51 protein-coding genes, 1 tRNA gene and 4 pseudogenes (1 of these 56 cut by a window edge) are annotated in these 57157 nt (G+C 64.4%); 19 read left to right on the plus strand and 37 right to left on the minus strand.

From position 1 onward, the window contains the following. Positions 1–135 precede the first annotated feature (135 nt). Together EPN31_RS08480 and EPN31_RS08485 are read right to left on the minus strand one after the other, a co-directional pair. A pseudogene (locus tag EPN31_RS08480) lies at positions 136–1336 on the minus strand (IS256 family transposase). An 80-nt stretch (positions 1337–1416) separates the two neighbouring features. Further along, positions 1417–1746 carry a hypothetical protein gene (locus EPN31_RS08485; protein ID WP_291771923.1) on the minus strand — a complete coding sequence of 110 codons (330 nt, stop codon included), beginning with the start codon at positions 1744–1746 and terminating at the stop codon, positions 1417–1419. A gap of 155 nt (positions 1747–1901) precedes the next feature. Between EPN31_RS08485 and EPN31_RS08490 the strand changes: the two genes are divergently transcribed. After that, positions 1902–3092 (plus strand): ISL3 family transposase, encoded by a 1191-nt coding sequence (locus EPN31_RS08490; RefSeq protein WP_291771926.1) that lies wholly within the window; start codon positions 1902–1904, stop codon positions 3090–3092. A gap of 71 nt (positions 3093–3163) precedes the next feature. Here the strand turns inward: EPN31_RS08490 and EPN31_RS08495 are convergent. Together EPN31_RS08495 and EPN31_RS08500 are read right to left on the minus strand one after the other, a co-directional pair. Further along, positions 3164–3240, minus strand: a tRNA-Pro gene (locus EPN31_RS08495). Positions 3241–3283: 43 nt separating this feature from the next. Continuing rightward, positions 3284–4249, minus strand: a complete 966-nt coding sequence (locus tag EPN31_RS08500) for a polyprenyl synthetase family protein (RefSeq protein ID WP_291771928.1) — start codon at positions 4247–4249, stop codon at positions 3284–3286. Between the two features lie 115 nt (positions 4250–4364). On the opposite strand from EPN31_RS08500, the gene EPN31_RS08505 reads away from it, so the two are divergent. Both EPN31_RS08505 and EPN31_RS08510 read left to right on the plus strand, forming a co-directional pair. Beyond that, the gene (locus EPN31_RS08505) at positions 4365–5204 is read left to right on the plus strand and encodes an ATP-binding protein (protein ID WP_291772239.1); all 840 of its coding nucleotides are present in this window, start codon (positions 4365–4367) and stop codon (positions 5202–5204) included. Then, the gene (locus tag EPN31_RS08510) at positions 5197–6192 is read left to right on the plus strand and encodes a Nudix family hydrolase (RefSeq protein ID WP_291771931.1); all 996 of its coding nucleotides are present in this window, start codon (positions 5197–5199) and stop codon (positions 6190–6192) included. The genes EPN31_RS08505 and EPN31_RS08510 overlap by 8 nt, the downstream gene beginning before the upstream one ends. Here the strand turns inward: EPN31_RS08510 and EPN31_RS08515 are convergent, their stop codons facing one another. The 7 genes from EPN31_RS08515 to EPN31_RS08545 all read right to left on the minus strand — a co-directional run bounded on the left by EPN31_RS08515 (position 6193) and on the right by EPN31_RS08545 (position 17294). After that, positions 6193–7659, minus strand: a complete 1467-nt coding sequence (locus tag EPN31_RS08515) for an efflux transporter outer membrane subunit (RefSeq protein ID WP_291771934.1) — start codon at positions 7657–7659, stop codon at positions 6193–6195. Positions 7660–7672: 13 nt separating this feature from the next. After that, on the minus strand, positions 7673–10777 hold the full coding sequence (locus EPN31_RS08520; RefSeq protein ID WP_291771937.1) for an efflux RND transporter permease subunit: 3105 nt from the start codon (positions 10775–10777) through the stop codon (positions 7673–7675). Continuing rightward, a complete protein-coding gene (locus tag EPN31_RS08525; protein WP_291771941.1) occupies positions 10774–13851 on the minus strand; it encodes a multidrug efflux RND transporter permease subunit in 3078 nt (1025 codons plus the stop codon). Before EPN31_RS08525 ends, EPN31_RS08520 begins: the two co-directional genes overlap by 4 nt. Next, positions 13848–15080: an MdtA/MuxA family multidrug efflux RND transporter periplasmic adaptor subunit gene (locus EPN31_RS08530; protein WP_291771943.1), complete on the minus strand. Its 1233-nt coding sequence runs from the start codon at positions 15078–15080 to the stop codon at positions 13848–13850. The genes EPN31_RS08525 and EPN31_RS08530 overlap by 4 nt, the downstream gene beginning before the upstream one ends. Before the next feature lie 9 nt (positions 15081–15089). Next, positions 15090–15842, minus strand: a complete 753-nt coding sequence (gene zapD, locus EPN31_RS08535; protein ID WP_291771946.1) for a cell division protein ZapD — start codon at positions 15840–15842, stop codon at positions 15090–15092. A gap of 11 nt (positions 15843–15853) precedes the next feature. Next, complete coding sequence (coaE, locus tag EPN31_RS08540; RefSeq protein ID WP_291771949.1) at positions 15854–16486, minus strand: dephospho-CoA kinase; 633 nt, start codon at positions 16484–16486, stop codon at positions 15854–15856. 64 nt (positions 16487–16550) lie between these two features. Further along, positions 16551–17294 (minus strand): A24 family peptidase, encoded by a 744-nt coding sequence (locus EPN31_RS08545; protein WP_291771951.1) that lies wholly within the window; start codon positions 17292–17294, stop codon positions 16551–16553. Between the two features lie 108 nt (positions 17295–17402). Here EPN31_RS08545 and EPN31_RS08550 point away from each other — a divergent pair, with 108 nt between their 5' ends. Beyond that, positions 17403–18104: a copper resistance protein NlpE N-terminal domain-containing protein gene (locus EPN31_RS08550; protein WP_291771953.1), complete on the plus strand. Its 702-nt coding sequence runs from the start codon at positions 17403–17405 to the stop codon at positions 18102–18104. A gap of 91 nt (positions 18105–18195) precedes the next feature. Here the strand turns inward: EPN31_RS08550 and EPN31_RS08555 are convergent. From EPN31_RS08555 to metH, 6 genes and pseudogenes are all read right to left on the minus strand, one after another. Next, positions 18196–18444 (minus strand): annotated as a pseudogene (locus EPN31_RS08555) (response regulator transcription factor); the annotation flags it as partial. Between the two features lie 70 nt (positions 18445–18514). After that, positions 18515–19375 carry a pantoate--beta-alanine ligase gene (panC, locus tag EPN31_RS08560; RefSeq protein ID WP_291771956.1) on the minus strand — a complete coding sequence of 287 codons (861 nt, stop codon included), beginning with the start codon at positions 19373–19375 and terminating at the stop codon, positions 18515–18517. Between the two features lie 22 nt (positions 19376–19397). Further along, positions 19398–20270, minus strand: a complete 873-nt coding sequence (locus EPN31_RS08565) for a ScpA family protein (protein WP_291771958.1) — start codon at positions 20268–20270, stop codon at positions 19398–19400. Between the two features lie 9 nt (positions 20271–20279). After that, positions 20280–20471: a DUF3460 family protein gene (locus EPN31_RS08570; protein ID WP_291771961.1), complete on the minus strand. Its 192-nt coding sequence runs from the start codon at positions 20469–20471 to the stop codon at positions 20280–20282. A 126-nt stretch (positions 20472–20597) separates the two neighbouring features. Further along, positions 20598–21395, minus strand: coding sequence for a helix-turn-helix transcriptional regulator (locus EPN31_RS08575; protein ID WP_291771964.1), 798 nt, complete (start codon positions 21393–21395; stop codon positions 20598–20600). Between the two features lie 12 nt (positions 21396–21407). Continuing rightward, positions 21408–25185: pseudogene (metH, locus tag EPN31_RS08580) on the minus strand (methionine synthase). A gap of 435 nt (positions 25186–25620) precedes the next feature. Here metH and EPN31_RS08585 point away from each other — a divergent pair. The 4 genes from EPN31_RS08585 to EPN31_RS08600 all read left to right on the plus strand — a co-directional run bounded on the left by EPN31_RS08585 (position 25621) and on the right by EPN31_RS08600 (position 30094). Next, the gene (locus EPN31_RS08585; RefSeq protein WP_291771967.1) at positions 25621–27516 is read left to right on the plus strand and encodes a TonB-dependent receptor; all 1896 of its coding nucleotides are present in this window, start codon (positions 25621–25623) and stop codon (positions 27514–27516) included. A 3-nt stretch (positions 27517–27519) separates the two neighbouring features. After that, entirely contained in the window at positions 27520–28365 is an 846-nt protein-coding gene (locus EPN31_RS08590) for a cobalamin-binding protein (protein ID WP_291771970.1), read from the plus strand. A gap of 127 nt (positions 28366–28492) precedes the next feature. After that, the gene (gene thiD / locus EPN31_RS08595) at positions 28493–29311 is read left to right on the plus strand and encodes a bifunctional hydroxymethylpyrimidine kinase/phosphomethylpyrimidine kinase (protein ID WP_291771972.1); all 819 of its coding nucleotides are present in this window, start codon (positions 28493–28495) and stop codon (positions 29309–29311) included. 57 nt (positions 29312–29368) lie between these two features. After that, a complete protein-coding gene (locus tag EPN31_RS08600) occupies positions 29369–30094 on the plus strand; it encodes a protein-L-isoaspartate O-methyltransferase (protein WP_291771974.1) in 726 nt (241 codons plus the stop codon). A 65-nt stretch (positions 30095–30159) separates the two neighbouring features. On the opposite strand, the gene EPN31_RS08605 is transcribed toward EPN31_RS08600, so the two are convergent. The 5 genes from EPN31_RS08605 to ubiE form a co-directional block, all read right to left on the minus strand. Beyond that, positions 30160–30651, minus strand: a complete 492-nt coding sequence (locus tag EPN31_RS08605; RefSeq protein ID WP_291771976.1) for an adenylyltransferase/cytidyltransferase family protein — start codon at positions 30649–30651, stop codon at positions 30160–30162. Further along, positions 30651–32216 carry a ubiquinone biosynthesis regulatory protein kinase UbiB gene (ubiB, locus tag EPN31_RS08610; protein ID WP_291771978.1) on the minus strand — a complete coding sequence of 522 codons (1566 nt, stop codon included), beginning with the start codon at positions 32214–32216 and terminating at the stop codon, positions 30651–30653. The genes EPN31_RS08605 and ubiB overlap by 1 nt, the downstream gene beginning before the upstream one ends. Further along, positions 32210–32827: a hypothetical protein gene (locus EPN31_RS08615; RefSeq protein WP_291771980.1), complete on the minus strand. Its 618-nt coding sequence runs from the start codon at positions 32825–32827 to the stop codon at positions 32210–32212. Before EPN31_RS08615 ends, ubiB begins: the two co-directional genes overlap by 7 nt. A gap of 86 nt (positions 32828–32913) precedes the next feature. Further along, entirely contained in the window at positions 32914–33873 is a 960-nt protein-coding gene (locus tag EPN31_RS08620) for a TIM44-like domain-containing protein (RefSeq protein ID WP_291771983.1), read from the minus strand. Positions 33874–34102: 229 nt separating this feature from the next. Next, entirely contained in the window at positions 34103–34867 is a 765-nt protein-coding gene (ubiE, locus tag EPN31_RS08625; protein ID WP_291771986.1) for a bifunctional demethylmenaquinone methyltransferase/2-methoxy-6-polyprenyl-1,4-benzoquinol methylase UbiE, read from the minus strand. Positions 34868–35006: 139 nt separating this feature from the next. Between ubiE and phoB the strand changes: the two genes are divergently transcribed. Both phoB and phoR read left to right on the plus strand, forming a co-directional pair. Continuing rightward, on the plus strand, positions 35007–35702 hold the full coding sequence (gene phoB, locus EPN31_RS08630) for a phosphate regulon transcriptional regulator PhoB (RefSeq protein ID WP_291771990.1): 696 nt from the start codon (positions 35007–35009) through the stop codon (positions 35700–35702). Beyond that, positions 35699–37027 carry a phosphate regulon sensor histidine kinase PhoR gene (gene phoR, locus EPN31_RS08635; RefSeq protein WP_291771993.1) on the plus strand — a complete coding sequence of 443 codons (1329 nt, stop codon included), beginning with the start codon at positions 35699–35701 and terminating at the stop codon, positions 37025–37027. Before phoB ends, phoR begins: the two co-directional genes overlap by 4 nt. A 38-nt stretch (positions 37028–37065) precedes the next feature. Here the strand turns inward: phoR and ilvA are convergent. Next, positions 37066–38595 (minus strand): annotated as a pseudogene (ilvA, locus tag EPN31_RS08640) (threonine ammonia-lyase, biosynthetic); the annotation flags it as partial. 173 nt (positions 38596–38768) lie between these two features. Here ilvA and EPN31_RS08645 point away from each other — a divergent pair. Both EPN31_RS08645 and EPN31_RS08650 read left to right on the plus strand, forming a co-directional pair. Then, positions 38769–40307 carry a diguanylate cyclase gene (locus tag EPN31_RS08645; RefSeq protein WP_291771996.1) on the plus strand — a complete coding sequence of 513 codons (1539 nt, stop codon included), beginning with the start codon at positions 38769–38771 and terminating at the stop codon, positions 40305–40307. 58 nt (positions 40308–40365) lie between these two features. Next, positions 40366–40950 (plus strand): YqaA family protein, encoded by a 585-nt coding sequence (locus EPN31_RS08650; protein ID WP_291771999.1) that lies wholly within the window; start codon positions 40366–40368, stop codon positions 40948–40950. Positions 40951–41007: 57 nt separating this feature from the next. Here the strand turns inward: EPN31_RS08650 and EPN31_RS08655 are convergent, their stop codons facing one another. The 10 genes from EPN31_RS08655 to EPN31_RS08700 all read right to left on the minus strand — a co-directional run bounded on the left by EPN31_RS08655 (position 41008) and on the right by EPN31_RS08700 (position 48638). Then, a complete protein-coding gene (locus EPN31_RS08655) occupies positions 41008–41991 on the minus strand; it encodes a septal ring lytic transglycosylase RlpA family protein (RefSeq protein ID WP_291772002.1) in 984 nt (327 codons plus the stop codon). Next, the gene (rapZ, locus tag EPN31_RS08660; RefSeq protein ID WP_291772005.1) at positions 41988–42866 is read right to left on the minus strand and encodes an RNase adapter RapZ; all 879 of its coding nucleotides are present in this window, start codon (positions 42864–42866) and stop codon (positions 41988–41990) included. Before rapZ ends, EPN31_RS08655 begins: the two co-directional genes overlap by 4 nt. Positions 42867–42900: 34 nt before the next feature. Then, positions 42901–43839 (minus strand): HPr(Ser) kinase/phosphatase, encoded by a 939-nt coding sequence (gene hprK, locus EPN31_RS08665; protein WP_291772008.1) that lies wholly within the window; start codon positions 43837–43839, stop codon positions 42901–42903. Then, on the minus strand, positions 43811–44308 hold the full coding sequence (locus tag EPN31_RS08670; RefSeq protein ID WP_291772011.1) for a PTS sugar transporter subunit IIA: 498 nt from the start codon (positions 44306–44308) through the stop codon (positions 43811–43813). Before EPN31_RS08670 ends, hprK begins: the two co-directional genes overlap by 29 nt. A 188-nt stretch (positions 44309–44496) precedes the next feature. Then, positions 44497–44826 carry a ribosome-associated translation inhibitor RaiA gene (gene raiA, locus EPN31_RS08675; protein ID WP_291772014.1) on the minus strand — a complete coding sequence of 110 codons (330 nt, stop codon included), beginning with the start codon at positions 44824–44826 and terminating at the stop codon, positions 44497–44499. A 198-nt stretch (positions 44827–45024) separates the two neighbouring features. Further along, the gene (gene lptB, locus EPN31_RS08680) at positions 45025–45843 is read right to left on the minus strand and encodes an LPS export ABC transporter ATP-binding protein (RefSeq protein ID WP_291772018.1); all 819 of its coding nucleotides are present in this window, start codon (positions 45841–45843) and stop codon (positions 45025–45027) included. A gap of 5 nt (positions 45844–45848) precedes the next feature. Further along, positions 45849–46439, minus strand: coding sequence for a lipopolysaccharide transport periplasmic protein LptA (lptA, locus tag EPN31_RS08685; RefSeq protein ID WP_291772021.1), 591 nt, complete (start codon positions 46437–46439; stop codon positions 45849–45851). Next, on the minus strand, positions 46436–47053 hold the full coding sequence (gene lptC / locus EPN31_RS08690; protein WP_291772024.1) for an LPS export ABC transporter periplasmic protein LptC: 618 nt from the start codon (positions 47051–47053) through the stop codon (positions 46436–46438). The genes lptA and lptC overlap by 4 nt, the downstream gene beginning before the upstream one ends. Beyond that, positions 47050–47652, minus strand: coding sequence for an HAD family hydrolase (locus EPN31_RS08695; RefSeq protein ID WP_291772027.1), 603 nt, complete (start codon positions 47650–47652; stop codon positions 47050–47052). Before EPN31_RS08695 ends, lptC begins: the two co-directional genes overlap by 4 nt. Beyond that, positions 47652–48638, minus strand: coding sequence for an SIS domain-containing protein (locus EPN31_RS08700; protein ID WP_291772029.1), 987 nt, complete (start codon positions 48636–48638; stop codon positions 47652–47654). The genes EPN31_RS08695 and EPN31_RS08700 overlap by 1 nt, the downstream gene beginning before the upstream one ends. Before the next feature lie 172 nt (positions 48639–48810). Here EPN31_RS08700 and EPN31_RS08705 point away from each other — a divergent pair, with 172 nt between their 5' ends. After that, a complete protein-coding gene (locus tag EPN31_RS08705) occupies positions 48811–49365 on the plus strand; it encodes an adenine phosphoribosyltransferase (protein ID WP_291772031.1) in 555 nt (184 codons plus the stop codon). 56 nt (positions 49366–49421) lie between these two features. Here EPN31_RS08705 and rsmI read toward each other — a convergent pair whose 3' ends face one another. Then, entirely contained in the window at positions 49422–50384 is a 963-nt protein-coding gene (gene rsmI / locus EPN31_RS08710) for a 16S rRNA (cytidine(1402)-2'-O)-methyltransferase (protein WP_291772034.1), read from the minus strand. Positions 50385–50414: 30 nt separating this feature from the next. Between rsmI and EPN31_RS08715 the strand changes: the two genes are divergently transcribed. The 6 genes from EPN31_RS08715 to EPN31_RS08740 are packed head-to-tail and all read left to right on the plus strand — an operon-like array spanning position 50415 to position 54428. After that, the gene (locus EPN31_RS08715; protein WP_291772036.1) at positions 50415–50915 is read left to right on the plus strand and encodes a YraN family protein; all 501 of its coding nucleotides are present in this window, start codon (positions 50415–50417) and stop codon (positions 50913–50915) included. Positions 50916–50967: 52 nt separating this feature from the next. Then, positions 50968–51561 (plus strand): phosphoheptose isomerase, encoded by a 594-nt coding sequence (locus tag EPN31_RS08720; protein WP_291772038.1) that lies wholly within the window; start codon positions 50968–50970, stop codon positions 51559–51561. A gap of 5 nt (positions 51562–51566) precedes the next feature. Next, positions 51567–52286: a BON domain-containing protein gene (locus tag EPN31_RS08725; protein ID WP_291772040.1), complete on the plus strand. Its 720-nt coding sequence runs from the start codon at positions 51567–51569 to the stop codon at positions 52284–52286. Beyond that, the gene (locus EPN31_RS08730; RefSeq protein WP_291772043.1) at positions 52286–52780 is read left to right on the plus strand and encodes a peroxiredoxin; all 495 of its coding nucleotides are present in this window, start codon (positions 52286–52288) and stop codon (positions 52778–52780) included. The genes EPN31_RS08725 and EPN31_RS08730 overlap by 1 nt, the downstream gene beginning before the upstream one ends. Next, positions 52777–53679, plus strand: a complete 903-nt coding sequence (gene argB, locus EPN31_RS08735) for an acetylglutamate kinase (RefSeq protein WP_291772046.1) — start codon at positions 52777–52779, stop codon at positions 53677–53679. The genes EPN31_RS08730 and argB overlap by 4 nt, the downstream gene beginning before the upstream one ends. Then, the gene (locus tag EPN31_RS08740) at positions 53679–54428 is read left to right on the plus strand and encodes a pyrimidine 5'-nucleotidase (RefSeq protein ID WP_291772048.1); all 750 of its coding nucleotides are present in this window, start codon (positions 53679–53681) and stop codon (positions 54426–54428) included. Before argB ends, EPN31_RS08740 begins: the two co-directional genes overlap by 1 nt. Here the strand turns inward: EPN31_RS08740 and EPN31_RS08745 are convergent. The 3 genes from EPN31_RS08745 to EPN31_RS08755 form a co-directional block, all read right to left on the minus strand. Continuing rightward, positions 54358–55137, minus strand: coding sequence for a HesA/MoeB/ThiF family protein (locus tag EPN31_RS08745; RefSeq protein WP_291772242.1), 780 nt, complete (start codon positions 55135–55137; stop codon positions 54358–54360). The genes EPN31_RS08740 and EPN31_RS08745 overlap by 71 nt on opposite strands. An 18-nt stretch (positions 55138–55155) precedes the next feature. Continuing rightward, positions 55156–56658, minus strand: coding sequence for a S41 family peptidase (locus tag EPN31_RS08750; protein WP_291772051.1), 1503 nt, complete (start codon positions 56656–56658; stop codon positions 55156–55158). Positions 56659–56798: 140 nt separating this feature from the next. Continuing rightward, positions 56799–57157, minus strand: the 3' end of a protein-coding gene (locus EPN31_RS08755; protein WP_291772054.1) for a peptidoglycan DD-metalloendopeptidase family protein. It continues 1051 nt past the right edge of the window; only the last 359 of its 1410 coding nucleotides appear in the window; its start codon lies off the right edge, out of view; its stop codon occupies positions 56799–56801.

Consider the following 57157-nt stretch of genomic DNA (forward strand, 5'->3'; position numbering starts at 1 on the left):
CTCTGATGTGGACTAGCCCCCTGAAACACCGGACACGGTCACCCCCTAAAATTGCAGGTAGGCATACGAGATTGTGTCCCCGTGCGTGGTGTAGCTTTCGGCGTGACGGAGGCCGGGCGGGTTTGGTTGCGATTGCTAGTGTGCCACGACCGGCAGGTCGGTGACAGGCTGATCCACGATTTCGCTCAGCGTGTCGCGTGGCATGTAGCGGGCCCGCTGAACCACCCACTCGTCGGTCTACTCAAGGAGGATGGCCCCCGACCAGACGCCGGACTGCGGCCTCGTTGGGGAAGTTGCCGACGACCTCGGTGCGGCGTTTGATCTCGTGGTTCAGCCGCTCGATCGGGTTGGTGCTGTGCAGCTTGGTGCGATGCGCAGGCGGGAAGCTCATGTAGGCCTGGACGTCTTCCTCGGCGGCGTCCATCAGCGCGGCGGGCTTGGGCACGGTGGGGCGCAGCTGATCGGCGACACGGCGCCACTGCTCGCAAGCGGCCGCGGCAGTGTCCTGAGCGAAGGCGGTCGCGATGAAGGCCGCGACCACCCGCTTGCCACGCCGGCCCGCGTAGGACAGGGCGTTGCGCATGAAGTGCACGCGGCAGCGCTGCCAGCAGGCGGTGAGCACCTTGGGGACCGCCGCCTTGATGCCGCTGTGGTTGTCGGAGATCACCAGCTTCACGCCGCGCAGGCCCCGGTGAGTGAGCCCACGCAGGAATCCCTTCCAGAACGCTTCGGCCTCCGAGGCACCGACATCCATACCCAGCACCTCGCGCCGGCCGTCGGCGTTCACGCCGACAGCGACGATCACCGCCACGCTCACGATGCGGCCCTCCTGGCGTGTCTTTACGTAGGTGGCATCGATCCACAGATACGGCCATTCACCCTCGATGAGGCGGTTTAGAAGCGCCTGCACGCGTGTGTCGATCTCCTCACACAGGCGCGAGACCTCGCTCTTGGAGACGCCCGTGCCGCCCATGGCCTGCACCAGGGAATCCACCGAGCGGGTCGATACGCCTTGGATGTAGGCTTCCTGGATCACGGCGGCGAGCGCCTTCTCGGTCATGCGTCGCGGCTCCGGAAAGCTCGGGAAGTAGCTGCCCTGGCGCAGCTTCGGGATACGCAGCTCCACGGCGCCAGCGCGGGTCTGCCAGTCGCGATCCCGGTAACCGTTGCGCTGCGCGAGCCGCGTGCTGCACTTCTCGCCGTAGCCCGCTTCCGTGCGCGCTTGCACCTCCAGCTCCATCAGCCGCTGGCTGGCAAAGCCGATCATCTCGCGCAGCACATCGGCATCGGCGCTCTTCTCAAGCAGCCCCTGTAGTTGCATCATGTCATTGGTCATCGGTGGCTCCTCAGGTCGGGTCAGGTATGCAACCCAAACCCTAAACCCGAGCACTGCCGGTGACCCCAGTTACACCACCACTAGGGACACAATCCGTCTCTCCGGGAAGCCGAGTCGTCGCGATACCCTCCCCTCCTCTCCTGAGCTTCGTACTCTGCAACCAGTTCTTCCGCTTCCTCGCGGGATACACAAGTTTGTGAGCCGCTTCTCTTGGCGCCATTGGCCACCTTCCGCAGCAGCACCTGGAAGCAATTTTCCAGTTGCCGAACCGCCGGAGAGTAGCCCTCCGCCTTCAGCTCTTCGATGTAGCGGGCAACGGCGTCCTCGTTGCCGTACGAGAACAGCTTGGTCAGGTGCGGCCTTCTGGAGACGCTGACTTTGATCTTGCTGCGATTGACGATGGTGGGCATGCTGGCCTCTCACTACAAAAGTGATTGCACTTTCGTATAGGCAAAAGGGCCAGCTTTCATGGAGACCACTTTAAAAGGCTCTACATCACGAACGGGGGACACCAGCATTCATTAGACTTGTTTTTGCGACGAACACTTCTAATGGAGCAATGCCGATGTCCCCGCTTGATTCTATCTTAGGACTGGACGGTCTGGCCGTCGAACGCGTCGAACGCCACCGCGATATTCACGTCTGGGCCCGGCCTGAGCAGCGCCCCGCCTGCCTGCACTGCGGCAGCGAGGGCCTGCGCATCAAGGCCACACACCGCAGGACGCTTAAACACACCCGCCAGGGCAACCAGCTCATGATGCTGCACCTCTCGGTGCCCAAGTACCACTGCCCGAGCTGCAATCACTACTTCCGTCACCGCTTCGCCGGTATCCGGCCCCGGCGCCGGGCGACAGAGTCCTATCGTCTGGAGGTCTTCGAGGCCCACGATGGGGGCGTGAGCCAGCGCCGGCTCACCGCCACCCACCGCATTGGCAGCGCCACTGTCGAACGCTGGTATCAATCCTTTGTGCGCCAGCGCGTCAGTGAACTATCGGGCAGAACCTGCCCCCAGGTGCTGGGCATCGACGAGCACTTCTTCACCCGCAAAAAGGGCTACGCCACCACGCTCGTGGATCTGAGAAACCACAAGGTGTTCGATGTCGTGCTGGGGCGCTCCGAGGCAAGCCTGCGCAGTTACCTCAAGCGCCTGCCCGGGCGCGAGCAAGTGCGCATCATTGTCATGGATCTGTCCGAGACCTACCGCGCCATCGCCCGTCGGTACTTCCCCAACGCCCTAATCGTGGCCGACCGCTTCCACGTCGTGTGCCTCGTGAACCAGCACTTCTTAAAGCTCTGGCAGCAGCACGACCCCGAGGGCCGCAAGAATCGGGGACTGTTGAGCCTCATGCGCCGCCACGCCTGGAATCTGACCGGACCGCAGCAGGCGCGCCTGGCCCAGTATCTGCAAGCCTACCCGGTACTCCGGGCGCTCTACGGGGCCAAACAGCGCCTGGTGCAATTCCTGTCGATCAAGAAGATTCGGGCCAAACACGCCCGACGGCTGCTGCCCCAGTTCCTCGCCCTCATCGAGCAGTTCACTGACAGCCCGGCCAGGGCGTTGGCCGCTACGTTAACATCGTGGCTGGAGCCCATCGTGCGCATGTGGCGCTTCTCGCGGTCTAACGGGATTACGGAGGGCTTCCACACCAAAATGGAGATGCTCTCGCGCAGGGCGTATGGCTTCAGGAATTTTGAGAATTACCGCTTGAGAGTCTTGGCTCAATGCGGTTGGAGCGGTGTGATTAACCGCGTCTGATGAATGCTCACATCCCCCGATAATGGGGTAGAGCCGGTTTTGATTTACAAGGAGAAGAAAGACAAGAAAAATGGTCGGGGTGACATGATTCGAACATGCGACTCCTACGTCCCGAACGTAGTACTCTACCAGGCTGAGCTACACCCCGACGGTGTGACTGACGGGCTATAACGATGCCCACCACGGGAACTTCAACGGTCGCGCTCGACCGCGAAAGCACAGAATTTTAGCAGAGTTTCGCGATATCCGGAATTCGGGAAGGCGGACAGCGCCTCACGTGCACGATCCGCTTCCGCATGGGCTGCGGCACGCGTGTAGTCGAGCGCGTCCGTGGCATGGATGGCCCGGGCCACGGCGTCGAAGTCGGCGTGGCCTGTTTCGATGGCGCCCCGGATCAGGGCGCGCTGATCCGCCGTGCCGACCTCCATGACCCGGATCAGGGGCAACGTCGGTTTGCCTTCGCGCAGGTCGTCGCCCACGTTCTTGCCCAATGCCTGCACATCGCCGCTGTAATCCAGCACGTCGTCGATCAACTGGAAGGCCGTGCCGACATGGCGGCCATAGGATGCGGCCGCCGTCTGCAGCTCGGGGCTTGTGCAGGAAATGATGGCGCCGACTTCAGCGGCCGCCTCGAAGAGCTTGGCTGTCTTGTAGCGCACCACCCGCAGGTAGCGATCCAGCGAGACGTCAGGATCATGCACGTTGAGCAACTGCAGGACTTCGCCTTCGGCAATCACGGTGGTGGCAGCGGACAACACCGCCATGGCCGCCATGGAATCGGTCTCGACCATCATCTCGAAGGAGCGCGAATACAGGTAGTCGCCCACCAGTACGCTGGCCGCATTGCCGAACACCGCATTTGCTGTCTCGCGCCCGCGGCGCATGTCGGACTCGTCGACCACGTCGTCGTGCAGCAGCGTGGCCGTGTGGATGAACTCCACGACCGCCGCCAGCCGATGGTGATTGACACCCTGGTAGCCCAGCGCGTTGGCCACCAGGAGGACCATGGCCGGCCGCATGCGCTTGCCGCCCGCGCCCACGATATAGTCGCCGATCGTGCGGATCAGCACGACCTCGGAGTCCAGGCGCGCGCGAATGACCGCGTCGACCGCCTGCATGTCGGACACGATGGGGGCAAACAGTTCAGAGAAATTCAAGACGGACCCGAATACTGTTGGGCGTCCGCCCAACGCGGCCGCAAAGCCCAGATTATACTTTCCGTGTCATATTCAGGAGAACTCAGTGGCCGCCACCGCCGAAATACAGGAACTCATGGACCGGGCGTTGTCCGTACTGACACAGATCGAGGCCTGGCTACCGCCGGCGCCCCCTCCCATCGACTGGACCGCCCATGCCTTCCGCTGGCAGCGACGCGGGGCGCGCGGCTGGCTGGACGCGGTGCACGTCGTCGCCCCCATTCATCTCCAGGATCTGCAGCACATCGACCGCCAGAAGGCGATCATCGAGCGCAACACCTTGGCCTTCCTGCTCGGCAAGCCGGCCAATAATGTGCTCATGACTGGCGCGCGCGGCACCGGGAAGAGTTCCCTGGTGCGGGCCATGCTGGATGCCCACGCGAATCGGGGTCTGCGGCTCATCGAGATCGACAAGTCCGATCTGGGGGACCTGGGCCAGATCACCGAGCTGATCCAGGGGCGGCCCGAGCGCTTCATCGTGTTCTGCGATGACCTGTCCTTCGAAGAAGGCGAGGCCAGCTACAAGGCGCTCAAGTCCGCACTGGACGGCTCGGTTTCCTCGCCCGGCGACAATCTGCTGATCTACGCCACGTCCAACCGCCGGCATCTGATGCCGGAATACATGCACGAAAACCTGCAGGCCGAACACCAATCGGACGGCGAAATCCACCCGGGCGAGACCGTCGAGGAAAAGATTTCACTTTCGGAACGATTCGGTCTGTGGCTATCGTTCTACCCGTTTGCCCAGGACGATTACCTGGACATCGTGAACCACTGGCTGCAAATCCAGGGGTGCCCGGCACCGCAGATCGAGGCCGCCCGCACCGAGGCGCTGCAATGGGCGCTAGAACGAGGCTCGCGCTCTGGGCGGGTGGCCCGGCAGTTCGCACGCGACTGGGCGGCCCGCCATGTCTGAGAAACCATACATTCGGGTCGCAGCCGGCCTGATCCTGGATCAACGCGGCCGCCTGCTGCTGGGGCAACGCCCAGACGGTAAGGCCTGGCCGGGCTGGTGGGAATTCCCCGGCGGCAAGATCGAGGCCGGAGAAACGGTGCAACAGGCGCTGGTGCGGGAACTGGACGAAGAACTCGGCATTCGCGCCACCCATGTGTACCCCTGGGTCGTCCATGTGCACGAATACCCAAAGACCATCGTGGAGCTGGCATTCTGCCAAGTCACGGCCTGGGAGGGCGAGCCGCACGGCCGCGAAAACCAGGCGCTGGACTGGGTGGATCCCTGGGCGGTTCGCCTCGACGAATCCGAACACCCCATCGCGCCGGGCGGCGGGTCGCTGCTGCCGGCTGCCGCCCCACCGTTGCGCTGGTTGCGCCTGCCCATACACTACCGGATCAGCCACATCGGCGCGCCCGACCGGCTGGACGACTGGCTGAGCGAACTGCGCCAGGAACTAATGCATGGGCTGAAACTGGTGCAGTTCCGGGAAGCGTCATGGCCCGGCGACGAACCTTCGCTGCGCCAGGCCTTCGAAGCCACGCTGGCGTTGTGCCGCCAGCACGACGCACGCTGCCTCATCAACAGCCGCCACCCGCACGCCTGGTGGTCCCTGGCGGACGGAGTGCAGCTGCGGGCCGCCGACGCCCGTGAAATCCTGCGCCAGGACACACGCCCCCCCGGCTGGCTGGGCATTTCGGCGCACGACGAAGAGGAAATTGCCTGCGCACGACAGCTCCAGGCGGACTTCGTGGTGCTGGGTCACGCGCTGCCGACGCCCAGCCATCCCCAGGATCCGCCGCTGGGCTGGGAACGCTTCCAGACGTTGGCGCTAGGCGCCGGGCGCCCCGTATTTGCCATCGGCGGGCAATCGGCCGCCACACTGGAGACGGCCCGCCTGCACGGCGCGCACGGCATCGCCGCGCAGCGCGGTGTTCTGATCGCCCACTGATCAGGGCTGGTCGGTGGCGGTAGGCACACCGGCACCAGCCAGTCCGGGCCATCCGCCACCCAGCGCCGCCACGAGCTGCACGGCCACATCCAGACGCTGCGCCTGCAGACTCAGTGCATTCTGCTCAGCACTCAGGGCGCTGGCCTGCGCCTGCACCACGATCAGATAATCCACCAGGCCCGCCTGATACTGGTTGACCGTCTGGCGCAAGGTCTCGCGGGCGGCGGTCAGCGCACGATCTTGCGCCGCCTGCTCGCCAACCATGTCATGCGCCTGCACCAGCGCATCCTCGACCTCTCGCAGCGCATCCAGCACGGTCTTGCGATATGCGGCGGCCTGGACATCGTAGGCCGCGCGCGCCTGCGTCACGGCGGCACTGCGCGCACCGCCGTCGAATATCGTCATGGCCAGCGCTGGACCCAGCGTCCAGAAACGTGCCGGCACGGTGAGCCACGAGGCGAACGCACCTGCACTGTACCCACCCTGCGCGCTGAGCGTCAGATCAGGAAACCAGGCCGCCTGAGCCACGCCGATCTGCGCATTGGCCTGGGCCGCACGCCGCTCGGCGGCCGCGATGTCCGGCCGGTGCTGCAACAGGGACGATGGAACGCCCGCCGGGACGCCCGGCACTGCAGGCAGGCCCTGACCGTCCGGCACCTGGAACCGGGCAGGCACCTCGCCCAGCAAAACGGCAATGGCGTGAACCTGCTGCGCACGCTGCCAGCCGAGACGAATGCGCTGAACCCGCGTCTGGTCGAGCTGCGCGGAAGCCGCCGCCACGTCGGCCGGCGATGCGACGCCAGCCGCCAGGCGGTTGCGTGTCATCTCCAGCGCCCGGGAATACTCCTGCAGGGTGCGCGCCAGCAAAGCATCCTGCAGCTGGCTCAGACGAACGGCAAAATAGGCCTGCGCCAGCGTCGACTGCAGGCTCAGCCGCATCCCGGCCAGGTCCGCCGCGCTGGCCTGCGCGCTGGCCTGCGCGGCCTCCACATTGCGGCGTACCCGCCCCCACAGATCGGCTTCCCAGTTCACGCTGCCCGTCAGGGTGTAGGTGTTGACCGGGCCGCCACCGGATGCGCCCCGGGCGCCGCGCTCCCCGGATGTGGACGCACCCACTGTCGGGAACAATCCTGCCCGGGAAGCCGACAGCGCCGCGCGCGCCTGACGATACCGGGCTTCGGATTGCGCCAGATCGGGATTCGCGTGAGGCATCTGCACCATCAGATCATCGAGAACGTGGTCGCCAAACGTGTGCCACCACCCCTGCACCACCGCCATCTCGGGCTGGGCCGGATACCATCGACCATCAGGTGCACCACCATACGCGGACCCGACTTCCTGCGCCGGACGGTGGTAATCGGGCCCCACTGCACAGGCGCTCAGCAGCAGGCTCACTCCCACTGCCAGCCAAAGCGAGGACAAGCATCGCGGACGTCTGCCGTCGATCGGGCACTGAGGTTTGGTCATGTCTGGTTTCCTGTCATCCGACAACTCCGGCGGAAGGCTGCGACAGACGCGGATCGCGGCGGTGCCGCAGCCGGTCCAGGGTCAGATACACCACCGGTGTCGTGTAAAGCGTGAGCACCTGACTCACCAGCAGGCCGCCAAAAATCGTCAGCCCCAGCGGCCGCCGCATTTCGACGCCCGCGCCGGTCGCCAGCAGCAGAGGCAAGGCGCCCAGCATGGCCGACGCCGTGGTCATGAGAATGGGGCGGAACCGCGCCAGACAAGCCCGATAGATCGCCTCGCGCGAATCCAGGCCCTCGCGGCGCTGCGCCTGCAACGCAAAATCCACCATCATGATGGCATTCTTCTTCACGATGCCGATCAGCAGAAACACACCGACCAGCGCGATCAGCGTGAATTCCATCCCTACCATCCGCAGGGCCAGCAGCGCCCCCACGCCCGCAGAGGGCAGCGTGGACAGGATGGTAATGGGATGAATCGTGCTCTCGTACAGCATGCCCAACACCAGATACATGGCGACCAGCGCTGCCACCAGCATCCAGGGCTGCTGGGCAACCGCATCGCGCATCATGCCGCTGCTCTGGTCGAGATGTGCCTGCAATTCCTGGGTGGGCAGGTTGATGCCGGCCATGGCCCGATCGATCGCCCTCAGCGCCTGATCCAGCGAAACCCCAGGCGCCAGCCCGAAATCGATGGAATAGGAGGCGAGCAGGCCATCATGATCCACCGCGTTGGGGGCGATGGATTCGCTCAGCCGCGTGAACGCCGTGAGCGGCACACGCCGTCCGTCCGCCGTCACCACATGCATTGCCTGCAGAGAGTGAAGGTCCCGGGCATATTGCGGCTGCAACGCCATCACCACATGATACTGATTCAATGCCCCATACAGGACGGCCACCTGGCGCTGGCTGAAGCCGTCGTTCAGGACAGCCGCCAGATCCGACATCTGGACGCCCAGCCGGCGAGCAGCATCGCGATCGACCTGCAACTCAACCTGGCGCCCCTTGTCCTCCACATCGGCGTCCACGTCGGTGAGCTCGGGTAAGGCTGCCAGCGCATTGCGAACCTGAGGCAGCCAGCGTGCCAGCAGTGGCAGATCGCTGCCCAGCAGTTCGTACGAATACGAGCCGGAGCGCGAGGAATTCCCCACGAAAATATCTTGCTGGGGCACCAGGAACATTCGGGCGCCCGGTGCGTGCTGAAATCGCGGCCGCAGGCGATTCACCACATCGATGGCACTAGTCGTGCGCTCCGACAACGGCTTGAGCTGAATCTGGATGAAGCTGGAATTGCTGCCGCCACGCCCGCCCGCATAAGCCGTCACGGTATCCACGGCAGGATCAGCTAGCAATACCTTGCGGAATTCATCCAGGCGCGCCTGAGTCTGTTCGAACGAGTCCCCTGTGTCCACACGAAAAAAGGCCAGCAGTTGACCGGTGTCCTGTTGCGGAAAGAAGCCCTTGGGGATGCTGATGTACAGATAAACGTTCAGCCCGATGGTGGCCAGCAACAGAAGCAGCACCAGGCGCGAATGATCCAGCGACCAGCGCAGCGACCGCTGATACGCCCGCAGGCAGGCCTCGCCCAACCCTGCCAGGACGCGACCCAGGTCGCTCAGCCGGGCCGGTTCCTGCGAAGGCTGAAGTTTCAGGAAACGCGCTGCCATGACCGGGGTGAGCGTCACTGAAATCAGCAGCGACACCAGAATAGTGACTGATAGCGTCACGGCAAATTCCTTGAACAGGCGTCCGACCAATCCGCCCACCAGCCAGAGCGGAATGAAGACCGCGATCAGCGACACGCTCATCGCCAGCACCGTGAAGCCCACTTCGGTCACGCCGCGCAGGGCGGCACGCGCCGGCCGCATGCCGCGCTCCATGTGCCGCATGATGTTTTCCAGCACCACGATGGCATCGTCCACCACAAAGCCGGTCGCCACGATCAGCGCCATCAGCGAAATGGTATTGAGCGTGAAACCGAACCACCACATCAGGCTGAACGTGCTGATGAGCGACGCCGGCACCGCGATCGCCGGAATCAACGCCGCACGCCAGTCCCGCAGAAAGGCCAGCACCACCGCTACCACCAGTATGACCGACAGCACCAGGGTCAGTTCGGCCTCATGCAGTGAGGCCCGGATGCTGGGCGTTCTATCCTGGGCAATCGTCAGGCGCACCCGTTCCGGCAACAGCGACTGAAACGCAGGCAGCAGCGCGCGGATCTCGTCCACCGTATCGATGATGTTGGCATCGGCCTGGCGGCGGATGATGAGCAGCACGGCTCGCTGGTCATTGAAATAGCCCACCTGATTGGTGTCTTCCACAGAATCCAGGACCTGTGCCACATCGCGCAAGCGCACAGGCCGGCCATTCTTCCAGGCCACGACCAGCGGCGCATAGTCGGCTGCCTTGCGCAATTGCGCACCAGACCGGATTTGCCACTGCGTGGCGCTCTCCTCCACAACACCGCCCGGTTTGAGCGTGTTGACGTCCTGAAGCGCCTGACGCACTTGGCCCAGCGACACGCCCATGGACTCCAGGGCGCGGGGATCCAGCAGCACGCGCACAGCGGGCAGTGAACTGCCCCCCACCGTCACCTGTCCGACCCCCCCGATCTGGGACAGTTTCTGCGCCAGCACCGTGGACGCCAGATCGTAGAGGTCTCCTTGGGAGGCCGTCCGGGAAGTCAGCGCCAGAGTCATGATGGGCGATGACGACGAATTCACCTTGCGGTAAGTCGGGTTATCGCGCATGCCCGAAGGCAACTGGGGGCGTGCCGCATTGATGGCCGCCTGCACGTCGCGCGCCGCGCTGTTGATGTCGCGGTTGAGCTCAAACATGAGCGAGATGTTCGTCTGCCCCTCGCGGCTGCGCGAACTCATTCTGCTCACCCCGGCGATGGAGCCCAGGGCCTGCTCCAGCGGCATCGCCACGCTGGACGCCATGGTCTCCGGGCTGGCGCCAGGCAGAGACGCCGACACCGCAATCATGGGGAAATCCACCTGCGGCAGCGGTGCCACGGGCAAAAAACGCAAGGCCAGCACGCCGGCCAGCACCAGCGCCAGACACAGCAGGCTGGTCCCGATCGGCCGATGCAGGAATAGCGCAAAAAATCTCATGGCGCAGCCTTGCGTCCATGCGCCAGGCGCTCGAACATCAGATAGATGACGGGCGTCGTGAACAGCGTCAGCAACTGGCTGCACAGCAGGCCGCCCACCATGGCCAGTCCCAGGGGCTGGCGAAGCTCGGCGCCCGAACCGGAAGCCAGCATCAGCGGAATGGCGCTGAAGAACGCCGCCAGTGTCGTCATGAGTATCGGACGGAAGCGCAGCAGCGCAGCCTCATGGATGGCGGCCTGCGGCCCCAGGCCGCGCTCGCGCTGGGCATCAAGCGCAAAGTCGATCATGAGGATGGCGTTCTTCTTCACGATACCGATCAGCAGAATGATGCCGATGACACCAATCATGTCCAACTCCGTTCCGGTCAGCCACAGCGCGGCCAGCGCGCCAATCGCCGCCGACGGCAATGTCGACAGGATGGTCACGGGGTGGATGGTGCTTTCATAGAGCACCCCCAGGACGATGTACATGGTCACCACAGCGGCCAGCAGCAGCCACAGGGTGCTGGACAAGGATGCCTGAAAGGCCCTGGCCGCCCCCTGAAACTGTGTGTCGACGGCAGTGGGCACCTGCAGATCCGCCCGTGCGCCATCGACCGCCCGCACAGCATCAGAAAGTGCGACGCCCGGCGCCAGGTTGAACGACACGGTGACGGCCGGGAACTGATCCAGCCGCTGTTCGGCCAGCCGCGTGACACCCGGCTGAAGCCGAGCCACTGTGGACAGCGGCGTGATGCCTCCGCCGCGGGTCGCCACATAAAGATGCTGCAAGGCCGACGGACCGGAGGCCAGCAGGACGGCATCCGCCTCCAGAACGACGCGGTATTGCGCCGACTGGGTGTAGATGGTGGAAATCAGCCGCTGGCCGAAGGCATCGTAGAGCGCATCGTCGATCGAGGCCTGGGTCACGCCCAGCCGTGCGGCCGCGTCGCGGTCCACCACGACCGACAAAGCCAGCCCGCGATCCTGTTGATCACTGCTCACGTCGCGCAGCTGCGGCAGCCGCTGCATGGCATCCACCAGTCTGGGCGCCCACTGCGAGAGCGACTCGGCATCGGGACTGGAAACTGTCATCTGGTACTGCGCCCGGCTGACCTGATCCTCCACCGACAGCTCCTGCACAGGCTGCAGGTACACCTGCAGACCCACCACCGCGTGCAAGGCCGCATTCAGCCGGCGCATGACGACGTCTGCCCGGTCGGCGCGGCTGGTCAGCGGCTTGAGCGTGATCTGCAGCCGGCCGGTGTTCAGCGTGGTGTTGTTGCCATCGATGCCGATGAAGGATGTCACCGACGCCACCGCCGGGTCTGCGAGCACGCGGTCCACCACCGTGCGCTGCAGCTTTTCCATCACGGCGAAAGACGCCGTCTGCGGCCCCTGGGTGATGGCCAGAATGGCACCGGTATCCTGCTGCGGAAAGAAACCTTTGGGAATTCCCAGGTACAGTCCGGCCGTGACGAACAGCGTGCCCAGCGCCACCCACAGCGTGGCCCGCTGGTGGGCCAGCACCCAGGTCAGCGCCGCATCGTACGCATCGATCAGGCGGTCCATCGCGCGCCCCGCACCCTGCAAGAACCGGCCATGCCGTTCCTCGGATTCCGGCCGCAACAGCCGGGCGCACATCATTGGGGTGAGCGTGAGCGAAATCAGCAGGGACAGCAGAATGGCGACCGACAGCGTGACCGCGAACTCGCGGAACAGCCGCCCGACCACATCCGCCATGAACAGCAGCGGGATGAGAACGGCGATCAGCGACACCGTGAGCGACACCAGGGTGAAGCCGATCTGCCGGGCGCCCTGGATGGCGGCAGCCAGCGGTGTTTTGCCACCCTCGATATGGCGGGCGATGTTTTCGATCATCACGATGGCGTCATCCACCACGAACCCGGTGGCGATGGTCAGGGCCATCAGCGTCAGATTGTTGATCGAAAAGCCCAGCAGGAACATGAGCCCGAAGGTGCCGATCAGTGACAGGGGCACAACCACGCTGGGGATCAGCGTCGCCCGCCAGGTGCGCAGAAAGACAAAGGTCACGGCGACCACCAGGAAGATGGCCAGCAACATCTCCATTTGCACATGCGAAACCGAATCGCGGATCGTATGCGTGCGGTCCGCAGCCACCTGCAGATTCACGCCGGTCGGCAGCGTCTGGCGCAGGCCTGGCAACAGGGCCTGAACGCGATCCACCACATCGATGACATTGGCGCCCGGCTGGCGCTGGATGTTGAGCAGAATGGCCGGCGTGCGGTCGAACCAGGCCGCCTGATGACTGTCCTGCGCGGCCTGCCGGATCTGCGCCACATCACCCAGCCGCAGCGGCGCACCGTTCTCGTACGCTAGAATCAGGCGCTCGTAATCCGATGGGTCCTGCAGCTGATCGTTGACGTTGATGGTGACTGATCGCTGCGGTCCGTCCAGATTGCCCTTGGGCTGATTCACGTTGGCCTGCGTCACGGCCTTGCGCACATCGGCGAGCGTGAGGTGGTGCGCAGCCAGTGCCTGCGGGTTGGCCTGAATGCGCATGGCCGGGCGCTGACCGCCCGTCACGCCCACCAGCCCGACACCGCTGATCTGCGCCAGTTTCTGCGCCACGCGAACTTCGATCAGATCGCGCACCCTGTACAGCGGCAGAGTCGGCGACGTCACGGCCAGCGTCATCACGGGCGTGTCGGCCGGGTTGACCTTGTTGTAGATGGGCGGCGACGGCAGATCCGACGGCAGCAGGTTGGACGCCGCGTTGATGGCCGCCTGGACCTCCTGCTCGGCCACATCCAGCGGCAGCCCCAGATCGAAACGCAGCGTGATGCGCGAGGATCCGCCCGAACTGGTGGACAGCATCTGCGACAGACCCGGCATCTGGCCGAGCTGACGCTCCAGCGGAGAAGTGACCAGCGCCGTCATGACATCCGGGCCCGCGCCCGGATACAGGGTCGTCACCTGGATCGTCGGAAAATCCACCTGCGGCAGTGCGGAAACGGGAAGTTCCCGGTACCCCATGAAACCCGCCAGGACCACCGCAATCATGGCCAGTGTGGTGGCGACCGGCCGCAGGATGAAAGGGCGGGAAAGGTTCACGAACCCTTGGCTCCGGCCGCGCTGGATGCGCTGGGCTTGCCGGCGGGCGGGGCGGCATCGGTGCTGCCGCGCGCGCTGTGTCCCTCTGGCACCACTTCTACGGAACTGCCGTCACGCAACCGGTCAGTGCCCTCGGTCACGACGTTGTCACCAGCCTGAAGGCCGGATTCGACGACCACCTGGTCGCTGTCATCCACGCCAGTGGTGACTTGCACGACATGGGCCTTGTGTTGGGCGTCGACGCGATAGACGAATTCGCCGGCCGAGCCGCGCTGCACGGCCCGCAGCGGCACCACGACACCCGATTCCAGCCCCAGCCGCAAGCGGACTTGGACGAACTGATTCGGAAACAACGATTCATCGGCATTGGCAAACCGCGCCTTGAGCTGCACCGTCCCCGTCGTCACGTCGATCTGGTTGTCGACGGCCAGCAAAGCACCGGTGGCCACCACGCGGCCGCCCGCGGCCAGCGTCAAGCGCGTCTGCAGGGCGGGTTCCTGACGCCGGGCGGCCAGCAAAGCGGGCAACTGGCCCTGTGGAATCGAGAACACCACATCCATGGGCTGGTTCTGTGTGAGCACGACCAGGCCATCCGTGTCCGTAGTATGGACCATGTTGCCCACATCCACCTTGTGCAGACCCAGACGCCCATTGCTGGGCGCAACGATACGCGTATAACCAAGCTGCAGCCGCGCATTGGCCACGGCGGCCTGATCGACCTGGATCTGCCCCTGCAATTCACGAACCTGGGCCCGCGCGGCATCCAGTTGCTGGCGGGCCACCGAATTCTGCTTGTACAGCGTCTCGTAACGCGCCAGATCCAGCCGCGCATTGTCCAGCTGCGCCATATGCTGGGCCTGCTGGCCTTGCGCCTGCTGCAGCGCGATCTCGAAAGGGCGTGGGTCGATCTCGGCCAGCAGATCACCAGCGCGAACCGCCTGGCCATCCGTGAAGTGCAGGGCTTTCAGCGGCCCGTCCACGCGCGACCGGATGGTCACGGTGCTCACGGGAGTAACCGTCCCCAGCCCACGCAAGGTGCGCTCGATCTGGCCCGGTTCGGCCAGCGCCACCGACACCGGCGTGGGGCCACCTGCCCCACCGGGGCCCGAACCCGAACGCCCCGACTGATTGCGCGGCCATAGCCAGACCGCCAGCACCACCACACAAAAAGCAACGCCCAGCCAGATCCAGCCACGCCGGCGCCGTGTCCGTCTCAAGGACTCAACCATGGAAGGGCCCTAGATATTGCAGCGCGCCAGACGGAACCTGATGTCCCGACCCACCGGCTGAGGCTTGGTCATATTGTCCTGTGCGGAAAAGCGAACCCAGATGACGTACTTGTTGGCGCTGACTTCAGGAAACACCCCAAGCGCGGGGTCCACCCAGACACGCAGCAACTGGAAGGTCTTCCCGCCCAGCATTTCCTGATAGGCGCCCTGACTGGCCACCTGATCCTGTGCATCGCCCACATCGCGCAGAAGCTGCAGAATGAGCGCCACCGCACTCTGCAACGGCATGAAAGGCTCGATCCAGCCGTGCAGATCATGTGCGCGCACCGACGACGGCCGGACCTGCCACGAATAATACGAAGGCAGATCGATGGGTGAAGAACCGCCGGGAACCGTGATCCGGCCCCGCAGACTGGCCAGCCATTCATTGTCCCGCAGTTCCTGACCGATGCGCCCCTGGTCGGCCAGGCGGGCGGACGCTGCCTGGATGTCACGCAGCAGCCTTTCCAGCGTGTTCCGGTCCACCCCTGGATGCTCGCGCAACGCCGACAACGCGGCGCGGTGCCGATCCAGATCCTGCAGGACTGCCGTACGCACATCGGCGCGATCGCAGATGTCCAGCAGCTCGAAGAGCGTGGTCATGGCAATCTGGTGGCAACGCGGGTCTTCACCTTTTGTGAAGAAAAACAGACGATCAAATAGGTATTCGACCCTGAGCAGGGTGCGCACACGTTCATTGCAGGGATTTTCGTACAGAATCACGCAGTGAAATCCTACTCATGAGTGGGATGTCCGGCGATACACCGTGCCGCCCGGCCACACCAGCCGTCGTGGAAACCCCGTGTCCGCGCACGCAGCGTATCCAGATCCGTCGTTCCGTCATTCAGGATGACGTCGTCGGCAGCCGCCAGGCGATTCTCCCGGGATGCTTGAGCGGTCATGATACGCTCAATGGTATCGCGCGTCAGCCCGCTGCGAGCCTGAACGCGGCGGATCTGTGTCTCGGCGTCGCAATCGACCACGCAAACCCGATCGACCTGCGAGTGCCAACGTCCAGACTCGACCAGCAGCGGGACGACGAAGACCAGATACAGGCCTGATGCCTGGGCGGCCCGTGCCCTCAAGGTCTGCTCGATGAGCGAGTGGACGATTGATTCCAGCTCATGCCTGACCGCCGGATCGCCGAATGCCTGCTTGCGCATCCAGTCGCGATCCATACCGCCGTCCGCACGAATGGCCGCATTCCCGAAGCGGGCGCGCACGGCAGCCATGGCGCCGCCCCCTGGCGCCGTCAGTTCATGCGCGATGAGGTCAGTATCGATGACAGCCGCACCCCATTGGCCAAGCCAGTCGGCAACCTGAGATTTGCCGGACCCTATTCCGCCCGTCAGGCCGATGGAAAACATGTGCGCACCTGGTGTCCCGTTGGTTCATCCAAGGCCACAGACTAACCAAGCAGGGCACTGGTCGTCAAAGCCACGACAACGACGCAGGCCCCCCCAGGATGGCGGGCGCCGCCGCAGCGGCGATGAAGGGGCCAAACGGCAAACCGCGCCCCGCAGTGGAAGGTCGGTCGAGACACCACAGGCCCGCCCAGAACACCACCCCGAGCACGCAGGCCAAGCCCAGGACAGATATCGTCACGGGGATTCCCAGCCATCCAGCCAGCGCAGCCAGACATTTGACGTCCCCGGCGCCAAAGCCATCCCGCCCGCGCAGGCAGCGGTAGCCACCCGCGAACCCGGCAAGCCCCGCCCAGACCAGCGCCGAGGCGCTGCTCGCCGAGCCCAGCGACAGAGGCCCGAACAACCAGCCGGCCACCATGAGCGGCGAGGTGAGTGCATCCGGCAGCAAGCCGCTGCGGACGTCGATCCAGGCCAGCGCCACCATCGTCTGACACAGCACCATCGGCGCAAAGGCTGGCCACCCCCAGGCCATCAGGGCGACACCAGCGCCACCACCCCACAGCCCGGCAGCGACGGCATCGGGCCAGGTCAACCTATACCGTCGCACGACCCGACCGGCCGCACCCCACAGGGTGGTTGCATCGGGCAAGGCGCCCAGCAACAGGCATCCGGCATAGTGGCCGGCCCAGGGCCGCAGACAAGTGCCGACCCGCATCAGCCCCAGGACCGCCGCCCCCCAGGCCAGCCACTGAACGGCATCGAAATGCCAGGCTGCCCAGTTCGAAAATTCAGGAACAGCCGTGAACATCGGTCATGCCTCCGTCTGTTGACGTGGAACTTCCGATTGCCGGTCCCCATCGCCAAGCGTTTCTCAAATGCGTAGAATGGCGGCTTCAGAACCCGTAGGTCACCGCCCATGTCGCGCCGCCCCGTTTTCGTCTCATCCATCCGGCTCGTCGGCCTGAGCCTGCTCGTCCTGCTGGGGGCCTGCGCCCAACAAAGCCGGCCAGGCTATTACGACACCCCGCGCGAAAACACCGCGTCGGACGCGTTGCGCCGCGCCCAGGGCGATGCCGGTACCGTGGCGCCTTCGCAATTGCAGTTCGGCTTCGGGCCCCAGAGCCGGAAACCCGCAGCCGGTTCCAGCGGCACTGTCGCCGGGGCCGCGACCGGCGCGGCTGCCCCACAGGGAAATGCGGCGGGCGGCGCCCCCGCAGCCGCAGCTTCCCGTGGCAACATGCCGGCGGACCTGCGCGAGACCCGGACCTATCTAGGGACAGTCCCCTGTTCCGACAGCGGCGCCTGCGCGGCCACGCGCATGACTCTGACACTGGCGCCCGATGGACAATGGCGCGCCCGCAACGCAACGCTGGGGAAGGGGCCGGCCCAAGCCGCACTGGGCTGCTGGTTCCTGGCTGGAACAGACCCGACCCGCATCGTGCTGGAAACGGGTGACCATCCCTATGCCACGCTGGAGCTCATCCAGCCGAACGTACTGAAGGTAACCCGCCTGAACGGGCGCATTCCGCTGCTGGAATCAAGGCTGACGCGCCAGGCGGACATCGATCCCATCGACGAGCTGGCATCGCAGCCAGCGCGGGCTTGCCCGGCTCGTTGATCGCGATCGGGACTTCGAGCCATGCGCCCATGAGCCCGGCGAAGGGCGAATCCGCGACCGGCAGCCGGTCCAGGCATTGCCGGGTGAGCTGCACCGCGTTGCGGACCCGCATTTTCGTGAAGATCCGGGCCCGATGGGCCTCGATCGTGCGCTGGGAAATACCGAGTTCGGCCGCAATGATCTTGTTGGGTGTGCCCCGCGTGATGTAAGCCGCGATTTCGCGTTCACGCCCGGTCAGCGTGGACAGCAGGAAATTCACCGTCGCCTCGTGAGCCGGTGTCCGCCACCGTTCAACCATGGTTGTCCCCTTTTGGAGTTGTTGTTGGGGGCATTCTGGCATGGCCCCATCACAGACCACAGCTGCCAGTTCTAACAGGTCGGATTCGCCTCGGAGCGAGTCCCGGCGCCGATCAGGCCGGTGGCCCAGCCTGGAACTCCAGATTGTCGATGAGCCGCGTGGCGCCCAGGCGGGCGGCCGTGAGCACCACCAGAGGCTCGCCCGTGCGGATCTCGTCTGCGCTCGGGGCCAGCAGATCGCGCTGGCGCCGCAGGGCCACATAATCCGGATCCCAGCCACGCCCCCGGAGCGTGTGCATCGCCTGTGCTTCCAGATCCGCCACGTCCAGGCTGCCGGACCGGACCTGGTCCCGCACCCGTTGCAAAAGGCCATAAAGATTGGGTGCCTCGGCGCGTTCCGCGGCAGTCAGATAGCGATTGCGAGACGACAGCGCCAGGCCATCGGTGTCGCGCACGGTCTCATGGGCGAGGATCTCCACCGGGAGCTGAAATTGCCGGCACATGGCACGCACCACCATCAGCTGCTGGTAGTCCTTTTTGCCGAAGACGGCCACCTGGGGCTGAACACAGGAAAACAGTTTCAGCACCACGGTGCTGACACCCATGAAGAAACCCGGACGGAACTCGCCTTCCAGGATCTTGCCCAGCGCCTTGCTGGGCTGTATGCGGAAATTCTGGGGCTCGGGATACATCTCGCGCTCGTCGGGTGCGAAGAGCACATAGACGTCGCGGGCCGCTTCCAGTTTGGCGACGTCATCGGCCAGGGTCCTGGGATAGCGGTCGAAATCCTCATTGGGGGCGAACTGCAGGCGATTGACGAAGATGCTGGCCACCACCGGGTCACCGTGCTGGCGCGCCAGCTTCATGAGCGAAAGATGCGCCGCATGCAGGTTGCCCATGGTCGGCACGAAGGCAACCCGTAGCTGGCCCCGCAACTGGTCACGCAGTTCTTCGATGGTGTGAACGACTTTCACGCGGGATCTCCGGCAATCGGGCTCATGCCGATTGCGTATAGGTCAGTCTGACATACAGCGGCGCATAGGCCGCTGCCTGGGTGATTTCCAGCAAGGACTCGCGCGCCAGTTCGAGCAGCGCGAGAAAATGCACCACGATCACGGCCGTCGGATCGCCCGACGCAATGCGCTCCATGAAGAGCTCAGTGAACTCCATGAAGCGCACTCCCGCCAACCGCCGCAGGATGTGGCTCATGTGGTCGCGCACCGAGAGCTGCTCGCGAGTGATGTGGTGACTGGCATTGAGCTGGGCGCGATGCAGGATCCCTGCCCAGGCCTCACGCAGATCCTGAGCGTTCACGTCCGGCAGCAGCTGTGCCCCCGAAACCTCTGCCTGCGCGCTTGCCACGAAAAAATCCCGGCCGGCACGCGGCAGTGCATCCAGCTGCTGGGCGGCAAGCTTCATGCGCTCGTACTCCAGCAAGCGGCGCACCAGCTCAGCGCGGGGATCCTCGGGTTCATCGCCGGTATCCGACCGGCGCACGGGCAACAACATGCGCGACTTGATCTCGATCAGCAGCGCAGCCATGAGCAGGTATTCTCCCGCCAGCTCCAGATTGGTGCGCCGCACCTGCTCGACATACGCCAGATACTGCACCGTGACCTCGGCCATGGGGATGTCCAGCACATTGAAATTCTGCTTGCGAATCAGGTACAGCAGGAGGTCCAGCGGCCCCTCGAAGGCTTCAAGGAAGACTTCCAGCGCATCGGGCGGGATATACAGATCCTGGGGAATGGAAAAGAGCGGCTCGCCGTACAGACGGGCGAGCGCCACATGATCCACCACATCGGGCGTGCTGTCCACGGCGGGCGCCATCAGCGCTTCCATCTCGCCGGTCTGGTCGCCAGCGACCATGTCGGGGGATCAGTCGTGCTGATAATAGACGTACGGATCCTGCGCAACGCGGGCCGCCCGGAAGCCTTCCTGTTGCTCGGCATCAAGCTCCTTGTCCCAAAGCCGAAAACGCCCGGCACGCTGGCGTGCCTCGGTGTCGGCGTTGTCCGTCTTGTACTGATTCAGGAACTGGGTCAGTTCGGATTGAAAGTTGTTTGCCATGATAGCGTGTTGTAGGAGCCGATCGTCATGACCGATGCGTCCCCAAGTGTACAGCACCCTCCGGTGCAATCGGCCGCCCTGATGCCCGAACACAACGCACGCGCCGGCTTCTGAGCGGGCTGCCCGCTATATGGCAGGCGACGCCGAGTCCAGCAACATCACCAGCTTGCAGTCCGGACGTATCGCCAGACGGAAGGTGAACTGGCGGAACGACAGGCGCCCATCCGCCGGGTGCTGGAACTCGCGCAGGCCCCCTTCCCGATCCACCACCGCCTGGCGGGTCCAGCATTGCGCAAAAAGCGCACTGCCGGCCTGCAATTCCGCCACCAGGCGCTGGATGTCCGGGTCCGAGGCATGACCGGCCACGTCTGCGCGAAACTCTGCCACCACGCGGCTCGCCCGCTCCTCCCAGTCCACCACCAGGCGGCGTGCCGCCGGTTCCAGGAAGATGTAGTGCAGCAAATTGGCGCGGCCACGCTCGGGCCACCCATCGAAGACATGCAGCAACGGCGCATTCCAGGCCAGCACGTTCCAGGCCTGATCCAGAATGTAGGCAGGGCAGCCAATGCTGTCTACACAATCCGCCAGTCCATCCGGCAACGCGATGACGTCCAGCCGCCCCGCATCCGGATCGGCGCACTCGGCCAGACTGAACAAATAATGGCGCTCCGCCCGCGTCAGCCTGAGGACCTGTGCAAGACGCACCCAGACGTCGGCCGAGACGGTCACCTCGCGCCCCTGCTCGATCCAGGTGTACCAGGTCACGCTGATGCCGCAAAGCTGGGCGAGCTCTTCACGGCGCAGACCCGGCGTACGCCGCCGCACACCGGGCGGCAAGCCATGGTCGGCCGGGCCGACACGCGCCCGGGCACTGCGCAGGAATGCCCCCAGGGCCCTGCGGCGCGCGGTATCGTCACTGGGCACGCTGGTCTCCGATCAGCGCAGGACGCTGGCCAGCGTCCTGCGTACGTCTTGTTCATCGCGGCCCGTGCGGCGCGCGTAATCTTCCACTTGATCGGCGCCGATATTGCCCACGTTGAAGTACTTGGACTGCGGGTGGCTGAAATAGAACCCGCAGACGCTGGATGCCGGCATCATGGCAAACCCCTCGGTCAGTTCCATGTCGATTTCGCCGCAATCCAGCACCCGGAACATCTCGCGTTTGACGATGTGTTCCGGGCAGGCGGGATAGCCGGGTGCGGGCCGGCCGGATACCCTGATACTTTTCGGCGATGACATCCTCATTTGACAGATCCTCGTCGGGCATATAGCCCCAGAGATCCCGACGCACGCGGGCGTGCAGGGTCTCCGCGAACCCCTCGGCCAGACGGTCGGCCAGTGCCTTGATCATGATGACGGAATAGTCGTCGCCATCCTGCTGGAAACGGTCGATGTGCTTTTCGATCCCCAGTCCACCCGTGACTGCGAACATCCCGATGTAGTCGGTCACTCCGCTATCCCTGGGCGCGACGAAATCGGCCATGCACTTGTTGTCCACGCCGGCGCGCTTCTGCGTCTGCTGGCGCACGCCGCGCCAGGTCAGCAGGACCTCGCTGCGCGTCTCATCGCGATAGATCTCGATATCGTCGTCATTGACGCTGTTGGCCGGATAGAAGGCCACGACGCCATTGGCCGTCAACCAGCGGCCCTCGACGATGCGCCTCATCATCTCCTGGCCCTCGGCGTGGAGCTTGCGCGCCTGCTCGCCAACCACCGCATCGTCGAGGATGGCCGGAAACTGGGCCATCAGCCCCCATGACTGGAAAAATGGCGTCCAATCCAGGAATTTCAGGATTTCATGCAGATCGTAGTGCTTGAAGGTGCGCCGACCAATGAACTTCGGGCGCGGCGGCACGTAGTGGGCCCAGTCGATGGCAGGCCTGGACGCACGCGCCTGCCCGATGGTCAGCATGGGCTGGGCCTTGCGATGAGCATGGCGCTCACGCACCTGCTCGTATTCCTCGGTGACGCCCTTCAGATAGGCGCCGACATGATCCGACATGAGGCTGGTGGCAACCTGGACCGAACGGCTTGCATCCGGCACATAAATGACCGGCCCCTCGTAGCTCGGCGCAATCTTGACGGCCGTATGCACGCGGCTGGTGGTGGCGCCACCCACCAGCAACGGAAGATTGCGGCTGAGGAAATAATCGTCGCGCTGCATTTCGGATGCGACATAGGCCATCTCTTCCAGGCTGGGGGTGATGAGGCCGGAGAGCCCCACCATGTCAGCACCGACTTCCTTGGCCTTTTCCAGGATCTTGGCGCACGGCACCATGACCCCCATGTTGATGACCTCGAAGTTGTTGCACTGCAGGACCACCGTCACGATGTTCTTGCCAATGTCGTGCACGTCGCCCTTGACCGTGGCGATGACGACCTTGCCCTTGGAGCGGACATCGCCGCCCGCCTCGGCGAGCAGCTTCTTTTCTTCCTCGATGAAAGGCAGCAGGTGGCCCACCGCTTGTTTCATGACGCGGGCCGACTTCACGACCTGCGGCAGGAACATCTTGCCCGACCCGAACAGGTCGCCCACGACATTCATGCCGTCCATGAGCGGGCCCTCGATGACCGCGATGGGGCGACCGCCTGCAGCGAAGATTTCCTGGCGGACCTCTTCGGTATCCTCGACGATGTAAGTGGTGATGCCATGCACCAGCGAATGCGTCAGACGCTCGCGCACCGTACCTTCCCGCCATGCAAGATCTTCTTCCTTCTTGGCGCCCGAGCCCTTGAGAGTCTCGGCCAATTCCACCAGCCTTTCGGTCGGTGTGCGCTCATCGGCTGGATCGGTCCGCCCCACCGGCTCGGCGCGATTCAGCACCACATCCTCGACCAGGTCGCGGGCCTGGGGATCCAGATCGGAATACACCCCAAGCTGGCCCGCGTTCACGATCCCCATGGTCAGGCCGTTTCTGACTGCGTAGTACAGAAACACCGCGTGGATCGCCTCCCGCATGGCTTCGTTGCCACGGAAGGAAAAGCTGACGTTGGAGATTCCTCCCGACACGCGCGCATGCGGCAGGTTCTTCGTGATCCAGCCCGTCGCTTCGATGAAATCCACGCCATAGGGATTGTGCTCGTCGATCCCCGTGGCAATGGCAAAGACGTTGGGGTCGAAGATGATGTCTTCAGGGGGGAACCCGACCTGATTGACCAGGACGTCGTAAGCCCGGGCACAGATGGTCGTCTTGCGCTCCAGTGTGTCGGCTTGGCCCTCGGTGTCGAAGGCCATGACCACCACCGCCGCGCCGTATTTGCGGCACAGCTTCGCCTGTTCGATGAACGGCCCCTCGCCTTCCTTCATGGAAATGGAATTGACGATGCTCTTGCCCTGCACGCAGCGCAGGCCCGCTTCGATGACCGGCCACTTCGAGCTGTCGATCATGACCGGGACACGGGAGATGTCGGGTTCAGAAGCCAGCAGATTGAGGAAGCGCGGCATGAGCGCCAGCGCGTCCAGCATGCCCTCGTCCATATTGATGTCTATGACCTGCGCGCCCGCCTCGACCTGCTGGCGGGCCACGGAAAGCGCCTCGTCGAACTTTTCCTCGCGGATGAGGCGCAGGAACTTCTTGCTGCCGGTCACGTTGGTGCGCTCACCCACGTTGACGAACAGCGTCTCGCCATCGATGTTGAGAGGCTCCAGGCCCGACAACCGGGTCTTCACCGGGATGACGGGCGGCTCACGTCGCGGCAGACCATGTACTCTGCGTGCGATCTCACGAATGTGTTCCGGCGTGGTACCGCAGCAGCCACCCACCACATTGACCAGCCCCGCCTGTGCGAATTCTTCCAGCAGGCCGGACGTATCGGCCGGCGTTTCGTCAAAGCCCGTCTCCGCCATGGGATTGGGCAGCCCCGCATTGGGGTACACACAGACATAGGTATCACACAGCTTGGACAGCTCGGCCACATAGGGGCGCATCAGCGCGGCACCCAGCGCGCAGTTCAGGCCGACGGTGACCGGGCGCGCATGGCGCACCGAGTTCCAGAAAGCCTCCACCGTCTGGCCTGACAGGATGCGGCCGGAGGCGTCCGTCACCGTGCCGGAAATCATCACCGGCAACCGGATGCTGCGTTCCTCGAAAATGGACTCGATGGCGAAAATCGCCGCCTTGGCGTTCAGCGTGTCAAAAATGGTCTCGATGAGCAGCAGATCCGCGCCCCCGTCGATCAGGCCGTTGACCTGCTCGGTGTAAGCAATACGCAGCTCTTCGAACGTAATGTTGCGCGCGCCCGGATCGTTGACGTCCGGCGACAGGGATGCCGTCTTGGGTTGCGGCCCGACGGAACCAGCCACGAAGCGGGGACGATCAGGCGTGGAAACCGCATCACAAGCCTCACGCGCCAGCCGGGCCGCCGCCACGTTCATCTCGTAGGCAATGTCCTGCAGGCCGTAATCGGCCTGCGCCACTCGAGTCGCCCCAAAGGTATCGGTCTCCACCACATCGGCGCCAGCTTCCAGATAAGCCCTGTGGATCTCGCGGATCACGTCCGGGCGCACCAGCGCAAGCAGTTCATTATTGCCTTTCAGATCCGTCGCATGCGCGGCAAACCGATCCCCGCGAAAATCCGCTTCGGTCAGCTTGTAACGCTGGATCATGGTTCCCATGGCGCCATCCAGCACGACGATCCGCTGATCGAGCAGGCGCACGAAGTCGGCGCCACGTGTATAGGAAGCGAGGGGATAGGGCAAAGTGGGGTAACTCACGGCGGATCCAGCAGCAGTATCGGGAAGAGGGTTATTGTATCCGCCCGCGTACATCCGCCTGCGGCCCGCGTTCCCAGCCATACAGGCACTAAGGGAACCGCATCATCCGCCCTATCACGCGTGATATAGTCTCCCCCGAAATCAGGTATGCCTGCCACCGGCGACAGTCGGCGGCCAGCATTCAAATGGGAAACAGCAGGTCTCCCACGCACCGTCGGATTCGCCGATCCACATTCGGACCAACCGACCGACGTGCCAGGCCAAGCTGTGCTGCCCCCGCAACGGTGTTCAATGCCTCGCATTGCCAGCCCGATACCAGCCTGCTTCAGCACCTGAAAAGTGCCTGGCTTCGCTTCGCCGACCCTGGCGGTATCGAGCGACTCCGGGCGTTCTGAACCACGGTGTGCGGGGACGCGCACCATACAGGACCTGATCATGCTCTCATCCGATCTGTGGCGCTGCCTGGCCACTGCACTTTGCATCTTCCCGCTGGCCGCCACGGCCCAGTCGAATTCCCCTCAGACCACCATTCCCACGCTGGCAGACATCGTGGTGACGGCCAGCCGCAGCCCGGAGCCACTGGCTGACGTCGTGGGGGACGTCACCGTCATTGGACCCAGACAGCTCCAGGCCGCGCAGGGCGAGAGCATCGCCCAAATCATCAGCCAGACCCCCGGTGTGCAGTTCACGACAAACGGCGGGCCGCAGACCAATACCGGCTTGTTCATCCGCGGGACGAGTTCCACCCAATCGCTGGTCCTGATCGACGGCATGCGAATCAATGGTTCCACGTTCGGCGGTGCCCTGCTCCAGGCCATCGATCCGTCTACCATCGAACGGATCGAAATCCTGCGAGGTGCCGCCAGCAGCCTGTACGGGTCGGACGCCATCGGTGGTGTCGTCAACATCATCACTAAAAAGGGGGACCAGGATCGACCGCTGTCGGCTTGGGCCAACGCAGGATACGGCAGCTACAACACGGCAAAGTCCAGCCTGGGGCTGTCGGGAGCCAGCCACGGCTGGGATTACAGCCTGTCCACGAGCGCCGCTCGCAGCCAGGGATTCAACGCCACGAGGCGACTGACCGAGGACAACCGCCCGAACTTCCTGTACGACCCGGACAAGGACGGGTATCGCAGCCACTCGGTCTCGGGCACTCTCGGGTATCAGTGGGCGGCGGGTCACCACATCGGTCTGACGGCCTATAACGGATACACCCGGGGTGACTACGACGCAGGACCGTCATTCCCGGACGCCCATGCGCTCTACCGGCAACAGGCCTATCGCCTGACCAGCACCGATCGCATCACCGACTGGTGGCAAAGCGAGCTCAGTTTCGGCTTCACGAAGGACAGCTACGATGATCGCGCCTACCAGAGCACGGCCAATTCGCTCAAGCGCACCTACAGCTGGACCCACACATTCACACCCATCAAGGACCAGCAGATCTCGCTGCTGCTGGAACGCCAGGAAGAGCGCATCCAGAGCAGCAACCAATATACGGCGAACACGCGTGACGATAACGCCGCTGCGCTGATCTACAAAGGCCGGTTCAACAGGCTGCACACCCAGGCAAGCGTACGCAGCGACAACTACACGGGTTACGGTAACCAGACCACCGGCAGTCTGGGGCTGGATTTCGATCTGACGGACGCCTGGCAGGTCGGCGTGGCGGGCAACACAGCATTCCGGGTGCCGACCTTCAACGATCTGTACTGGCCCTTTGAAGATTTCGGTCCATTCGGCTCATTTTCTGGAAACCCCAACCTGAAACCGGAAAGATCCAGGAATGTGGAAGCCCACATCCGCTATCAAACCGATGAAACCCGCGTAACGCTGACCGCCTACCGGAACAAGGTCGATGACCTGATCGTACCGAGCGTCTGCGACGCGGCCTTCAACTGCACGGCCATGAACGTCAACAGCGCCACGCTGCGCGGCGTGACCCTAGTCGGCTCGCACCACTTCGGCAACACGACGATCGGAGGCAGCATCGACCTCCTGGATCCACGCAACGATGACCCGGCGGTCGGCCAGGATTCCCAGCTCCCGCAACGCGCTCGCCAGGTATTCCATCTCAACGTGGAACAGCGCATCCAGGCGCTGAAGCTGGGCGCGGAATACCAGTACACCGGCAACCGGATCGACGCCTCGACGCAGGCCCGCCTGGGCGGCTACTCCCTGGTGAACCTGACGGCCGCATACGACTTCACCAAGACGCTGGGCGCACAGATCCGCTGGAATAATGTGCTCGGTAAGGACTACGTCCTGGTGGACGGATACAGCACGCCGGGATCGAACGTTTTCGTGAACCTGTCCTGGAAGATGTGATCCATGATCCGGCGCGGACTCGCCAGCTGGCTGCTGGCCGCCCTGTGCTTCGGGGCTGCCGCGGGCCACGCGGCCTGGGCGCAGCCCCCAGACCGCCCGCGAGTCATCACCTTGAGCCCGAGCGCTACCGAACTGGTCTACGCGGCAGGGGCCGGTGATGACCTGGTGGGCACGGACCGCAGCAGCGACTACCCGCCGGCGGTGAAGTCGCTTCCGCGCGTGGGCGACGTCATGCAGCTGAACGACGAAGCCATCCTGGCCCTGCATCCCACGCTGGTCGTAGGCTGGCAGCCGTCCGGCGATGTCGCAGCCCTGGCAGTACGGCTGGCCGGACTGAATGTCCCGCTGATCTACGCGAACCCGAAGAACCTGGATGAGATCCCGACGCTGATCCGCAGTCTGGGCGAACGCCTCGGAACCCGGGACGCGGCCGACGCGACGGCACAGCGCCTGGAACGCCGCATCAGCACACTACAGGCCCCACCCGGCCCGCTGCAGACCGTCTTCATCGAGGTCAGCCCGGATCCGCTGTATACGTTGGGCGATGATCCCATCATCAACGATCTGCTGGCCCGCTGCGGCGGCCGCAACCCCTACGCGGGATCCCGGATTGCAGCCCCCCAGGTGAGCACGGAGTCCGTCCTGCACCTGAATCCGAATGTGGTGATCATGTCGCCATTCGCTGGGGACACCCTGCAGACGCGCCGTGCCTGGTGGGCACGACGCGGCCTGCCAGCCGCGCGTGACGGCCGCTTCTACGCCATAGACCCCGACTGGCTGCACCGCCCCGGACCCCGGCTGGTGGACGCAGCCGAGGCGGTGTGCAAGGACCTCCGCAGCAGCCGCTGAACGGAATTCCGGGCTGAAGGCACATGGCGGCCTGCGCACAGCCAACCCGCGGGCCCGCACAACTTGTGAGCGGTACCGCCAAGCGATACCATCATGGACCTCCAGGTTCGAGGCAAGGATGCGAACGATGATCCCCAACACCCTCACGATTGCCGGCGTTGACCCTTCCGGGGGCGCCGGCATCCTGGCCGACATCAAGACCATGAGTGCGCTGGGCGCCTACGGCATGGCCATCATCGCCGCCCTCACCGCCCAGAACACCCAGGCCGTCACCCGGATCTGTCCGGTGCCACCCGATTTCATCGCCGCGCAGATCGATACGTTGTTCGCGGACGTGCGGGTGGATGCAGTCAAGATCGGCATGCTGGGCCAGGCCGGCGTCATCCGTACGGTGACCGACCGGTTGATGCACTGGAAACCCGCCCACCTGGTGCTGGACCCGGTCATGGTGGCCAAAAGCGGCGATCATCTGCTGGAACGCCAGGCGGTGGACGCGCTGCGTTCGGGCCTGGTTCCTCTGGCATCGATCATCACGCCCAACCTTCCCGAGGCTGGGGTACTGCTGAACCAAACGCCCGTCGACAATCCGAAGGATATGCGCCGGGCGGCGGAGCGCCTGCGCCGTCTCATGAACGACAACGGTGAGCGCTGGGTCTTCCTGAAGGGCGGACACCTGCCCGGAAACGATACGGTGGACGTGCTGCACGACGGCGACCGAATGATCGAACTGCCCGGCCGCCGCATCGAAACGCGCAACACGCACGGCACCGGCTGCACGCTGTCAGCGGCGCTGGCTGCACTTCTGCCACGCACGGGCGACGTGCCGGAAGCAGCCCGCCAGGCCAAAGCCTATCTGGAGCGCGCCATTGCGGCCTCCGGACAACTCCAGGTAGGGTCCGGCCACGGCCCGGTCCAGCACTTCCACGCATGGTGGCCCAGCGCCTGACAAGACACCCGCGTAGCCTATAATCTTCCCAACACAGACTCTCTGGCTTTCCACGACATGAACGTCAACGACATCGCCGAAACCGACCGTGCGCGCTTCAACATGGTGGAACAGCAGATTCGCACCTGGAGCGTCCATGACGCGCGGCTGCTGCAGGCGATCTTCGATACTCCGCGTGAGCGCTTCGTTCCGCCGCACCTGAGTGCGCTGGCATTCGCCGACACAGAGCTGCCACTCGTCATAGACGGGGTGGACACGCGTGAAACCATGCTCTCGCCCAAGGTCGAGGCCCGGCTCGCGGCGGAACTCCAGCTCGCGCCCACGGACTGCGTACTGGAGATCGGCACGGGTTCGGGCTACCAGGCCGCCCTGCTCTCGCGCCTGTCCCAGCAAGTGACCAGCATCGAATTCGAAAGCCGACTGTCGTCCTTCGCACGAGCCAATCTGGCGCGCAACCAGATTTCCAATGTCATCGTCGAAACGGGCGATGCGCACGCGGGGTGGGGGACTGCCGAATACGACGCCATTCTGGTGACGGGGTCGGTACCTGCCGTTCCCGATTCATTGAAATACCAGTTGGCAGTCGGCGGGCGGCTGGTGGTGATCGTGGGACGCAGCCCTATCATGACGGCATGCCGCATCACGCGCACCAGCGCTGCCAATTTCGAAATCGTGCAGATCTTCGATACCTATGTGAAGCCGCTACGCGGAACCTCCAAGTCGCGGTTCAAGTTCGAACCAGCGCCCGAGCCTGCCGGCATCAAGCAGGCCGCGAACCGCTGAATCACACGGCCCGGCATGCGCCCCGTCGGCGCATCCGGAACCTGCAAGAGACCCCCGCTCGCCAGTCACTTGGCCGAGCGGATTTTTTTCAGCAAATCGGTGGTGGAGCGCTGGTGCTCGAATGGAATTGCCACCGCGCGCCCACCCCAACCCAGCACTGCGGCGGTCTCGGGCAAGGTCCCCATGTCATAGTCGCCGCCCTTGACGATCACGTCGGGTTTCAGCGCCTGGATCAGCGCCAGCGGCGTGTCTTCCGCGAACCAGGTGACGACGTCCACGGACTCCAGCGCAGCCAGCATCGCCGCCCGGTCGCTCTGGCCGTTCAATGGCCGGTCACCCCCCTTCCCCAGCCGGCGCACGGAATCGTCCGTATTGACAGCCACGATCAGCGTCGCGCCCAGCTGGGCGGCACGGTCCAGATAAGTCACATGCCCGCGATGCAGGATATCGAAGACGCCATTCGTGAAAATCAGCGGCCTGGGGAAGCGACCTTCCAGCACCGCCTGCTCGCAAGCGACCCGGTCCAGAACCTTGGCCATGAAGCGTGGCGGCGTCATCAGAAGGTCAGCCCGCGCGTCAACGCCCACACCGCCACTCCCACCCCAACCGCCAGAATGCCGCAGAGCACCGCCACCAGCCGGTTCGACTGTTCCTGCGCGCGCCGCAGACGCTCGAGCTCGGCACGCATGGCCGGCCCCGGGTCCGGGTGGTTCAGTCGGGTATAGACCAGACGCGGGATCTGCGGCAAGATCTGGGCCCACTGGCCCGCTTCCTGATCCAGGCGCTCGCGCAACCCGCGCAGCCCCACCCGCCGGTGCATCCAGCGCTCGAGAAACGGTTTGGCGGTCTGCCACAGATCCAGCCTGGGATCCAGCTCGCGACCCATCCCCTCGACGTTCAGCAGAGTCTTCTGCAGCAGCACGAGTTGCGGCTGGATTTCGACATTGAACCGGCGCGAGGTCTGGAACAGGCGCAGCAGCACCTGTCCCAGCGAGATCTCCGCGAGCGGCCGATCGAAATAAGGCTCGCAGACCGCGCGCACGGCGCCTTCCAGCTCCTCTTCGCGTGTCGTGGCAGGGACCCATCCCGATTCGATGTGGAGCTGCGCCACGCGGCGGTAATCCCGCTGGAAGAAAGCCAGGAAGTTCTGCGCGAGATAGTTCTTGTCGAATTCCGACAACGACCCCACGATGCCGAAATCCAGCGCGATGTAGCGCCCCAGCGTCCGCGGATCGTCAGATACGAAGATATTGCCCGGATGCATGTCCGCGTGGAAGAACCCGTCGGTGAAGACCTGCATGAAGAAGATCTCGACCCCCTGGCGGGCCAGCAGCGGGATATCCACACCCAGTTCGCGCAAGCGCGGGATATGGCTGATGGGCACGCCATGCATGCGCTGCATGGTGAAGACCTGGCCGGAACAATATTCCCAGACGACCTCGGGCACTTCCAACAGATGCGCCCGCCCCGTGTCCGGCCCGAAATTGCGCCGAAGCTGGCTGCAGTTGGAAGCCTCACGCAGCAGGTCGAGTTCATCGTGCAGATACTTGTCGAATTCAGCCACGACTTCGCGCGGCTTGAGCCGGCGGCCATCGGGCACCAGGCGCTCGACCAGGCCAGCCAGCACGCGCAGCAGCATCAAGTCGCGCTCGATTGCTTCTCGCATGCCGGGCCGCAGAACCTTGACGGCGACCTCGCGGCCATCGTGCAACACCGCAAAGTGCACCTGAGCGATCGAGGCCGATGCCACCGGATCCCGGTCGAACTGAGCAAACAGCATCTGGGGGGCTGCGCCCAGCGCTTCCTCGATGATGGCGGCAGCCTGATCCGATGGAAACGGCGGTACACGATCCTGGAGCCGGGCCAGTTCATCAGCGATGTCCTTGGGCACCAGATCACGCCGCGTGGACAGCACCTGGCCGAATTTCACATAGATGGGTCCCAGGGTTTCCAGCGTCAGGCGCAGACGCTCACCGCGCGGCCGATGGGGCCTGCGCCCCAGACACACGACGCGCAGCAGGAAATGTGCCCAGGGGTGCTGGAGGCTGGAGAGCACCAACTCATCCAGCCGATAGCGCAGGCACACCCAAAGAATATGGACCAGCCGCAGGAAGATCAGCATGCCTGCTCCAGGCGGCGCAGTCTCAGCTCGAGCCCATCGAGGCGATCCGCCAGATGCTGGCGGCGCTGCGACCATGTCAGAAACTCCGGTGAACGCACGGCCAGACCCGACTCATCACCCAGGTACTCGCCCAGATTGTCGCGCGCCCGCGACAACGCCTGACGGGTGCCTGCTGCCAGATCACGCACGCCCGCGACCAAGCGGACCGCCAGCACATCGCCCACGACACGGGAGAGGTCGTCCTCGACGTCCCAGCGCAAGGTACCCGCCAGATCGGACACCAGTTGGGCAAAGCCCGCATCACCCTGAATCCGCGTCAATCCGACGACCCCGGACAGGCCCTGCTCATGCCAGACACCCGGCAGATCACGCAGGCGATCTGCCGGGACGGAGAGTGTCACATCCGGGATGATCGCCGCGTCGCAGGACTGCCACAAACCATCCGAGCCCACGGACGCCTGCAGGCTAAATGTTTCGCCTACCACAAGGCGCAGCGATTTCCCGGCATGGGCCGCCAGTCGCTCGCGGGCCCAGGTCTCGCGTTTCAGCAAGGCATTGAGCCCGCGTAGGAGCAGGCCCGCAGGAACGGGTGGAAAAAACGGAAGACGCATGATCATACGCAGGAGACGTCCGGCCCCGGCAAACGGAACCCGGGAAAGGTCCCAGTTTACCGGTTCCCGCGCATGAGAGTGCCAGCCTACTTGGGGTCGAGCTGCTGGATGCCGGCCAGGAGCCAGCCGGAATCCTGCGACTTGTAGAGGTTCCAGACCTCTTCCACGCGAATAGCGTCCGTACCCGCTGTCTCGCGGACCATGCCGGAATAGCGCACGCTTGCCAGATGCCCACCCGCTACGGTTTCGATGCCCAGGAGTTCGGCATTCAGGAGCAGGACCTCGGTCTGGTTGTGTTCGCCAGGCTGGGGCAGACGCGGGGTGATCTCGGCCAGCAGGTCATCGGTCATCAGCTCGCGCAGGCTGTCTCGCTGGCCCTGGTCCCACAATGACTGGACCCGGATGAACTGCTGCTTGGCCTGGGCCAGGAAAGTCGGAACGTCGAAGCCTTCCGGGATGAACCAGCTCGGGTCCTGCGGCCCCGACGGCACCGCCTCGATGACGGGAGCCACCCCGGCGGACGCCGCAGGTGCGGACGACCCGGCAAACCCGCCACCGGACGATGCGGACTCACGATAGCTGTTGGCACCCGACGAGGGCCCCGCAGCAGCCAGCGGGCGCTGGGCCCCGCGCAAACGACGCACCAGATACATGACCGCAAAAACCACCAACCCGATCAGCAGCGCGCTGGATAGGAACTCGAGAAATGCCCCCGAAAGCCCCAGACTGGACAACAGCGCCGCGATCCCCAGACCGGCGGCAATGCCGGCAATGGGGCCCAGCCAGCGCGACAGGCCCGACTTGGCGGCTGCACCCGCAGCAGCCTGGCCCGTCGTGGCCGCAGCCGGTGTCGCTGCGCGTGTCGTGGTCTGTGCAGCCGGTGGCGTGACCGCCTGCCGCTGCTTGATGACATTGGTGGACTGGCGACCCGCGCTCAGGCCACCGCCAAAGCGACGCGCATGGGCATCCTGGGTCACGGCCAGCATCATGAGTGCCGCCACGAGCAGCAGCATACCCAGCAACCAGCGAGGCAATCGAAGATTCATGGAGTCTCCTGTGGGCCCCGGGCATGCGACACGCCACCCGGCAGCAACCTTACATAAAGCTTAACGAACCTACAAATTACCATAAATCTTGTCCGCCACCAAGAAATTCCGTACGCAAATCAGGGGACGGCAAGCGCCGAGGATCCGCGCCGGTTGACGGGCGCTCCGCAAGGTTCGCCAGGCCGAAAAAGCCGCGATTGGGCGGCTCCCGGGACAGCGCGGCAGGGATTCAGTCCAGCCGCACCCCCTCGTGCAGTGCCACAACGCCCGCCGTCAGATTGAAGTACTGCACACGATCCAGGCCCACCGAACGCAGCATTTCGGCCAGGGTCTCCTGATCCGGATGCATGCGGATGGATTCCGCCAGATAGCGATAACTGTCTTCGTCCGAAGCAATGAAGCGCCCCATCCGGGGCAGGACATGAAACGAGTACCAGTCGTAGACCGGCGCCAGCATGGGCGCAACCCGCGAAAACTCAAGCACCAGCAGTTTCCCCCCAGGCTTGAGAACCCGGCGCATCTCGGCCAGAGCCCGGTCCTTGTGTGTCATGTTGCGCAGGCCAAAAGCCACCGACACACGATCAAAATACCTGTCCGGGAACGGCAGGCATTCCGCATCGCAGACGGCCACCGGCGTCACCAGCCCGCGATCCAGGAGGCGGTCACGCCCCACGCGTAGCATGGAGTCATTGATATCGGTCAGCCAGACCTCGCCCGCCGGCCCGGCCCGGTGCGCAAACGCGCGCGCCAGATCCCCGGTCCCGCCCGCGATGTCCAGCACTTTCATCCCCGGCCGCACCTGGGCCCGCCCAATGGTGAAGGCCTTCCAGATCCGGTGCAGCCCGCCGGACATCACGTCGTTCATCAGGTCATAACGCGAGGCAACCGAGTGGAAGACCTCGGCCACACGGTGAGCCTTGTCGGTCTCGCGTACCGTCTGAAAGCCAAAGTGAGTCTGCGGCTCCTGGCCGGCGCCATGGGAAGTATCGTTCATGATCCGCGTATCGTACTGCATTCCCCGTCGGGTAAATATGTAGGTGTGTAGGCCGCTGTACGCAGATGGTCATATCAATGCAACAATGGTCTCGTATCATGACCCGTTTCGCGTGCCCGTCTCAACGCCTATCGCAGCCATGCCGACCACAATCCTGATCATTGAAGACGAACCTGCCATTCAGGAGCTGCTGCGCGTGAACCTGCAACACGCCGGCTACACGGTGCAAGCCGCCGCGGATGCGGCCCAAGCACATGCGATCGTCGATCAGGCGTTGCCGGATCTGATCCTGCTGGACTGGATGCTGCCCGATACACCCGGCATCCGTCTAGCCAAGCAATTGCGCGGCACGGAGCGCACACGCGACATTCCGCTCATCATGCTGACGGCACGCGGCACCGAGCAGGACAAGGTGAACGGTCTGGAAGCCGGCGCCGACGACTACATCACCAAGCCCTTTTCCCTGCGTGAACTGCTGGCCCGGATCCGTTCGCTGCTGCGCCGGCGGGCCCCTCAGCTTGCAGATGACCTGATTCAGGCCGGTGCACTGGAACTGGATCCACAGGCCCATCGAATTACGGGCGCGGGTCGGCCGCTGCCCATGGGGCCCAGCGAATTCCGCCTGCTACACTTCCTCATGACACACGCGGAGCGTGTCTACAGCCGGGGACAGCTACTGGACCAGATCTGGGGCGACCACGTCTTCGTCGAGGAACGCACGGTGGACGTCCACATCCGGCGCCTGCGCAAGGCGCTGTCGCCTGCTGAGCTGGATCACTACATCCACACCGTCCGCGGCGCGGGGTACCGCTTCAGCACCACACAGGAACCATGATCAAGACCCTGATCACCATCGCACTCTGGGCACTGGGCGGCTGGCTGCTGGGCGCCTGGCTGGGGGCGACCACAGGCTGGGCGATCTTCGCGCTGGGGCTGCTGCTGATGGTGCTGGTCAGCGGCCTGCAGCTTTCCCGCGTCGCTCGCTGGGTGCACGACATCGACGAGCCGCCACCGCTATCGGTGGGTCCCTGGGACGAGGTCCTGGCGCCGATCTACCGCAAGCTCAAGCAGAACCGGCTGGATCTGCAGGAGCGCTCCCGAAACTTCCACCGGGCGCTGCTGGCAGCCGAGGCGCTGCCCGACGGCGCGCTGACGCTGGCGCCGGACAAGTCCCTGCTCTGGTGCAATCAGACAGCAGCAGGACACCTGGGCCTGAACCTGGACCAGGACCGGGGGCACAGCATCCTCAACGTGCTGCGCGCCCCCGAGTTTGCACGCTACGCCAATCAGGACACGTGGGACCGTCCGCTGATCCTTCACTTGGGACGGGGCCACCAGGCCCGGACCCTGATGCTGCATCTTGCGCCATATGGCACCGGGCAGTTTCTGATGGTGACACGCGACATCACGCAGATCGAGCGGCTGGAAAACATCCGGAAAGACTTCGTGGCCAACGTCTCGCACGAAATGCGCACGCCGCTCACGGTGCTGTCTGGTTTCGTCGAGACGCTGCTCGACATGCCGGCAGGCGCCCTCAGCGAGGAACAACAGCGCCATTATCTGGAACTGATGGCTCAGCAGGCCCACAACATGCAGGCGCTGGTGGCCGACCTGCTGACGCTGTCCTCACTGGAATCCACGCCCAACAGCGAAGGCGCCAGCGTTCACCTGGCCGCCCTGATCCGCACGGCACTCGACCAGGCCCGTGCGCTATCCGGCGGCCAGCACCGGTTCATCACGCATCTGGACGACGGCCTGGGAATCCTGGGCAAGGACACCGAACTGGCCTCGGCCATCAGCAACCTGCTCACCAACGCGGTGCGTTACACGCCGCCAGGCGGCGCCATCACGATCACATGGGAGCAGCAGCCGGACGGCAACGCGATCTACAGCGTGCAGGACACCGGCATCGGGATCGACAGCGACGATATCCCGCGCCTGACGGAGCGGTTCTTCCGCGTCAACCGCGGCCGTTCCCGGGAAACTGGCGGCACCGGCCTGGGGCTGGCAATCGCAAAGCACGTAGCGCTGCGCCACGACGCGCGGCTGGACATCAGCAGCACCCTGGGCGAAGGCAGCACCTTCTCCATCGTATTTCCAGCAACCCGCACTCGTCGCACGGACATCACCGAGCCTGATTCCTCGTCCAGGGCTGCCTGAAGCAGCGCGCGCCAGCGCTCGTCGCCGGCCTGGGTGGGCTACAGGAACAGCCGATAGGCGGGATTGTCCGTCTCGCTCCAGTACGGATACCCCAGCGTCGACAGGAACTCCTTGAAGATTTTCTTGTCCTCGGGCGGAACCTGGATGCCGACCAGAATGCGGCCGTAGTCGTCACCCTGATTGCGGTAATGGAAAAGGCTGATGTTCCATTCCGGGTTCATGGCCCCCAGAAACTTCATCAGCGCGCCTGGACGCTCCGGGAACTCGAAACGATACAGGACCTCGTGCTGAGCCAGGCCCGAATGACCGCCGACCATGTAGCGCAGGTGCGTCTTGGCCATCTCATTGCCCGTCAGGTCCAGCGTCGGAAAGCCTTCCTTGCGGAAGTGGTTGGCCAGCTTCTCGATCTCGGGTTCGGAGCGGATCTGCAGACCCACGTAAACATGGGCCGACTCGGAGTCCGAGATCCGGTAGTTGAATTCCGTCACCGAGCGGCTGCCGACGGCTTCGCACAGCCGCCGGAAGCTGCCGCGCTTCTCGGGCAGCGTGATGGCGAACAGTGCCTCGCGCGCTTCGCCCACGTCGGCGCGTTCGGCCACGAAGCGCAGGCGGTCGAAATTCATGTTGGCGCCGCATGTGATGACCACCAACGTCTTGCCCTTCCACTTTTGCTGGGCAGCGTAGCGTTTGGCACCCGCCAGAGCCAGGGCTCCGGCCGGTTCCAGCACGCTGCGAGTGTCCTGGAAGACATCCTTGATACCAGCACAGATGGCATCGGTATCCACCGTCACGAAATCATCGACGTACTCCTTCACCAGCCTGAAGGTCTCCTGACCGACCTGCTTGACGGCCGTCCCGTCGGAAAACAGCCCCACGTCCGCCAGCCTGAGCCGTCGGCCGGCCTTCACGCTGCGCACCATGGCATCCGAATCCACAGTCTGCACGCCAATCACCTGGATCTCCGGCCGCAGCTGCTTGATGTAGGCCGCCACGCCCGAAATCAGACCACCGCCGCCGATGGCCACGAACACCGCGTCGATGTCGCCTGGATGCTGGCGCAGGATCTCCATTCCGATCGTACCCTGTCCCGCGATCACATCGGGGTCATCGAACGGGTGAACGAAGGTCAGTCCATCGCGCGCCTGCATCTCGGCAGCGTGTTCTGCGGCATCCGTGAAACTGTCGCCAAACAGCACCACTTCCCCACCCAGAGCCCGCACGGCATCGATCTTGACCTGCGGAGTCGTGACCGGCATCACGATGACTGCCCGGCACTTCAGGCGGTTGGCCGACAGGGCGACGCCTTGCGCATGGTTGCCCGCCGATGCCGCGATCACGCCGCGCTTGAGTTCCTCAGGCGTGAGGTGCGCCATCTTGTTGTAGGCCCCGCGCAGCTTGAAGCTGAATACGGGCTGCGTGTCTTCGCGCTTGAGCAGCACCGTATTGCCGATGCGCTTGGAAATTCGGGGGGCCAGATCCAGTGGGGTTTCGTGAGCAACGTCATAGACTTTGGACGTCAGGATGCGCTTCAGATAATCGTCGGACATGGCAGCCGCAGCTACAGGAGTGAACGGAAGTCAAAAAGCATATCACAGCGCCCGCGGGCAACGCGCCGCCAGCCCACAGACCGGATCAATCCCGACCCCGGGGGACTCGACGTGCCACACAACTGCCGCTACAGTCTCACATTCGGATTCGCAGGCCCCACATCACCGCCAACCGACGCCTCCCACCTTCCGTCATGAAACGGACCCAATTCCAAACCACCGCAGAACGCACCGCTTCCCGCACCGCACCGCGACACCTGAACGGCCTCCTGGTCAATGGCCTGATCCTGGCCATTTTCGGGCTGGTGATCATGGCCCTGTGGCTCGCCCTGCATCACCGCATCGCCTCCGAGCGCAGCCAGGCCATCACCGCCGCCATGCGGGCCAACGCCAACATCGCCATTGCCTACGAACAGGACATCTCCCGCACCCTGAAGGCTGCCGAACAGGTGATGTCGTTCGCGCGCACCCAGTACCTGCAGCAGGGACCGACACTGGACCTGCGGCGCTGGGCCCAGAGGCGGGTCATCCGAGACCAGGCGTTCACAATCATCAGCATCGTGGACGAACTTGGCAACATCGTCGACAGCAGCCAGAACACGGGACCGGTCAATTACGCCGATCGGGACTTCTTCCAGGCCCAGCGCAACGATATGCGGGATGCGCTCTACATCAACCGGCCCGTCCTCGGGCGGGTGTCGGGCCAGTGGCGCATCCCGATGTCGCTGCGCATCACGCGGCCCGACGGCAGCTTCGGCGGGGTGGTGGTGCTATCGGTGGACCCCGATACGCTGACCGACTTTTACCGCGAGATCGATCTGGGGCATGACGGGATGCTCGAGCTGGCGGCGCTCAACGGCATGGTGCTCGGGCGCCAGATCAGCGGCCAGAACGTATTTGGCATCGATGCCGGCGGCCAGCCCTGGTTCCAGCGCCAGAAACTGAACCCCGAGGACGACTTCGTGGATGACGGCGCATCGACCGATGGCATCCCCCGCATCATCAGCTACCGCTCGGTCCGGGGCTACCCCGTGATGGTCTCGGTCGGCATGGCCCTGCACGAAATCCTCGCCCCCGTCAACCAGCAGGGAAAAGGCTACCGGAACATGACCGTGTATGCCAGCATCGCACTGCTGGCCTTCGCAGCCTTCATCATGCTGCTGCTGGCGCGCCAGCGGGCCGTATCCCGGGCGCTCGCCGCCAGCGAGGCCCGGCTGACTCATGCCGTCCTGCACGATCCGCTGACTGGCCTGTCCAACCGCGTGCTGTTTCAGGAACGCTGCGACCGGGCGCTGCAGGTCGCCCAGCGACACGACCAGCGCGTCGCCGTCCTGTACCTCGATCTGGACGGCTTCAAGGCGATCAACGACCAGTTCGGCCATGCCACCGGCGACACGCTGCTGCAACAGGTCGCACGGCGCCTGGAAACTCGTGTACGGGCGGGATCCGACGACACGGTCTCTCGCTTCGGCGGAGACGAGTTCTGCATCCTCCTCACGGCGATGAAAACGCCCAAGGAATGCGAAGCCATCGCGCAAAACGTACTACGGGCCCTGAGTACTCCATTCGAACTGGACGGTATCCCCGTCGAAATCTCGGTCAGCATCGGCGTAGCCCTGTCTCCAGAACACGGCCGGGATACCGCCACCCTGATCAAACAGGCTGATGCAGCCATGTACACAGCCAAGCGCACCGGGAGAAACCGGTTCGTGTGGGGCGGCGCCCAGGCGTAAGTCCGGCCTGGGCGCAACAAGATCCGCCTCGCCCCAATCTCGCGTACACTGCCCCACCATGGAAACCTGGGTGCAGACTTCAATTCATGCCTCGCTGGCGGCGCTCGCGCTACCCACGGTAGGATTGCCTGCAGTCTTCCTGATCAGCCTGGTCTCGGCTACCCTGCTTCCGCTGGGTTCGGAGCCCGCCGTCTTCGCCTATGTGCAGTTGGCGCCGCATATGTTCTGGCCGGCCATTGTGGTGGCCACCATCGGCAACACGGCAGGTGGCGCCATCACCTACGCCATGGGTGCCGGGGCTGAATCTGCCTACCAGGCCTGGTCGGACAGGCACCATGCCACAGGCATGCCCCAAGCTGGCACATCGCCAGACACGACGGGATCCTCTGGCGAGCGGAGGGCCTCCGCAGCCGGCGGACGCTGGCACGACCTGACAGCAAGCTGGTTCCGGCGCTTCGGCCCCCCCGCCTTGCTGTTGTCCTGGCTGCCCGTTGTTGGCGACCCGTTATGCGCCGTGGCAGGCTGGCTGAAGCTGCCCTTCTGGCGCTGCACCCTGTACATGGCGATCGGAAAATGCCTGCGTTACATCGCGATGACGACGGTCCTGATACACGCCTGGCCTCAGGTCAGCCAATGGTTGTGAGTTCCGCGGCAAGACGCCAGGAACCCATCGATGCACGGGCCACGCCAAGGCATCCCGTCAATCCGTGGCAACCACGGGGTTGATGTCGGCAGTCCGCGCCAGCACTGCAGCCGCCTGGGCGGCCGCGTCGCGCGAAGCATATGGCCCCATGCGCACCTTGTACAGAGACGACTGATAGGTCACCGCCGTTTGCCCTCCATTGATCTGGGCATTGATGCGTTGGGAAAACGCCTGGGCGTTGAGGGCCGACGCAAACGCGCCGAACTGCAGATAGACACCGCCGTTTGCCGACTCGCTCTGGCCCATGATGGCCGCCGCTTGTGCAGCGCTGGCCGTTGAAACCGAAGGCGGCGATGCAGCAGCCGGCATGGTGGGCACAGGCAGCGGGGCAGGCGCTGTGGGTGGCGCCAACGCGGGAGCGGGAGCAGGAGCAGGCAGAGGCGTAGGCGCGGATGGGGCACGGCTGGCCACCATCACCGGCGGGGGATTCCGATAGTTCCCGGCCAGAATGTCGGCATTGGTGATGGCCTGCACGATGACCTCGCCACTCCCCCGCCCCACCAGGCCGAGCTTGGCAGCCGCTACATAGGACAGGTCGATGATCCGCCCTGGGTGGAAGGGGCCTCGGTCATTGATCCGCACGATGATGGATCTCCCGGTCGATACCCGAGTCACACGGGCATAGCTGGGCACCGGCAGCAGAGGATGCGCGGCCGTCATGGCATACATGTCGTAGGTCTCGCCATTGGCCGTCTTTTCGCCATGAAACTTGCGACCATACCAAGAGGCCACGCCTTCCCGTCGGTAAGACTGATTTTCAGCCAGCGGCACATACCGCACGCCAAATACTTCGTAGGGCCGAAAGTTCGCGGGTACCGGATGCTCGATTCTGGGGACAGCATCCGGGATGGCCGCGATGTTCGCCGGAATGTGATCACCCATGCCATCGCTGCCGTAACGTCCCCGTGAGGCGCAGCCTGCCAGAACCGCCAGCGCCAGGCAGACCAGCCCCAGAGTCAGGCGGTGCAAGGGTCGGCTCATGGCTGTATCGGTTGTTGCAACAGGGGGTTCCGGTGGCGGATGAGTAGCGGCGAGTGGTCTGCGAAGCGCCGCGCAAGCTGTTCCGCCACATAAACCGAGCGATGCTGCCCGCCCGTGCACCCAATGGCCACTGTCAGGTAGTTGCGCGTGTCCTGCTGGTACAGCGGCAGCCATTTGCGGATGAAGCCGGCAATATCGTCCACCATCGCCCCGACGCTGCCGAACTGCGCCAGCCATTCGGCCACAGGGGCATCCCGGCCAGTCAGCGGCCGCAGCTGCGGATCGTAGTAAGGGTTGGGGAGGCAACGCACATCGAACACCAAGTCGGCGTCAAACGGTACTCCGCGCTTGTACGCGAACGACTCGAACGTCAGCACCACCGCGACCTTATCCACCTGTACCAGGTCACGCACCCAGCTTCGAAGCTGGCCCGGCGTCAGGTCGGACGTATCGATCACGTGCTCCTGGTTACGCAGCGGAGAAAGCAGCTCGCGTTCACGGACAATGCAGCTCTGCAGCGAACTGTCCTGTCCCTCGCGCTGCAGCCGGTCACTCAGGGGATGCCGGCGCCGGGATTCGGAGTAACGCTGAATCAGCGTCTGATCATCGGCATCCAGAAAGACCACGTGCAGCGCCATACCCCGGGCGCGCAGGCTGGTGAGAATCCCCGGCAGATCATCCAGATCGCCCGGCGTGCGTACATCGATCGCCACCGCCACGCGATCCAGCCCCGATTCCTGAGTGCTTGCAATGAATTCGTGCAGGAACCGCACGGGCAAGTTGTCCACGCAGGTGTAACCGGTGTCCTCCAGCATGCGCAAGGCCACCGATTTGCCGGACCCGGAAATGCCGGTGATGAGGACGATGTTCAGCATGAAACGAGACTGTGGCGCAAAGGATTCGGGCGATTCATGGCTTGACCTCGCGGCTGCTCTCCATGATGGCCAGCGCCTGACGTTCGATGAATTCGCCCATGGTATCGATCCCACGCAGGCTGAGGATGGTGTTGCGCACAGCCGCTTCCACCAACACGGCAAGATTGCGGCCCGCCGCCACCTGCAGCATGACACGGCGCACGGGAATGCCCAGGATATCCTCGAAGTGGTCCTGTGTCGGCAGCCGCTCGAAAGTCTCGGGCGTCATGCGCACCAGATGCACGATGAGCTTGATCTTCATCTTGCGCCGTACCGAGGTCTCGCCAAAAATGGTGCGGATGTCCAGCAGCCCCAACCCCCGGACTTCAAGCAAGTTCTGCAACAGCGGCGGGCACTGCCCCTCGACGAAGTTGGGAGCCGTGCGGGAAAGTTCCACGGCATCATCGGCCACCAGCCCGTGGCCGCGGGAAATCAGTTCCAGCGCCAGTTCACTCTTCCCGAGGCCCGACTCCCCGGTGATCAGCACACCCAGACCGAGCACGTCCATGAAGACGCCATGGACCAGAGTCTTGGGCGCCATGCGCTTGCCCAGATAGACGCGCAGAAGGTCAATCAGCAGCGAAGCATCGACCGGCGTGCCCAACAGCGGGATCCCATGGACCTCGCAATACGACTTCAGGTCGTCCGGCGGCAGCGTCTGGGCGGCCAGAATGATGGCCGGTACGCTGCCAGCCACCAGATCGTCCAGATGGTGCAGCCGCCGCTTGGCATCCAGCCGCTGGTAAAAGGACATCTCCTCGACGCCAAAGACCTGGATGCGCCCCGGGTGGATCAGGTTCAGGTGGCCAACCAGGTCAGCCGCAGTGCCACCTGCTTCCGGCAGGGTCCGCACGCCGGCCGCATCCTGTCCTGCAATCCAGGAAAATGCGATCTTCTCGGCGTTGTCACGAATCAGCTCTTGGATGCTCAGCATGTTCGGTCGGGGGCGCGCTTGCGCCCGTGAGGATCAAATGGTGGACCTCCAGGGGATCCGTGGACTGCATCAGCGCCTGGCGCAGCGTTGCGTCCGACATCAGGCGGGCGATTCCCGCCAGCAGATCCAGATGCATCTGGGTCGCGGTTTCTGGAATCAGCAGAAAGAATAGCAGGCGCGCCGTGCGCCCGTCATTAGCGTCGAAACGGATGGGCCGATCCAGTCGGATGAAGGCGGCATGCGGCTCGCGCAGATCCTTCAGCCGCCCGTGCGGTACGGCGACCTCGTGCCCAAGCGCGGTCGAACCCAGCCGTTCACGCGCCAGCAGGCTGTGAAAGACCGACATGCGGGCGACGCCCTGGTTGTTCTCGAAGAGAAGACCAGCGTGTTCAAAGGCCCGCTTCTTGCTGGTAGCCGCCAGATCCAGTACGACATTGGTGGGCGGCAGGATGCGCGGCGTAAGAGTCATGGGGGCATTATAGGTGGCAAACCCCGCCGTCAGCGAAGCGGGACGTCCATCAAAGCAAAGGCCCCGGTGCGATTCCGGGGCCCGATGATCCGCCCGACTAGCCCTGGTGTGCTGACCGACCCATTCGAATCGTCAGATTCGTGAATGGCCAGGCCGGCCGGGAGGTGCATGGCGGCAAAACCTGAACCTTACTCTGAAGCCATCTCCGCCTGCCGCTTCGGCGGTTCGTGAGCATAAGTCTGAGCCTTGGATTTGTACTTGATGATCTGCCTGTCGACCTTGTCGACCAGCAGATCAATGGCCGCGTACAGATTGTCGTCCGAGGCTTCGCAGTGCAGGTCCTTGCCACGGAGACGCACCGTCATTTCTGCCGTGTGCTTCAGAGGCTGGACAGACAACATGACCTGTGAATCGATGACCTGATCGAAATGTCGCAGGACACGCGCTGTCTTGGTGTAGACGTACTCGCGAATGGCCGGGGTGATTTCCAGATGACGACCGGTGATAGTCAGACTCATAGTGCAGACTCCTTGCGGAAATACAGATGGGGTTCCAGTGGAACCATGTGAAAGAAGAGGAGGCCTCCCGACGAGAAGTGATGACGATCCCAGTGTACAGATCACAGGGGGCACATCAAGTGCCCCCTGTCAGTGTAAGATGGAAGGATTGCGGCAATGGGACGCCGGCAGATGGGTGGCCCCGGCAGCCACCACGGACTACATCCGGAAGTTCTTGCCCAGATACACTTGGCGCACCGCCTCGTTGTCCACGATCTCGCTGGGATGACCGCTGGTCAGTACCCTGCCTTCGCTGATGATGTACGCGCGGTCACAGATCCCCAGTGTTTCACGCACGTTGTGATCGGTGATGAGCACACCGATATTGCGCCCCTTGAGAAACTGCACGATGCGCTGGATCTCGATCACGGCGATCGGATCCACGCCGGCAAAAGGCTCGTCCAGCAGGATGAACCGAGGATGCGTGGCCAGCGCCCGCGCGATCTCGACCCGGCGACGCTCGCCGCCCGACAGCGAAACCGCCATGTTGTGCCGGATGTGTTCGATCTGCAGCTCGTCGATCAGCGCCTCCAGGCGCTCTTCCAGCGCTACCGACGATAGGCCGTGGCCGTCTGGATCGCGCTGCAGCTCCAGCACGGCCCGGATGTTCTGTTCCACGGTCAGCCGCCGGAACACCGAAGCATCTTGAGGAAGGTAGGACAGCCCCAGACGCGCGCGCCGGTGCATGGGGATCCCGGTCACATCGTGGCCATCGATCAGGATCCGCCCGGTATCGGCCGGAATCAGCCCCACAATCATATAGAAACTGGTGGTCTTGCCGGCGCCATTGGGGCCCAGCAGCCCCACGACTTCACCACCGTCCACCGACAGCGAGACATCCTGGACCACCGCTCGCCGACCAAAGCTCTTGCCCAGGCCGATGGCTTGCAGACTGCCGGTTGCGGCCTTCACGCGCGAGGAACCGGACACGACCGAATCCGAAGCGGAATCAGGCACGGAAGACATGGAGGCATCCATCGGACTCACTTGTGCTTCGCGCGGCACTTGGCGATTGCCTGGTCAATGCGCGATTGGGGCTGCGCAAGCGACCTGACGCGCCCGCCTGCCGCCGCCGAGTCCTTGCCGCCAAAGGCCTCGTAGGTGCCCGCCTTTTGGTGATACACGATACGCGCCCCGCGCACGTTGTCGAACGCTTGGCCGCAGATCATCCGGGTGACCGTCGCCTGGCCGATCAGCGTGACGTCCCCCGTCTTGCCGTCATAGTCCGCCCGGTTCCCCGTGCCAATCAGTGTCTCGAATTTCTCTGGGTTCTCCTGGCGGATATTGACCAGCCCTCCCTTGCCGGCAGTGGCCGTTCCCGACTGGTTCCCCTGTGCGTCTTCGTGGGTGACCAGCTGGTCCGCCCGCAAGGTCATCGCCCCACGCGTCAGGACCACGTTGCCCGTGAACGTACTGGTCTTGCTGACGTCGTCATAGTGCAGCGTGTCGGACAGCACCACGGTATCGGGCTCGGGCGCCTTCGCTGCAGCCTTGGCCGGCTCGGCCGCCCATGCAGGCAAGACCAACGCCCCCAGGATCAATGAGGCAGACAGGGCAAGAGGCAGGATTTTCATGGTTGCTTGGTCTTCTGTGAGGCAGCGTTGCGGGCGGCCTGATCTTCGCCGGAAATCTTCACGTCGCTGGCGGCTGTCACGGTCAGCTGCCGGGTGCGGTTATCGTAGCGCATACCCCGTCCCCGCAAGGTGGAGTGGCCATTCACCACCAGTGCTGGGCGGTCGGTATGCACCAGATCCAGATTGGGTTCGATGATGAGTTGCTCGCTGCGCACGTCCAGGAGCTGGTGATCGGCATCCGGCAGGCGCCGCAGGTGTGCGTTGCCATTGAGGACGATACGGTCGCCGTGGTGATCCAGCGTGCCACGATCAGCTGTCCCTACTGTCGTGGGGCTTCCCGGCTGGTGATCCACAGCCTGGGGGGTGGTGATTTCGTAACTATCGGTATCAGGGAAATGCTCCATCGCGGCGCCTTCCAGCCGGTTGATGGCATACCCCTCGGGGCCGGTCCGGACCATCACGAAATGATCGGACCAGGAGTCGCGCTCATGCGTCATCTTCCGGGGTGGATCGACCTGGATGGAACGCAGCGTGTAATCGGATGCCCACCACGTCCCCAGCACCAGCAGTACCAACAGCAGCACGGCCACCAGGCTGGGCAGGCGGTCTCTCATTGGATCGCCCCCCCGAGGGTCGACAGGGAAGAGGTGAAACAGACCCCCAGGCGCCCCTGCGCCGCCAGGATCAAGTCGCAGCATTCGCGCACTGCCCCGCTCCCGCCGGGCCGCGTCGCCACCCAATGCGCTGCCTGGCTGACGTACAGGGGGGCGTTGGGGACGCTGGCCGCAAAGCCCACGCGCTGCAGCGCAGGAAGATCGATGATGTCGTCACCCATGTAACCCAGAGCCTGCAGGGTCAGGCCGGCGTCGCGGGCAAGGTCCTCCAGCGCCGTGATCTTGTCGTGAATGCCTTGAAGGACCGGGGAAATCCCCAGTTCCGCCGCCCGACGGGCGGTAATGGCACTGTTGCGCCCACTCACCCAGGCCACCCGGATACCCTGCTCGCGCAGCAGCCTCAGGCCATGGCCGTCAAGCGCGTTGAAAGGCTTGACCGCCTCGCCGTGCTCGGCATACCAGAGACTGCCATCGGTCAGGACGCCATCCACATCGAACACCATCATGCGCACGGCGCGTGCGCGCTCGCACACGGCAGGCGAGACACGAGCGAGGATCTGAGCTTCGGCAGGGTGAGAGAAACCGGGCAAGTCGTTCATCAGATTACCTTCGCAGCGAGAAGGTCGTGCATGTGCAGGGCACCCAATAATAGCCCGTCGCCATCCAGAACCAGCATCTGACTCAGCTTGTTCGCATCCATGACCGTCGCAGCCTCGATCGCGGGCGCGCCGGGGGCGATCGCCTTCGGATGATGGCTCATGCCGACGGACACCGGCAGCGCGCGAATGTCGCCGTGCTGCGCAATCATCCGGCGTAAATCCCCGTCGGTAAAAATTCCGACGGGTCGCGCGCCATCGAGCACGATGGCCATGCCCATGCCTTTCGATGACATCTCGGTCAGCGCATCCGGGATCAGCGTCTCAGGCCTCACCTTGGGCAAGGCAGCGCCCGTGCGCATCACATCGGCCACCGATGTCAGCAAGCGCCGGCCCAGCGCGCCTCCCGGGTGCGACCGCGCGAAATCATCACGGTTGAATCCACGCGCCTCCAGGCAAGCCACGGCAATGGCATCCCCAAGCACCAGAGCCGCCGTCGTGCTCGCCGTCGGGGCGAGATTCAACGGACAAGCCTCCTGATCCACGGCTGCATCCAGCGACAGATTGGCGCTTCGCGCCAGCTCGGAATCCGGGTGCCCCGTCATGGCAATGATCTGGGTGCCCATCCGCTTGGCCACCGAAATGATGGTGATGAGCTCCTGGGCCGACCCGGAATACGAGATCGCCAGCAGGATGTCCTCGCCCGTGAGCATGCCCAGGTCCCCGTGGATGGCTTCCGCCGCATGCATGAAGAAGGCCGGTGTCCCCGTTGAAGCCAGCGTCGCGGCGATCTTGCGAGCGATGTGCCCAGACTTGCCGATCCCCGTGACCACCACACGGCCCGGACACCCCAGGATCAAGGCGACGGCCTGCTCGAAGCGCGCGTCAATGCGCCCCTGCAGGGCCTGAAGCGCCTGGATCTCGATGGCGAACGTGTGCGCGGCACTCGCGCGGATGGCCTCTGGCTGGAGACGTGGATGATCATGCATCTGCCAATTTTAAGCGGAACCGCCGCAATCGTGACCAGACGGCGCGCAGCACACCCGCCCGACCGAGGCCCGGGCACCTTGCCGGGCCGATCCGCGCGGCCGATCTCACCCGACAGAACACCAGTCAGGTTGTTAAACTGGGACCGCCTTCGCTTACCAACAGGATGCAGTCATGCAAACCGACCCGGCCCGATACATTCGCGACACGATACGCACAGTGCCCGATTGGCCCAAGGCCGGGGTCATGTTCCGCGACATCACGCCCGTCCTGCAGGATCCACAGGCGTTCCGCGTCCTGATCGACCTGTTCGTCTACCGATACATGCGCCAGCGGCTGGATCTGGTGGCAGGCATCGATGCTCGCGGCTTCATCATCGGCGCCGTGCTGGCGTATGAGTTGAAGCTGGGGTTCGTCCCCGTGCGCAAGCAAGGCAAGCTGCCCTACAAAACGGTCTCGGAAACCTACTCGCTCGAATACGGCAACGCCACCGTCGAAATGCACATGGATTCAGTGCGCCCCGGCCAGCGGGTGTTGCTGATCGACGACCTGATCGCCACCGGCGGCACCATGCTGGCTGCCTCGCGGCTGCTGCAGCGCCTTGGCGCCAACGTCGCCGAAGCGGCCGCCATGATCGACCTCCCGGATCTGAAGGGCTCCCAGACCGTGCGCGAATCAGGGCTGCCCGTCTATACGGTGTGCTCCTTCCACGAGACGGATACGGTCTGAACACTGCCCGCTCCGGGCCGCCCTGCCCCTCTGCAAGCTTCTGCGCCGCAGCAAAATCAGGCACGAGCCTCTGGATCGGCGGCATCCTCGCGACGGTGATGCGCCAGGGCCCAGGCATATAAGCGGTCCCTGGGCAGGCCCGTGGCCTGCACGCCAATGCGCACGGCATCCCGCACGCTCAACTCGGCCAGTAAGGCGGCCATCAGCCGTTCGTGTTCAGACGACAGCATATCGTCCACCGGGCCCTGCGGCGCCGCCGCGTGCATCACCAGAACGAACTCCCCCTGTCCCCGATGGGTATCGGCGCCCAGCCATTCCCGCATCGCGCCAACCGGCAGGGTACTGATCTCCTCGAACCGCTTGGTGAGTTCACGGGCCAGGGTCAGCACACGATCTCCTCCCGCCACCTGCGCCAGATCATCCAGCGTCGCACCCAACCGGTGAGGGGCCTCGAAAAACACCACTGGCACCGGCCATGCCAGCCACTGCTCCAGCCACTTGCGTCGGGCGGCCGGCTTGTTGGGCGGGAACCCGGCAAAGGCGAATCCTGGGGCATCGTCCGATGTTGCGCCGCTGGCCATCAGGGCAGCAATCACGGCGCTGGGGCCAGGCAACGGCATGACCCGGTAGCCGGCCGCCTGGACGCAACGCACGATACGCGCGCCTGGATCACTGACCGCCGGCGCCCCCGCATCGGACACCAGCGCCACGCGCTGACCCTCGGCCAGCCGCTGCACGATGGTGTCGGCTGCCTGCTGTTCATTATGCCGGTGCGCGGCCAGCAAGGGCGTGCGGATGCCCCAGGCATCGAACAGCGCCCGGGTCGTGCGGGTGTCCTCGGCCGCCACCGCATCACACCCGCGCAGCGCCTGCCACGCCCGCAAACTCATGTCGGCGAGATTGCCGATGGGTGTGGCCACGACGTAGAGGCAGGCGGACGGCCAGTTCTGCTCCACCACCTGCTCGGCGTGACGTTTCCACGTCAGCCCGGCATTTTCCCAGTCGAGTCCGTCATTCATACTTGAACCATTCCTTCGCAAGCCACAGCCATGAACAACGACCCCTACGACACCGCTCGCGAGGCCCAGAAGCAGGCCGCAAAGCGCCTGCAACGCCGGCGCCGCCGCAGTGCACGGGAAGCCAGGGCAGATCATGCTGCCCCCGTCAGTCTGGCTGCCGGATCGGTCACCCAGATCCAGGGACACGCCGCGGAACAACAGGCCAGCCGCTTCCTGGAAGCACAGGGCCTGCGTATCCTGGCGGCCAACCTGCACTGCCGGGCAGGCGAGATCGATCTGGTTGCCTGGGACGCCAGCACGCTGGTCTTCGTGGAAGTCCGCCAGCGGACCAGCCGCGCGTACGGCGGGGCTGCCGCCAGTGTAAACCGGCGCAAACAGCTGCGCCTGATCCGGGCAGCACGGTACTTTCTGCCATGGATCGCACACCGGTCGGGCTGTGGTCAGCCGCCAGCCTGCCGCTTTGACGTGATCGCCGTGGATGGAGTGCGCCTGACATGGATCCGGGATGCGTTCAGCCGGAACCCGGAATGAACTCTGTTACGTTCACTCCGACAGACCTCCCGCGCTCATGCGATAATCGGCCATGGACATGACTTCCCGCATGACATCGCATTTCGACGATGCTGTCGATGCCTTTCGAGCCAGTGCGCGCGAACTCGCTCCGGCACTTACCGCCGGTGTGGAACTGCTGTTCGGGGCCCTGACCAACAACGCCCGCATCCTCGCCTGCGGCAACGGCGGCTCGGCGGCGGACGCACAACACTTCGTGGCCGAACTCATCGGCCGCTTCGAACGCGACCGGCTGCCGCTGGCCGGCATCTGCCTCAACACCGATACATCCATCATGACTGCCGTGGGCAACGACTACGGCTTCGGCGCCGTCTTCGAGCGCCAGGTCAGCGCCCTGGGCCAACCAGGAGACGTGCTGGTCGCCATCACCACCAGCGGCAATTCGGCCAACGTGCTGCGCGCCATCGAGGCCGCGCACGAGCGCGAAATGCAAGTCATCGCGCTGACGGGCAAGGGCGGCGGGCAAGTCAACACACTGCTTTACGAAACCGACATCCATCTGTGCGTCCCCCATGACCGCACCATGCGCATCCAGGAAGTCCACACCATGCTGCTGCATGCGCTGTGCGACGGCATTGATGCGCTGCTCCTCGGAGATCCCCTCTGATGCCCATGTCCCGCCCCCTCGCCCGTACCCTGTCCCGCTGCCTGCTGGCAGTCTGCGCCGCATCCTCTCTGGCCGGCTGCGGCCTGGCCATCGTCGGCGGTGCAGCCGCCGGTTCGGCGGTCATCGCCACCGACCGTCGCACGGCGGGCGAACAGGTGGACGACCAGACTATCGAACTGCGCGTCTCCAGCGAAATGAACCGCGCATTCGGCGACAAGGCCCGGGTGGTGGGCACCGCCTACAGTGGACGATTGCTGCTGGTGGGCGACGTCCCCAACGACGCCGACCGGCAAAAAGCCGAATCTGTCGCCCGCACCATCCCGAAAGTCCGTGAAGTCGACAATCACATCCGCGTGGGCGACCTCACGCCCCTGAGCGTGCGCACCAACGACACCTGGATCACCACCAAGGTCAAGACCGAACTCGCCTCGACGAAGGACGTCCCCTTCCGCACGATCAAGGTCACCACCGAACGCGGCGTAGTCTATCTGATGGGCAAAGTCACCTCTGATGAAGCGCAGCGCGCGGGCATCGTGGCCTCGGGTGTCGCCGGCGTCAACAAAGTCGTAAAATTGTTCCAGATCGTGGCGCGTGAAACCATCCTGGCTGAGCCCGGAAAGCCCGCGCCCGTCACGGATTCCAGTTCAACGGGTACCTCTGCGCCCGCACCGTCGCCAGTTCCGGCGGCCAGCAGCGGAGGCGCCCAGACCATGCCTGTGCATTGATGAAAAAGCTCCTTATCGGCCTGGCGGCCGCCGTTGCCCTGAGTGCCGCCGCTTTCTGGCAATTCCAGGGTGCCGCCCAGGCGGCGCCCGAAGTCACGTTCACCGACCTCCAGGGGCACAAGGTCACGACCGCCGACCTGCGCGGAAAGGTTGTCTTGGTGAAATTCTGGGCGACGAGCTGCACGACCTGCGTGGCCCAGATGCCGGAGACCATCCGCCATTACGACGAACTCAAGGCCAAGGGCTTCGACACGATCGCCGTCGCCATGCAGTATGACCCGCCGAACTACGTCAAGAACTTCACCGACACCCGCAAACTGCCGTTCCCGGTGGTGATCGACGCCCAGGGCAAGCTCGCCCGCGCGTTCGGCGACGTGCAGCTCACGCCCACCGCCTTCCTGATCGACAAGCACGGCAACATCATCAAGCGCTATCTAGGCAACTACGACGAAAAATCGTTCATGACCACCGTCGAGAAGGCACTGGCCTCATGAGTGCAACGCCGGACCAGTCTTCGACACAGTCCGCCGCTCTAAAGGCCGAAGTTCTCTCCGAGGCGCTGCCTTACATCCGCCGGTTCCACGGCAAGACCGTCGTCATCAAGTACGGCGGCAACGCCATGACCGATGAGCAGCTGCAACGCAGTTTCGCCCATGACGTGGTGCTCCTCAAGCTCGTGGGCCTGAACCCCGTGGTGGTCCACGGCGGCGGCCCGCAGATCAACAGTGCGCTCAAGCGCATCGGCAAGGAAGGCACCTTCGTCCAGGGCATGCGCGTGACCGACGCAGAAACCATGGAAGTCGTCGAATGGGTGCTGGGCGGCCAAGTCCAGCAGGACATCGTCATGATGATCAACGAGGCGGGCGGCAAGGCCGTCGGCCTCACCGGCAAGGACGGCTGCCTCATCCAGGCGCGCAAGAAGCTCATGCCGGACCCTGAACACCCGGGCGAGACCCTGGACATCGGCTTCGTCGGCGACATCGAGCGCATCGAGCCGGGCGTGGTCAAGGCTCTGCAGGACGACCAGTTCATCCCCATCATCTCATCCATCGGCTACGGCGAAGACGGCCAGGCCTACAACATCAATGCAGACGTGGTGGCCGGCAAGATGGCCGAGGTTCTGGGTGCCGAGAAGCTCGTCATGTTGACCAATACGCCAGGCGTGCTGGACAAGTCCGGCAAGCTGCTGCGCAACCTGTCGGCGCAAACGATAGACACGCTGTTCCAGGACGGTACGCTGTCAGGCGGCATGCTGCCCAAGATCGCCTCTGCGCTGGATGCGGCTCGTTCTGGCGTCAATTCCGTGCACGTCATCGACGGCCGGGTACCGCACTGCCTGCTGCTGGAGATCCTGACGGACCGCGGCGTGGGCACCATGATCAGCGCGCACTGATGTCGCCGCTGCGGGCGCCCAGCACCCTGCAGCGGCAACGCCCGCTGGCACCGGATGCGCCCGTTTGGCTGTTCGATCTGGACAATACGCTGCACGACGCCTCCCACCAGATCTTCCGCATCATCGATCAGCGGATGGGGCAAGCGGTTGCCCAAGCACTGGGCCTGCCCGCCGATGAAGCCGACGCCCTGCGCCGCCGCTACTGGAAACGCTACGGCGCAACGGCCATCGGGCTGGTGCGCCACCACGGCATCAACCTGCAGCGGTTCCTGGCCTCGTGCCACGACTTCGACGTCGGACCCCTGGTGCATGCCGAAAGAGGTCAGCTCAGCCGCCTGCGGCGCCTGCCAGGCACTCGCATCGTGCTCACGAATGCTCCCGCCCACTACGCCAGGCGCGTACTGGACGCGCTGGGCATCCTGCAGGAATTCGACGGGCTATGGGCCATCGACCACATGATGCCCATGGGGCTGCCCAGACCGAAACCGTCACTGGCCCTCATGCACCAGATCGTGGCGCGTCTGGGCGTACCGGCACGTCGCATCATCCTGGTCGAAGACACGCTGCGCAATCTGAAGGCCGCGCGCCAGGCCGGCATGCGCACGGTTTACCTGTACCATCCTGGCACACCCTTCGCCCATGAGCAGTACGGCCGGGACCAGTATGTGGATATGCGTATCAACCGCCTGAGTACCCTGCTCCTGCAGGCGGGCGCCGGGCACATGCCGGGCAATCCGGATCGCGCCTGAAACGCACGGTATGCCACTGCATCTGCAGGGCATCCACCGACAGCAGGCGCCCGACCAGCGGCGTGCCAACTCCGGCGATCAGCTTGATGGCCTCAGTGGCCTGAACGCTACCCACCATCCCGAGCAGCGGCCCCAGGACCCCCGTGGTCGCACAGCGCGCCTCGGAAACCGGATCCGACTCGGGAAACAGGCAGTGGTAGCAGGGCGATGCCGGATCCCGCAGATCATAGACGCTCACCTGGCCGGCGAACCGGATGGCAGCGCCTGACACCAGCGGTCTGGCCGTTGCGATGCAGGCGCGGTTGATCGCGTGGCGGGTCGCGAAATTATCGCTGCAGTCCAGCACCAGATCGACCTGCCCGGCCAATTCCACCAGACGCGCATCATCCAGGCGCTCGACCCGCGCATCCACGCGGACGTCGGGATTCAGAGCAGCCAGGGCATCGCGGCCCGATTCAGCCTTGGGACGGCCCAGGCCGCTCATGGTGTGGAGGATCTGCCGCTGCAGGTTGCTGAGCTCGACCACATCATCATCGGCCAAAACGATACGCCCCACGCCCGCTGCCGCCAGATACAGCGCCACCGGTGACCCCAGACCCCCGGCGCCGACGATCAGCACGCGGGCCGCGAGCAAGCGTTCCTGCCCCTCGATGCCCAGCTCATCCAACAGGATATGCCGGGCATAACGCATCAGCCGCGCGTCATCCAGGGGCAACGCCACCATGGATCACTGCACCCGAATGATGCCGTTTGGCGTGACCCGATAATGCTCGGCCTGGTCAGTCTCCTGGTCTAGCGTTTTTTTTTCAGCCGAAGGTGCCTGCGGCGTCTTCGCTTTTGCCGCTTCGGACTCAGCGGCCTTGGCCTTTTCCTGGCGGACCAGCGCCGCGTCGGACTTCAGGACGGGACGGCCCAGCAAGGCATTGACGCCCTGCTGCAACTGCCAGTCGTCTGCGCCGCCAAACTGGAACATCTTGATTTCGCCCTTGATGAAGTCGTCCTCCTGGCCGGTCGATTTCTGGGCGGCCGCCTGATTCTCGAGGTGATGCTGCAGATCGACCTCGCGCTCCATGTGGAACAGATTGCCGGCGGCGCTGTCGTCCACCACCCGGTCCGGCACAACCCCGGTATTCTGGATGGAGCGGCCGCTGGGGGTGTAGTAACGGGCGGTGGTGAGCTTGATCCCGGTATCCTTGGTCAGCTGCAGCACGGACTGAACGGAGCCCTTGCCAAACGTCCGGTTGCCGATGATCTGGGCACGCTTGTAGTCCTGCAAGGCGCCCGCCACGATTTCGGAGGCCGAGGCCGACCCCACGTTCACCAGCACCACCATGGGCACGGTACGCGTCCAGTTCGGCAGCTCAGTGCCGATTTCCTGGTCATGCGAACGATCCAGCGGCCGCGCATAGAACTCTTCGTTGGACGACGGGATGCGGCCCTTGGTCGAGACCACGAGCTTGCCCGGATCGATGAAGGCGGACACCACGCCAATGGCGCCGTCCAGCAGCCCGCCCGGGTCGTTGCGCAAATCCAGGACCAGGCCCTTCGGGGTCGATTTCTTCCCGAACGAGGCCAGCATGCTGACCAGATCGGCCGTGGTACGGTCCTGGAACTGGCTGATGCGGACGTAGGCGATGCCATCGGACAGCATCTTGCCGCGCACGCTCTTGGTCTTGATCATCTCGCGCACGATGCGGAACTTCAGCGGCTTGGTGCTGCCGGCACGCTCGATCGTCAGGGTGATCGCGGTGCCCGGCTGGCCACGCATCTTCTTGACGGCGTCGTTCAGGGTCATGCCCTTGGTGGGCTCGCCGTTGATCTGGGTGATGATGTCACCCGTCAGGATCCCGGCACGGGCAGCAGGAGTGTCCTCGATGGGCGCGATGACCTTGGGCATGCCGTCCTGGGTGCCGATTTCGATCCCCAGGCCGCCAAAACCGCCCCGCGTGATGTCCTGCATCTGCTTGTAGGCTTCGTCGTCCAGATACATGGAGTGGGGATCCAGATCGGCGAACAAGCCCTTGATCGCATCATCGATCAGGACCTTGTCTGGCATGGGCTGGACATAGCTGGACTTGATGGCGCCGTAGACGTTGGCAAACTGCTGCAGGGCCTTCAGCGGCAGGGGTTCGCCCTTCTGGGCAGCCGCCGAAATCCCCAGGCTGACCAGGATGCCCCCCAGAAAGCCCACCAATATCCAGACCAATGAACGATTGTTTCGGGTGCCCATGCACGTTCCTAAGCGTTACACCAATGATAGCCCGTCGCGGGCATGCAATCCGCACGCCCATGCGACGAACGGTACATAGTAACCAAATTGAGGCGATCCCTTAAGGCCAGGCGCCCGGATTGGTATCAATTTCACCGCTTTCAGGGCCGCAGCCATATTTCAGGATTGATGGGCGCCCCCTGGTGGCGCAGCTCGAAGTACAGGCCCGGCTCCACCTGCCCCCCCGTGGCGCCCACGCGCGCCACCACGTCGCCCTGGGCCACCACATCGCCGACCTGCTTGAGCAGCGCCTGGTTGTAGGCATAGATACTGAGGTATTGCTGACCATGATCGATGATGAGGATATTGCCAAATCCGCTCAGCCAATGGGCGTATACCACGCGGCCGGCCGCCACCGCGCGCACCGGCGTCCCGGCAGGCGCCCGCAGCACAATGCCGCGCCAGACGCCACCTTCGGGCCGCTGGGTCCCGAATCGCCCCTGGATGTCTCCGGCCACCG

This window comes from Castellaniella sp. (genome assembly GCF_004321985.1).
Classification (GTDB): domain Bacteria; phylum Pseudomonadota; class Gammaproteobacteria; order Burkholderiales; family Burkholderiaceae_B; genus Castellaniella.

What these genes read in the sequence shown, in the direction of transcription:
- EPN31_RS08485 (WP_291771923.1), bottom strand. Translation starts at nt 1,746, where the DNA reads ATGCCCACCATCGTCAATCGCAGCAAGATCAAAGTCAGCGTCTCCAGA.
- EPN31_RS08490 (WP_291771926.1), top strand. Translation starts at nt 1,902, where the DNA reads ATGTCCCCGCTTGATTCTATCTTAGGACTGGACGGTCTGGCCGTCGAA.
- EPN31_RS08505 (WP_291772239.1), top strand. Translation starts at nt 4,365, where the DNA reads ATGGACCGGGCGTTGTCCGTACTGACACAGATCGAGGCCTGGCTACCG.
- EPN31_RS08510 (WP_291771931.1), top strand. Translation starts at nt 5,197, where the DNA reads ATGTCTGAGAAACCATACATTCGGGTCGCAGCCGGCCTGATCCTGGAT.
- EPN31_RS08515 (WP_291771934.1), bottom strand. Translation starts at nt 7,659, where the DNA reads ATGACCAAACCTCAGTGCCCGATCGACGGCAGACGTCCGCGATGCTTG.
- EPN31_RS08520 (WP_291771937.1), bottom strand. Translation starts at nt 10,777, where the DNA reads ATGAGATTTTTTGCGCTATTCCTGCATCGGCCGATCGGGACCAGCCTG.
- EPN31_RS08530 (WP_291771943.1), bottom strand. Translation starts at nt 15,080, where the DNA reads ATGGTTGAGTCCTTGAGACGGACACGGCGCCGGCGTGGCTGGATCTGG.
- coaE (WP_291771949.1), bottom strand. Translation starts at nt 16,486, where the DNA reads ATGTTTTCCATCGGCCTGACGGGCGGAATAGGGTCCGGCAAATCTCAG.
- EPN31_RS08545 (WP_291771951.1), bottom strand. Translation starts at nt 17,294, where the DNA reads ATGTTCACGGCTGTTCCTGAATTTTCGAACTGGGCAGCCTGGCATTTC.
- EPN31_RS08550 (WP_291771953.1), top strand. Translation starts at nt 17,403, where the DNA reads ATGTCGCGCCGCCCCGTTTTCGTCTCATCCATCCGGCTCGTCGGCCTG.
- EPN31_RS08565 (WP_291771958.1), bottom strand. Translation starts at nt 20,270, where the DNA reads ATGGTCGCTGGCGACCAGACCGGCGAGATGGAAGCGCTGATGGCGCCC.
- EPN31_RS08570 (WP_291771961.1), bottom strand. Translation starts at nt 20,471, where the DNA reads ATGGCAAACAACTTTCAATCCGAACTGACCCAGTTCCTGAATCAGTAC.
- EPN31_RS08585 (WP_291771967.1), top strand. Translation starts at nt 25,621, where the DNA reads ATGCTCTCATCCGATCTGTGGCGCTGCCTGGCCACTGCACTTTGCATC.
- EPN31_RS08590 (WP_291771970.1), top strand. Translation starts at nt 27,520, where the DNA reads ATGATCCGGCGCGGACTCGCCAGCTGGCTGCTGGCCGCCCTGTGCTTC.
- thiD (WP_291771972.1), top strand. Translation starts at nt 28,493, where the DNA reads ATGATCCCCAACACCCTCACGATTGCCGGCGTTGACCCTTCCGGGGGC.
- EPN31_RS08600 (WP_291771974.1), top strand. Translation starts at nt 29,369, where the DNA reads ATGAACGTCAACGACATCGCCGAAACCGACCGTGCGCGCTTCAACATG.
- EPN31_RS08605 (WP_291771976.1), bottom strand. Translation starts at nt 30,651, where the DNA reads ATGACGCCGCCACGCTTCATGGCCAAGGTTCTGGACCGGGTCGCTTGC.
- ubiB (WP_291771978.1), bottom strand. Translation starts at nt 32,216, where the DNA reads ATGCTGATCTTCCTGCGGCTGGTCCATATTCTTTGGGTGTGCCTGCGC.
- EPN31_RS08615 (WP_291771980.1), bottom strand. Translation starts at nt 32,827, where the DNA reads ATGCGTCTTCCGTTTTTTCCACCCGTTCCTGCGGGCCTGCTCCTACGC.
- EPN31_RS08620 (WP_291771983.1), bottom strand. Translation starts at nt 33,873, where the DNA reads ATGAATCTTCGATTGCCTCGCTGGTTGCTGGGTATGCTGCTGCTCGTG.
- ubiE (WP_291771986.1), bottom strand. Translation starts at nt 34,867, where the DNA reads ATGAACGATACTTCCCATGGCGCCGGCCAGGAGCCGCAGACTCACTTT.
- phoB (WP_291771990.1), top strand. Translation starts at nt 35,007, where the DNA reads ATGCCGACCACAATCCTGATCATTGAAGACGAACCTGCCATTCAGGAG.
- phoR (WP_291771993.1), top strand. Translation starts at nt 35,699, where the DNA reads ATGATCAAGACCCTGATCACCATCGCACTCTGGGCACTGGGCGGCTGG.
- EPN31_RS08645 (WP_291771996.1), top strand. Translation starts at nt 38,769, where the DNA reads ATGAAACGGACCCAATTCCAAACCACCGCAGAACGCACCGCTTCCCGC.
- EPN31_RS08650 (WP_291771999.1), top strand. Translation starts at nt 40,366, where the DNA reads ATGGAAACCTGGGTGCAGACTTCAATTCATGCCTCGCTGGCGGCGCTC.
- EPN31_RS08655 (WP_291772002.1), bottom strand. Translation starts at nt 41,991, where the DNA reads ATGAGCCGACCCTTGCACCGCCTGACTCTGGGGCTGGTCTGCCTGGCG.
- rapZ (WP_291772005.1), bottom strand. Translation starts at nt 42,866, where the DNA reads ATGCTGAACATCGTCCTCATCACCGGCATTTCCGGGTCCGGCAAATCG.
- hprK (WP_291772008.1), bottom strand. Translation starts at nt 43,839, where the DNA reads ATGCTGAGCATCCAAGAGCTGATTCGTGACAACGCCGAGAAGATCGCA.
- EPN31_RS08670 (WP_291772011.1), bottom strand. Translation starts at nt 44,308, where the DNA reads ATGACTCTTACGCCGCGCATCCTGCCGCCCACCAATGTCGTACTGGAT.
- raiA (WP_291772014.1), bottom strand. Translation starts at nt 44,826, where the DNA reads ATGAGTCTGACTATCACCGGTCGTCATCTGGAAATCACCCCGGCCATT.
- lptB (WP_291772018.1), bottom strand. Translation starts at nt 45,843, where the DNA reads ATGGATGCCTCCATGTCTTCCGTGCCTGATTCCGCTTCGGATTCGGTC.
- lptA (WP_291772021.1), bottom strand. Translation starts at nt 46,439, where the DNA reads ATGAAAATCCTGCCTCTTGCCCTGTCTGCCTCATTGATCCTGGGGGCG.
- lptC (WP_291772024.1), bottom strand. Translation starts at nt 47,053, where the DNA reads ATGAGAGACCGCCTGCCCAGCCTGGTGGCCGTGCTGCTGTTGGTACTG.
- EPN31_RS08695 (WP_291772027.1), bottom strand. Translation starts at nt 47,652, where the DNA reads ATGAACGACTTGCCCGGTTTCTCTCACCCTGCCGAAGCTCAGATCCTC.
- EPN31_RS08700 (WP_291772029.1), bottom strand. Translation starts at nt 48,638, where the DNA reads ATGCATGATCATCCACGTCTCCAGCCAGAGGCCATCCGCGCGAGTGCC.
- EPN31_RS08705 (WP_291772031.1), top strand. Translation starts at nt 48,811, where the DNA reads ATGCAAACCGACCCGGCCCGATACATTCGCGACACGATACGCACAGTG.
- rsmI (WP_291772034.1), bottom strand. Translation starts at nt 50,384, where the DNA reads ATGAATGACGGACTCGACTGGGAAAATGCCGGGCTGACGTGGAAACGT.
- EPN31_RS08715 (WP_291772036.1), top strand. Translation starts at nt 50,415, where the DNA reads ATGAACAACGACCCCTACGACACCGCTCGCGAGGCCCAGAAGCAGGCC.
- EPN31_RS08720 (WP_291772038.1), top strand. Translation starts at nt 50,968, where the DNA reads ATGGACATGACTTCCCGCATGACATCGCATTTCGACGATGCTGTCGAT.
- EPN31_RS08725 (WP_291772040.1), top strand. Translation starts at nt 51,567, where the DNA reads ATGTCCCGCCCCCTCGCCCGTACCCTGTCCCGCTGCCTGCTGGCAGTC.
- EPN31_RS08730 (WP_291772043.1), top strand. Translation starts at nt 52,286, where the DNA reads ATGAAAAAGCTCCTTATCGGCCTGGCGGCCGCCGTTGCCCTGAGTGCC.
- argB (WP_291772046.1), top strand. Translation starts at nt 52,777, where the DNA reads ATGAGTGCAACGCCGGACCAGTCTTCGACACAGTCCGCCGCTCTAAAG.
- EPN31_RS08740 (WP_291772048.1), top strand. Translation starts at nt 53,679, where the DNA reads ATGTCGCCGCTGCGGGCGCCCAGCACCCTGCAGCGGCAACGCCCGCTG.
- EPN31_RS08750 (WP_291772051.1), bottom strand. Translation starts at nt 56,658, where the DNA reads ATGGGCACCCGAAACAATCGTTCATTGGTCTGGATATTGGTGGGCTTT.